The following is a 57,671-nucleotide window of genomic DNA, read 5'->3' on the forward strand; positions in this document are numbered from 1 at the left end:
GAGATGCCCCAGGCGATGTCCGACATGTGGACCATGCCGTCGACGTCGTTGTCCAGGCCGATGAACAGGCCGAACTCGGTGGCGTTCTTGACTTCGCCCTCGACTTCGGTGCCGACCGGGTGGGCAGCGGCGAAGGCTTCCCACGGATTGCCCTGGGCCTGCTTGAGGCCGAGCGAGATCCGGCGCTTCTCGGCGTCCACCTCGAGAACCACGACTTCGACTTCCTGCGAGGTCGAGACGATCTTGCCCGGATGCACGTTCTTCTTGGTCCAGCTCATCTCCGAGACGTGGACCAGGCCTTCGATGCCCGGCTCCAGCTCGACGAACGCGCCATACTCGGTGATGTTGGTCACGCGGCCCGACAGCTTCGCGCCGACCGGGTACTTGGCGGCGGCGCCATCCCACGGATCGCTCTCGAGCTGCTTCATGCCGAGCGAGATGCGCTGGGTGTCGCGGTTGATGCGGATGATCTGCACCTTCACCGTGTCGCCGATGTTCAGCATCTCCGACGGGTGGTTGACGCGCTTGTAGCTCAGGTCGGTGACGTGCAGCAGGCCGTCGATGCCGCCCAGGTCAACGAACGCACCGTAATCGGTGATGTTCTTGACGACGCCGTCGATGATCTGGCCCTCGGCCAGGCTCTGGATGAGGCCCGAACGCTGCTCGGCGCGGGTCTCTTCGAGCACGGCGCGGCGCGACACGACGATGTTGCCGCGCTTGCGGTCCATCTTGAGGATCTGGAAGGGCTGCGGGATGTCCATCAGCGGGGTGACGTCGCGCACCGGGCGGATGTCGACCTGCGAGCCGGGGAGGAAGGCCACCGCGCCCGAGAGGTCGACGGTGAAGCCGCCCTTGACGCGGCCGAAGATGACGCCTTCGACGCGGGCCGACTTGGCGAATTCGGTCTCGAGCTTGTCCCAGGCGGCTTCGCGGCGGGCGCGGTCGCGGCTGAGCATCGCTTCGCCGTTCGCGTTCTCGACGCGGTCGACATAGACTTCGACTTCGTCGCCGACCTTGAGGTCTGCCTTCTGGCCCGGCGCGGCGAATTCGCGCAGCGGCACGCGGCCTTCGGACTTGAGGCCGACGTCGATGACCGCGAGGTCGTTCTCGATGCCGGTAACGGTGCCGATCACGACGCGGCCTTCGAAGCCGTCTGCCTGACCGAGGGTCTGTTCGAGGAGGGCCGCGAAATCGTCGCGGCTCGGATTTGCCGTAGTGGCCATAAGAGTTTCAGTTCCTAACAATGTTTTTCCGGCCAGTCGGTTGGGTCCGACGGTCTTTGGGCCAGAGTCGCCGCGGCGGCCGATCGCCGGTCGCGGCATCCGTCGCGCAGGAGCAAGCGGAGGAAGGACTAGCCGCCGGTGAAAGCGAAAAGGGCGCGTGAGAGTCAAACTCTCCGCGCCTTCCTCCGCGGGCACTGCCCGTCGGACGGGCGCGCCTTAGCGGAAACCGCCTTTTCCCGCAAGCATTGCGAAGTGCGTGCGGGATGCGGCGTGCGGGCTTTGGGCCGGAGCGGACGCCGCTCGATCGTCTGAGGTCCGGTGCGCCGCTCAGGCCGGCGTATCGGCGGTTCTCGTCTTGCTCTCGACGATCGCGATCGCGCGCTGCACGGCGGCGTCGATCGAGAGGAAGCTGGTATCGAGCAGCGCCGCGTCGGGTGCCTGGAGCATCGGCGCCTCGGTCCGCTTGGAATCGCGCTCGTCCCGCGAGCGGATATCGGCGAGCACCTTGTCGAGGCTGGTGAGCACGCCGTTCTTGCGCAGCTCGAGATGGCGGCGCTGGGCGCGGATCATCGGGGTCGCCTTGACGAACAGCTTCACGTCGGCGTCGGGCGCGATCACCGTGCCGATGTCGCGCCCGTCGAGCACCGCGCCGCCGGGCTGGCGGGCGAACTTCTTCTGCCGGTTGAGCAGGGCGGCGCGAACCAGGGGGTGCGCGGAGACGACCGAGGCGACCTTGCCGACCTCGTCGGTGCGCAGCCAGGGATCGTCGAGCAGATAGTCCTCGAAGCCGCAGGCGGAGACGGCATCGGCTTCGCGCGACGGATCGAGATCCTCGCGCAGCACGGTGGAGGCGACGGCGCGGTAGAGCAGCCCGGTATCGAGATGCGGCAGCCCGTAATGCTGCGCGAGGGCGCGCGCGATGGTGCCCTTACCAGAGGCTGCCGGTCCGTCGACTGCGATGATCATATGCTTGAGCGTTCGCGGCAGGCGGGCGCGGCGTCAAGCGATTCGGCGGGGAATCGCCATCAAATATCGTGGCGGGCCATCCAGTTGCGCAGCAGGGCGAGATAGGCTTCCGGCTGGTCGGAGAGGATCGAATGCGCCGATCCCATGACCTCGCGGAAGGTCGATCCGGGGACCTGTCTCGAAAACCGGGATACGGTTTCCGGGCGGGCTTCGTCATATTCTCCGCATACGAACAGGGTTCTGGGCCCATCCAGCCTCTTCAGCAGCGGTTCGCCGTCATAATCGCGCAAGGTGCCGGTCGAAACGAACTCGGCCTTGCCCCACATCCGGTGATAGAGCGTGTCCCCGGCATCGCGCGGCGCCCGGGCGCGATATTCGGCGATGCCGTCGGCGCGCTGCGAGCGGATGACATGGCGGCGGTAGAAATCCCAGGTCGCCGATTCGCACACCGCTTCCGGCGGCGGGGCGGCGGTGTCGCACTTCTCCAGCGTGGTGCGCGCCTCGGCCGGCATCTGCGAGCGGAGCAGGTTTGCGTCGGCGAGCCAGCTCCTGGTGGAGACGAGCGGGGATTGCACGATCAGGCTGGCGGTATCAGGCCTCCGCCGCGCGCCATATTCGATCGCCAGCGTGCCACCCCAGCTGCCGCCGCCGACATGCCAGCGGGTGATGCCGAGCGCGTCGCGAATCCGATCGATCTCGTCGACGAAGCGGCTGACCTTCCAGTTCGTCGGATCGAGCGGGGCATCCGAGCGGCCGCTGTCGAGCTGGTCCCACAGGATCACCGCGCGCTCGCCGGCAAGGGCGGTGAGCGGGAGAAGCCCGGAATGATCGCCGCCCGGGCCGCCATGCGCATAGATCAGCGGTGGAAGCTTGCCCTTGAGGTCGCCGTTCACCCGGACATAGACGCTGCCGCCCTCGACCGGGACCATCAGCTCCTTGTCCGGCGCGAACCGGATGTCGCTGCCGGCGATCCGTGCCCAGGCGGGCAGGGCGATGGCGCCGGCGGCAAGGCCGCCGAGGAAAGCGCGGCGGCCGATGAGGGTCATGCGGTCAGGCTGTCCAGCACGTCGAAAAAGGCGGGGTAGCTGGTCTGCACCGGCGCGACGTCGTCGATCGCGATCGGCGCCGCGGCGGCGAGGCCGGCGACGGTCATGCTCATCGCGATGCGGTGGTCGAGCTTCGACACCGCAGCGCCGCCACCCGGGATCGGCGCGCCGCCGGTGCCGGTGATCGCCAGGCCATCGTCAAACTCCTCGAGCACCACGCCATTGGCCTCGAGCGCGGCGCGCATCGTCGCGATCCGGTCCGATTCCTTGACGCGCAGCTCATGCGCGCCGCGCGCCACGGTACGGCCCTCGGCGACCGAGGCGGCGACGAACAGGATCGGATATTCGTCGATCATGCTCGGCGCGAGCTCGGGCGGGACCTCGATCGCCTTGAGCGGTGCGTGGCGGACGCGCAGGTCCGCCACCGGCTCGCCGCCGACTTCGCGCGAATCGACCGCCTCGATCGACGCGCCCATCATACGGAGCGCCTGGATCAGCCCGGTGCGGGTCGGGTTCATGCAGACATTGGCGATGGTGATGTCCGATCCCGGCACGATCGACGCGGCGACCATCCAGAAGCCGGCCGAGGAGGGGTCGCCCGGCACGACGATATGCTGGGGCTTGAGCTCGGCCTCGCCGCGGATCGAGATGATCTTGCCCTCGGGGCTGTCCTCGACGGTCAGCTCGGCGCCGAAGCCCTTGAGCATGCGCTCGCTATGGTCGCGAGTCGGCACCGGCTCGATGACGCGGGTGATGCCCGGGGTGTTGAGGCCGGCGAGCAATACCGCCGACTTCACCTGGGCCGAGGCGACCGGGAGCGTGTAGGTGATCGGCACGGCGGGATTGATGCCCCGCAACATCAAGGGGAGCCGGCCGCCCGGGCTGGCGGTGATCTCGGCGCCCATCTGGCTGAGCGGCTCGATCGCGCGGCCCATCGGGCGGCTGGAAAGCGAGGCGTCGCCGGTGAAGGTCACGGTGATCGGATGGCTGGCGACAAGACCCATCAGCAGGCGCGTCGAGGTGCCCGAATTGCCCATGTCGAGCGCGGTCTCGGGCTGGAGCAGGCCGCCGACACCGACGCCGCTGACGGTCCAGACGCCGTCTTCGCCGCGGTTGATCGTCGCACCCATCGCGCGCATCGCGGCGGCGGTGGCCAGCACGTCCTCGCCCTCGAGCAGCCCTTCGATCCTGCTTTCGCCGACCGCGAGCGCCGAAAACATCAGCGAGCGATGGCTGATCGACTTGTCGCCGGGAACGGTGACTCGGCCCTTCAGCGGACCACGGGAGGAGACGGCGAGCGGGCGGGGCGTGGCAGTGGACATAACGCGCGGCTTTGACAGCGCCCTTGCGGCATGGCAAGGCGCCCACCACTTTCCGGGACAACATCCCGAAATCCGAGATTTTGAAAGGCGAAGAGGCAACACATGGTGAAGCCGGAATGGGGCACCAAGCGCGCGTGCCCGAAGTGCGGTACCCGTTTTTACGATCTGACCAAGGACGAGCCCGTCACCTGCATCAATTGCGGGTTCTCCTGGGATCCGGAGCCGATCCTGAAGTCGAAGCAGCCGCTTCCCTTCGAGATGATCAAGAAGGACGGCGAGAAGCCCGAGACCGAGGACGGTGATCTGGGCGACGAGGATCTGGACATCGGCGAGGACGAAGAGCCCTCGGCCGACGACGACGTTGATCTGGGCGGCGACGACGACCTGGGCGTCGAGACCGGCGGTGACGACGAAGAGCAGTAATTTGCGGGAAAATGGCAGGGGTCGAAAAAAGGCCCTTGCCAGACCCGAAGGGCCCATCTAGAGGGCCCGTCTCCCGAGGAAATGGGGCCGTAGCTCAGCTGGGAGAGCGTCGCAATGGCATTGCGAAGGTCAGGGGTTCGATCCCCCTCGGCTCCACCATTCCCCCAAAAAATCTGATCCAGAATCGACCCCTTGCGGGGCCCCCCGGCAATCCGCCGTTCAGTCTGGTCCCTCGGCGACTCGCGCTGCGGTGAGGTGAACCGCGACGGAGGCCGGCGCCGACGATGCTCGGGTAACCATCCTGAATCTGTCGCACCGGCGAGCTGCAATCCGGCACGCATTGGCGTCCAAGACCATTTGAAGCGATGTGCGCCGTATTCGACAGGCGCCGCGGCAGGGTTGGAGCAACGCTGGGCAGACTGCGTGGCGCATCTCGTATCTTTCTGGATTTGCCGCCACCGTTCCTGGTCTCGCTGGTGAAACTACCGGATAGCCGATGCCGGCAACGCTCGAACAACCGGGTCCAGGTCACTGAAATGGCTAACATTAACAAAATTTCATTTGAGTCTGCTCCGCGGATTGGAGTTGACTGAGGCCGCGGACGAGATTGCGGGCATCGGGCGAGGAACCACTCGCCAGGGCGATCTGCCGCAAAGGGGTGTGTGGCGTGGCTGGAAAGATATTGATCGCGACGGTGCTGCTTGTCGGAACACCCTCGCTCAGTAGCGCATCCGAAACGGTAACCTACACCTATGACGCGAGAGGCCGGCTGGTGAAGGTCGAGCACTCGGGCACCGTCAATAACGGCGTCAAGGCCGAGTACACGCTCGACAAGGCCGACAACCGCAAGAACCTCAAGGTCACCGGATCTCCCAATCCCGCGCCCTGATCGCGCGCGCTTGTTTCCTCTCTGATTGCCGCGGTTGCGTCCCCGACAAAAAGGGTACGCGACAGACCCTCACGCACATCCTTTCGGAGCGATGATGACCCGCAAAAACATGACGCTGCGCGCGAAGCGCCTTGGCCTGCTCTGCGCATCGACCATTCTCGGTGCGGGGCACCTGGTGCCGGCGATGGCCCAGACGACGCCGCCGATCCATGTCGATGTCGACGAGAATGGTGTCGATCTCGTCAGCGGCAACTATGTCACCAGCCTCACCGAGGGGGCGATCGGTAGCGGCGCAGGACAGCTTGCCTTCGTCCGCACGCGCAACAGCAACGGCGGTTGGTACGACGACTGGACGGGGGGACTTGCGCTGCGAACGGTTGGCGGCGTGACGACGGCCTATGTGATCCGTGGGCAAATCTCGGACGCTTTCTCGATAAGCGGCAGCACCTACACGTCCCTGACCGGGGATGGCGCGACATTGGTCGCGACGACCACGGGTTATACCTACACCGCGTCGGACGGCACCAAGACGGAGTTCACCTCGCGCGGCGTGGGGAAGTTGAGCGGCGGCTATCCGGTGCAGGGATATGCCTGCACCCAGCTCTCCGACTTCTCCTGCAGCATCCCGACCAGCGTCACCAGGCCTGACGGGATGAAGTTCAACATCAACTATGGCTGGGTGCAAAAGTGCACGAGCGGGTCGGGACCCAGCTGCACCGCGGGCATTTCCTTCTATCGTCTGCAGAGCGTGACGAATTCGGCCGGCTATGGGTTCACCGTAAGCTACCAGACCGACACTGCGGGCAATTTCTCCGCACCGCAGACCGCCTGGTACCAGAGGACGTCGGTGGCGTTCTCCAACAGCAACCAACCGCCTGTTGCCGCGCCCACCATCACCTATCTGAACCCTGTCCAGAACTTCGGCGATTTTACCGACCCGGCTGGCCGAACCTGGCGGTTCACAGGGAGCGGTCAGCTGACCGGAATCCAGCGCCCGGGCGCCGCGTCGAATTCCACGACCATCGGCTATAGCGGCACGCCGGCCTATGTTTCCTCGATCACGGTCAATGGCGTGACCACCAGCTATCTGCGGAACGTCAATGGCTCCATTGCGACAACGACCGTCACCGATGCGCTTTCGAACCAGAAGATCGTGGAGGCAGACCTGAGCAAGGGGCGGGTGATCAACATCACCCAGGTCATGGCATCGGGCAACCTCGTTACACATTTCGATTACGATACGAGCAGCCGCCTGACTGCGGTCACCTATCCCGAAGGCAACAAGGTCCAATATGGCTATGACGGCCGGGGCAATCTCACCTCGACCACGCTCAAGGCCAAGCCGACGGTGGGTGGTGCGGATATCGTCACGACCGCCAAATATGCGGACAGCTGCAGCAACCTGGTGACCTGCAACAGCCCCATCTGGACCAGGGACGCGAAGCTCAACCAGACCGATTATGCCTATGACCCGACGACGGGGCAGCCAACCTCGGTGACGTCTGCCGCGGCAACGGCGGGGGGCGTGCAGCCGCAAACCCGATATAGCTACTCGTCGGTCGCGGGCGTCTCGATGCTGACGGGCGTCTCGGCCTGCGGCACGACGGGCAGCTGCGTCGGCGGTTCCGACGAAGTGAAGGCGACGATCGCCTATAACAGCAACCTGTTGCCGACGACGATCAGCAAGGGGGCGGGCGACGGAAGCCTGACCGCGACGCAGACCGCGACCTATGACAGCTCCGGCAACCTCCTTTCCGTCGACGGACCGCTGGCGGGAAGCGATGACACCACCACGTTCCGCTACGATGCGGCGAACCGCCGCGTGGGTGTCATCTCCCCGGATCCGGACGGTGCAGGGCCACGACCCCGCAGGGCGCAGCGGACGACGTACAATAGCGACGATCAGCCGACGCTGGTCGAGGCTGGAACCGTGGCCGGGACCGGCGATGGCGACTGGGCTGCCTTCTCCAGCCAGCAGCAACAGGTTTCGACCTATGATTCCAATGGCTTCAAGACCAGGGATGACGTGACCGCGGGGGGCGGGACCTATAATGTCACGCAGTACAGCTACGATGCCGCGGGGCGCCTGGACTGTACTGCGGTTCGGATGAACAGCGCTACCTGGGGCTCCCTTCCCGCTGCCTGCAGTCCGGCGACGACCGGCGCGGCGGGACCGGACCGGATCACGCACAATGTCTATGACGCGGCGGCCCGGGTCACCAAGGTCCAGACGGCCTATGGCACGGCCGATCAGGCGGACGAAATTGTGACCGCCTATACCGGCAACGGCAAGGTCGCGAGCGTCACCGACGGCGAAGGTGGCAAGACGAGTTACGAGTATGACGGATTCGATCGGCTCTCGAAGGCCTCCTATCCGGTGACCACGCAGGGCGCGGCGACGAGTTCGGCGAGCGATTACGAGCAGCTGGGCTATGACGCTGCGAGCAACGTCACCTCGCGCCGCCTGCGGGACGGTCAGACGATCACCTATGGCTATGACAACCTCAATCGCGTCGCCAGCAAGGTGACGCCGAACGTCGCCTATCTCGATTGGGACGTGGCCTATAGCTACGATCTGCTGGGCCGCCTCACCAACGCCACCGGCAATGGCTATGCGGTCGACGCGTTCACCTATGACGCGCTTGGGCGTATCGTGAACGAGCAGAACTACAACGCCGGCACGCTCCATGCCTATGACCTTGCGGGGCGCGAGACGCGGATGACCTGGAGCGACGGCTTCCATGTCGATTACGACTACAACCTGACCGGAGAGGTCACCGCGATCCGCGAGAATGGCGCGACTTCGGGTGCCGGCGTGCTTGCGACCTATGGCTATGACGACCTTGGCCGGCGTACGAGCGTCGCCCGCGGCAACGGCACCAGCACGAGCTATGGCTATGATGCCGTGTCGCGGCTTTCGTCCCTGAGCCAGGACCTGGGCGGCAGCGCCTATGATTTCACCAACGGCTTCACCTATAATCCGGCAGGCCAGATCGACGCATCGACCCGCCCGAACGATGCCTATGCCTGGACGGGGCACTACAATGTCGATCGTCCCTATTCGATCAACGGCCTCAACCAGGTGACGGCCGCCGGCGGCACCTCGCTGGGCTATGATGGCCGCGGCAACCTGACCGCTTCGGGAAGCTCGAGCTACGACTATACCTCGGAGAACCGGATGTCGTCCGCGCCCGGCGTCACGATGGTCTACGAGCCGGCCGGCGGGCAGCTGCTGCAATATTATACCGGCCCCGCCGGGGACACGCGCTTCGCTTGGGCCGGCAGCCGGATGACGGCGGAGTACAACTCGACCAGCGGGACGATCCTGCGCCGCTATGTCTGGGGTCCCGGGACGGACGAGCCGGTGGTTTGGTACGAAGGGTCCGGTACGGGCGACCGTCGCTGGCTCCATGCGGACGAGCGCGGTTCGGTTGTGGCCGTGACCGACGGCTCGGGCAATGCGATCGGCATCAACCGCTATGACGAATATGGCATCCCGGCCGCGGGCAATATCGGGCGCTTCCAATATACCGGGCAGGCATGGATGCCCGAGCTCGGGCTCTATTACTACAAGGCGCGGATGTACTCGCCGACGCTTGGTCGCTTCATGCAGACCGATCCGATCGGGTACGGGGACGGGCTGAACTGGTACAATTATGTCAAATCGGACCCGGTGAACCGATTTGACCCGACCGGCACCTGCCTGAAGGGCACTGCCACCATCGACGAAGACGGAAACGTCAGGATCGTGGCCGTTCCGGTGTATCCGGGACCGTGCGAGAATGGATCCGCCGGCGCCTTCCCCCGGCCGCACGGTGGCGCCCCGTCCAATCCCGGCCCGTCCGGTGGAGGCAAGCCCAATCGGCCAGCGCCGCAGAATGCCGCCCCACTGATTTGCAGTGCCGGAGCGTTTCAGTTTCGAGGCCAGGAAGTCGATGCTGCCGTGGGGGGCGGACTCGTGGGGGTCATTACCGAAGAGGATACAAGGGATGGAACCTCGGTCGGTGTGCTGACGGAAGGATGGCTGGGAGGGGAGGCCCTGTCCGGTGGCGGAGGGTTGATCGTCGGAACCAACGGAAAGGCGCCCAGCGTGAGCGGCTTCGGCTTTGGGGGCCTGTCACTCAGCGCTGGTCCGCTCGCCGGACTGCAAGTGGGCCTGATCGGCAACCCGTTCACCGGCACGCTCGGCATTTACGTGGAAGGGCATCTCGGTACCACGGCCTATGGGGCAGGCGGGTATGTCCAGCACTCCTGCGGGGGGGAGTAAGTGTTCCACAGCCCCTATCCCGGTGACATCGCTGTGATCGGGATAGGCCTTGTCTGCGCAGCGCTCACGCTGCGAGCAGGCTTCAGGCTGGTGTTTGTCGAACTGCCGGTTTCAGAACGAAAGAAGGAGTTCACGGGAGTGCTCCTCTTCGCAGGATGGGTGGGGATCATGACGTGCCTGTTCCTGTATCACCATCATCAGATGGGCATATCAGGCGCCTGACGATCGGAACGCTTCGCCGGCGATCAGGGCCAGACATGCGCGAGCAGCGCCGTGACGCCCAGCAGGTTTATCGCCGCACCGGTTGCGAGCCTGAGGTTCGCCCGGATGGTCGGGGCGCGGTGTTCCGCGGCATCTCTATTCTCGATCATGCGGGAAATATGATCGACGCCGCCTCGCTCGTCTCGCGGGGAATATCGGTGAGACTGATCTGCCGAGGCGATCAAAGGGGCATGCCCCAAGCGATGCGCTAGATCAGCGGCACCACGTCGGCGATCGTCTCCAGTACGTGCGTCGGGCGATAGGGGAAGCGCGGGATATCACCCGGGCGCGTAGAGCCGGTCAGCACCAGCACGGTCTCGAGCCCGGCCTCGATGCCGGCGACCACATCGGTGTCCATCCGGTCGCCGATCATCACCGTGCTCTCCGCATGCGCCTGGATGCGAGTCATCGCGCTTCGGAACATCATCGGATTGGGCTTGCCGATGAAATAGGGCTGGGCGCCGGTGGCCGCGGTGAGCATCGCGGCAATGGCCCCGGTCGCCGGGAACGGGCCGTCCGGGGACGGCGAGGTCACATCGGGATTGGTGACGATGAAGCGCGCGCCGCCCTCGATCAGGCGGACGGCCCGGGTGATCGCATCGAACGACAGGGTCCGCGTCTCGCCGAGCACCACATAGTCCGGGTTGGTATCGGTGAGCGTGTAGCCGGCTTCGTAGAGCGCGGTGGTGAGCCCGGCCTCGCCGATCGCGAAGGCGGTGCCGCGCGGCTGCTGCCGCGACAGGAAGTCCGCCGTCGCCAGCGCGGAGGTCCATATCGCCTGTTCGGGAACGACGAGCCCGGCGCGTGCGAGCCGTGCGGCCAGGTCGCGCGGCGTGAACATCGAATTGTTGGTGAGGACGAGGAACCGCCGCTCGCGCTCGACCAGCCGGGCCAGGAAGGCAGCTGCGCCGGGCAGGGCATGCCCTTCATGGACGAGCACCCCGTCCATGTCCGTGAGCCAGCATTCGGCGGTTCGCCTGTCGTCAGCCATGCCGTTCCTCTTCGATGCGGTCACCCGCCGGATGATCGGCGCGGTGCCGCTTGTCGAGCAGAAACGCGAGCAAGGCCATCCTGCTTGCGGCGGGTCTGCGCCCTGCCTCACCCCGCCCAGCGCGAGGACCGGATCACCTGGCAGAAATTGCCGCGGTGGAAGTGCGGCTCCTTGTCGGCGATGACGTCCGCCTTGACGTTGCCGAAGGTCGTATCGGGCTTGTTGCGGATGCCCTCGTAAAAGGCCTGGATGATGTCCTCCTTGAAGGCCGGCGTGCGGGGGAAGGCAGTGACCACGGCGTCGCGCTCGGCCGCGCTATATTCGCCATAGGTCAGGCCGAGCACGTCCATCTCGACGCCGGCCGTCACCAGCGCGACCACGGGATGCATGTGCACCGGAATCCCGGGCGTGGTGTGCAGTGCGATCGCGGTCCAGACGGTATAGACATCCTCTTCCGGCACGCTGTGTTCGCGCAGGAAGGCGCGCGCACCATTGGCGCCATCGACCTCGAAGCGCTCCTGCGGGCTGGCATGATCCGGCATGAGCCCCAGGTCGTGGAACATCGCGCCGGCATAGAGAAGTTCGCGGTCGAACAGCAGGCCGCGATGCAGCCCGGCAAGCGCGCCGAAATGGTAGACTCGGCTGGAATGGTTGAAGAGCAGGTCCGTCTCATTGTCGCGGACGAACTCGGTGATGGCCCGGGCAAGTTTGCTGTCGGGGATCGCGGCGGCGGGATCGATCATCGGCATCTCGAACTCCTTTAGGAGGGGAGACGAGGAGATAGCGTGCACGCGCACTGGCATGTTCATACGGAAATAGGATAATCCTGCCAAAGCCGGGAACGAACGGACACAGGCAATGGCGGCACGCACGATAGGAATGGTCGCGATGAACGGCGTGCAGCTGCTCGACGTGTCGGGACCGGCGGACGTGTTCGCGGAAGCCAATGTGCAGGCGGGGGAGCCGGTCTATAGCATCCGCGTGCTCGGAAGCGCGCCGGGGACGATCGAGGCGTCGTCAGGCATGCGCATCGTCGCCGACGAGGTGCTGGGTTCCCCGGCCAGCCTCGGTCTCGACACGCTGCTCGTGGCGGGCGCCCCGCATCTGCATCGCCGCGCTCGCGATCCCGAACTCTATGCGCGGCTGCGCGCCATGGCGGAAGCGGCGCGGCGCTATGGCTCGGTCTGCACCGGCGCGTTCCTGCTTGCCGAGACGGGCCTGCTGGACGGGCGCCGGGCAACCACCCACTGGGCGCTTGCCGAACGCTTTGCCGAGCGCTTCCCCGCCGTCCAGCTCGAGATGGACGCCATCCATGTGCGGGACGGGCGGCTGCGTACCTCCGCGGGGGTGACGGCGGGCCTCGACCTTGCCCTGTCGCTGGTCGAGGAGGACCTGGGCAAGGAGATCGCGCGCAGCGTCGCGGCCCAGCTGGTGATGTATTTCCGTCGGCCCGGTGGCCAGCTCCACTATAGCCGGAACCGCCAGGGGAGCCCGGTGGGGCGAAGCATCCTGCAGGAGGTGCAGCGCTGGGTGATCGCCCATCCCGACGCGCCGCACGATGTCGCCAGCCTTGCGGCACGCGCCGGCATCAGCCCCCGGCATTTCGCCCGGCTGTTCCACGAGGAAGTCGGCGCGACGCCGTCCTTCTGGGTGGAGGGCGTGCGGATCGAGGCTGCCCGGCAGCTGCTCGAGGACGGGGTGCCGCCCAAGCTCGCCGCGGCGCGCTGCGGCTTTGCCGAGGGCGAGACGTTTCGCCGGGCCTTTCAGCGGCGGCTGGGCGTCACCCCGGCGGCCTATCGGGCCCAGCATCGGCGGGCCGGGCAGGGCTGACAGGCTTCAGGCCATCGCCTGGCTGGCGCCGCGCTGCATGCCTTCGACCGGCAGCAGCAGCGTGAAGCGCGTGCCGCGGGGGCTCGATTCCATCTCGACCCGCCCGCCGATCACTTCGGCGCGGCGGGCCTGGTTGCCCAGGCCCCGGCCCGGGCCGGTCGCCGCCACGTCGAAACCCTTGCCATTGTCCGCCACGCCCACGCAGACGCAGCCGTCGCGCACCCCGGTGGTGACGGTGATCTCGGTCGCGCCGGCGTGCTTGATGACGTTGGTGAAGGCCTCCTGCAGGATGCGCAGGATGTGGAGCGAGTGGCGCTGGTCGAGCCAGGCGAGCGGCGGCACGTCGCGCACGTCCCAGCGCAGGCGGATGCCGGTCGATTCGAGCCGGGGCTGCAGGCGGAAGCGCAGCGTGCCGAGGAGCAGCAGCAGGTCGGTCTCGACCGGCTCCATCGAATCGATGGTGAGCTTGAGGTCGTCGATGCAGCCCTTGAGCAGCTGGGCGATGTCGGCCTCGTCGATATGGCCGTGCTCGACCATGCGCAGCGTGCTGACCAGCGACGAGCCGAGCCCGTCATGCATGTCCTGCATCAGCCGCTGGCGTTCCTGGAGAAGGACCTCGCGCCGCTCGATCTCGCGCAACTTCTGGTGGCTGGCGGTGAGCTCGGCCTCGCGCTCGGCGAGGCTGCGGGCGAGCACCACGTTGGATTCGGCCACTGCCTTCATCGCCTTGAGGTAGCGGCTCAGCATGATCTGGCAGAAGACGATGATCAGCGAGATCTGGGCGTAGAAGGAGACGAACAGGCTCTCGATGTCGATGATGTTGTTCTGGAGCAGCATGTCGCGCCCGCCGAGGATGAAGGAGAGCAGGCCGCAGATCGCGAGGCCGGCGCCCTCCAGCGTGCCGGCGCGGCGGCTCCAGACGATGTGCAGCGCGAAGGTGACGGCGCCGACTGACACCATGGTGATGTACATCAGCGGCGAGATGATCGTCGCGTCGGTCGTGCCCTCGAACAGCGGCAGGGTGATCCCGCCGAAGCCGATGCACATCAGGGTGATGACCCAGGTCAGCGCGCGGACATGGTGGCGGTGCAGCGCGGTGAGGAAGAGGTGCGTGATCAGCACCGCCCAGCCGACCGAATTGACCGTGATCCAGCCGAACCAGGCGTCGGAGATCGGCAGCCGGTCCGCGCCCATATAGGCATGCATGACGCGCAGGAACGTCACCAGCGTCATCACCGAATAGAGCAGATAGAGCGTCTCGCTGCGGGTACGCAGCCAGATCAGGAAGGCGAACACGCCGGTCGCGAGGAACAGCGCCGAGCTGATATAGGGCAGCTCGGCCTGGAAGAAGGCGCGCATGTAGTAAGCCGCGCCAAGCTGGCGGTAATCGCCGATCCACAGGGTGGAGAGCGCGCCGCCGATGCCGCGGACATGGCGGATGCGGATCAATATGTCCCTGGGCGGGGTGCTCTCGGCGGCTTCCTCGAGCGGGATCCAGAGCGGGCGGTTCGAGCCGTTCCACTGGAGATTGGCATGGGTCTGATAGAAGAGCCGCCCGTCGATATAGATTGCCAGCTCGCCATCGGTCTTCCAGCGCGGGATGTAGATATAGGAATGGGGCGGCGCGGCGTGCTGGGGGCCGAGGCTGAAATGATACCAGCTCGTCCGGGTGGGCAGCTTCCCGCCGTCGCCGGCGCCCGGCACCATCTTGGGGCGCGGCGCATGAGGGAGGGCGACCTGCTGCCACTGGCCCTGCAGCGCGTGCCAGTCCTGGGTGCGTGGCGGCGGGGGATAGCCCTGGGTGTCCTGCACCAGCAGATCGGCGCCGGTCAGGTGGATGCCCTGGGGCCGCGATCCGTAATAGCAGGCGAGCAGGACCAGCAGCGCCAGCCCGGAATAGAGGAGAAAGGCCCGCAGCGTCCTAGAGGATGCCATGGTTGCGGGCCTCGAAGATCGCCTCGGCCTTCGAGGTGACCTCGAGCTTCTGGTAGATGCGGCGGACGAAGGTCATCACGGTGTTGCGCGAGACCTGCATCAGCTCGGCGATCTCGTCATAGCTGAAGCCCTTGGTGATCAGCTCCAGCGCCTCGCGCTCGCGCGGGGAGAGCGGGGTGGCGATCGGGGTCACCTCGGCCAGCGTCGCCGCGGCGGGAACCGGCTCGGCGGGACGGAAGCGCAGCAGGATCTGGCGGGCGATGCGCGGGCTGATCGGGCTGCCCCCGGCATGGAGCGCGCGGATCTCGTCGGCGATCTTCTCGGCCGAGCTGTCCTTGAGCAGATAGCCCGCCGCGCCAGCCTCGATCGAGGCGATGACGTGCTTCTCGTCGGCAAAGGTGGTGCTGACCATGATCCCGCAATCGGGCCAGGCGGCATGGGCGTCGCGGATCACGTCGATCCCCGATCCGTCGGGCAGGCCGAGATCGACGACCAGCACGTCGAGTGGGTCGCCGGCCAGCATCTTGCGCGCCTGGGCGACATTGTGCGCCATGCCGACCAGCCGCATGTCCTCCGAACTGCCCACCGCGGCGGCGAAGCTGTTCTGGAAGGCGATGTCGTCCTCGACCAGCGCGACCTTGAGCCGGGAGGGAGCGGAATCGGCCATTCGGGCATCCTGGAGCGGTCCGCGCCCCGGTGCGCGGCGATCGGAAGGGCGCGCAGCTGCGCCCGGCTTCTTCGCCTTTACCATCGGTTTCGCCTCAGGCCTGTCCCTAGAAATAGCGACATACGCAATATTTCGGGCTCGTTACAATTTGTTCCGGAAGCCCGCCTGGGTTAATCGCGCATTTCCCAGGTCAGGCAAAACAAGAGTCGCGCCATGCCAAGCCCGGAACCCTTGACCCCGATGCTCGTGGCGGAGCTGGTCGGCGGCATCTACGAGGCCGCGCTCGATCCGTGCCTGTGGCAGCGGCTCGTCGACCGGATCGAGTCGATCTATCCCGAGATGACCGTGGCGCTGTTCAGCCATGAGAGCCTCGTGCCCTCGGCGGCGCTCAACGTGGTCGCGAATTATCCCGAGGCTGCGCTGCGCGACTATGCGGCCTGGCACTTCTCGACCAGCCCCTATGTCGACTTCGTGCCGCGCAACCGGGTCGGCAATCCGGTGCGGAGCGAGGCGATCATCCGCGACGAGGAACTCTACCGCACCGAGCATTACAACGACTTCATGCGCCCGCACGGGATCGGCCGCCACGGCACGGGCATGGTGCTCGAGCGCGAGCCCGGCGGCTGGGCCTCGCTGTCCTTCGCCGATCGCTGGAACGATGCCGACCGGCGCGCGCACCAGATGCAGCTGCTCCACCTGCTCGCTCCGCATTTCAGCCGCGCGTTCAAGCTGCGGCGCACGCTGATGGACATGCGCTCGGCCGGCATGGCCTCGCAGACGGTGTTCGACGGCTGGATGCACGCCGCCTTCGTGCTCGACCGCGAAGGGCGGACGATGACGATGAACCGCAAGGCGGAGGCGCTGGTGGCGTGCGGGGAAGGGATCACGCTCAGCCGCTTCGGCCAGCCGCGCAGCTTCGACGACAGGAGCAGCCGCGCGCTCGACGAGGCGTTCGCCAGCTGCCGCGCCGGTGCGGATGCGCCGATGACGGGCGGGGACCTGCCCGGCGTGATGCTGCCGCGGCGCTCGGGCGGGGCGGCGCTTCATGCGATGTTCTGGCCGGTCGCCAGCGCCGCCGGTTTCGGGCTGCCGAGCCTGCCGGGGCAGGTGCTGCTCGTCGTCTCCGATCCCGACGACACCCCGCCGGGCGCGGTCGCCTGGATCGCGCGCCGCTTCGGCCTGTCGCCGGCCGAGGAGAAGCTGGCCGATGCGGTGATCGCCGGCGTGCCGCTGGGGGAGGCGGCGGAGAGACTGGGCATCCAGCTCTCGACGGCGCGCACCCGGCTGAAGACGATCCAAGCCAAGACCGGCTGCCATCGCCAGATGGATCTGGTGCGGCTGGCGATGTCGGTGCCGACGATCCGGCCCGTCTGACGAGCGCCTAAGGGCGCGCGGATTTTACCCCCATATGGGAGCTATTCGCTCCCGCCTTGCCTTTCTAGGCAGCCAGCTTCGCGATCGTGCGTGCGCGTCCGCGGAGGGGGATGGTGTCGATGGAAAAGCGATTTTCCTGCCGTGGCTTAGCCGTCGGCCAGGGTTTCGGGCCGGCCAGCGACGGCTTCCGTAACGTCGTTCCACGGCTGTCACTATTAGTAGCGACAGACGCCAAACCGCCCCTCCGGTACATTACGGATGCAGGATCGCCCAACCGGGTCGTGGGGCAGGGCGGCCTTCCAGTTTCTCCGTTTCAGACAAAAGGCCGATCGATGCCGAAGGTTGCCGTGCACACCCGCTCCAGCGGGCGGAAGACGCTTGCGCTGTTTTCATTCCTTGCGGGCACTGCGCTCGCCACGCCCGCGGCTGCGCAGGTGCTGCCCTCGCGCCAGCAGCTCAACCCGGCCCAGCAATCGCCGGTGCCGGCAGCCCCGCGCGGCGAGCTGTTCCGCGACATGGAGGCGGGGCCGTGCCCCTTTGCCGGCAGCGATCTGAAGGTCACGCTCAGCGGCGTCGAATTCCAGGGCACCAGCGGCAAGCTCGCGCTCTCCGACGAGCGGCTGCGCCTCGCCTATGCCGACCTGATCGGCCGCGAAGTGCCGGTCGCCACGATCTGCACGATCCGCGACCGGGTGGCGTCGCTCTACCTGCGCCGCGGCGTTCTTGCCGCCGTGGAGATCCCGCAGCAGCGCATCGCTGACGGGAAGCTGATCCTCTCGGTCACCGAGGCGCATGTCGCCTCGGTCAATTATCATGGCGATGTCGGCCCGGCGCAGCGCCAGGTCGAGCGCTATCTCGACAAGCTCAAGGGCATGGCGCCGTTCGATCTGAACGTCGCCCAGCGCTATTTGCTGCTCGCCTCGGACATCCCCGGAGTGATCGTCCAGGCCTCGCTCAAGCAGACGCCGGGCGGCAAGGGCGCGGTCGATCTCGACATCGCGGTCTCGCGCACCCCGGTGACGGCCAGCTTCGCGGCGAACAATTACGGCTCGGACTCGATCGGCCGCGACCTCGCCACCGCGCGGGTCGACTATAACAGCTTCACCCCGCTCGGCGAGCGGACGACGATCATTGGCTATGGCACGATCACCAGCCCCGAGCAGCGCGTCATCCAGCTGACCGAGAGCGTCAAGCTGGGCGGGGAGGGGCTGCAGTTCGACCTGTCCGGCTCGTTTGCGCGGACCCGGCCGGGTGCCGCGCTCAAGCCGCTCGACCTGCTCGGCAACAGCTTCGCCGGCAATGCCCGGCTCAGCTATCCGCTGCTGCGCCACCGCCGCTACAATCTGAACCTGTCGGGTGGTCTCGAATGGATCGACCAGAAGGTCGAGTTCGGCGGCGGCATCGCCACGCTGACCGACGACAAGCTGCGCGTGTTCTTCGCCAAGCTCGACGGCTTCATCGCGCCGCGCGAACTGGCTTCCCATTCGGTGGTGGCGACCGGCTCGATCGAGCTGCGCAAGGGCGTCAACGGCCTCGGTGCCACGCCCTATGGCAATCCGGTCGCCTCGCGCTTCGGCGGCCGGCCGGATGCGACCGTGTTCCGGGCCGATGTGTCGGTCGGCGGGCGGCTGTTCGGGCCGGTGACCGCCAGCATCGCGACCAGCTGGCAGTACACGAACACGCCTTTGCTCTCCTACGAGGAGTTCTCCGCCGGCACCCTGTCGATCGGCCGGGGCTACGACCCCTCGGCCGCGTCGGGCGACCGGGCGCTGGGCTCGACCCTCGAGATCAGCACCGCGCCCTTCCAGTTCGCCAAGCGCTCGGTCTTCCGCCCCTATGCATTCCTCGACGCGGTGCGCCTGACCAATATCGGCCCGGGCGCCGATCGGACGACGCTGCGCTCCGCCGGCTATGGCATCCGCGCGCAGATCGGCCCCTGGTTCTCGCTCGATGCCGCCTGGGCGCATCCGTTCGACCGGGTGGCGCCGAACGCGCCCAAGCCCGGCGACCGCTTCCTCGTCAGCCTCACCGCCTCGATCTTCTGAGGGTTCAGATCATGTCCGCTCTCCGCCGCCGCCCCAACCGCCGCCTGCTCACCACCTCGGCATTCGGCGCGCTCGCGCTCGCCGCGGTCTGGGCAGCGCCCGCACACGCCCAGCTCGTCCAGGGCGGCACGCCCGCGCAGAGCAACGGCGCAGCGCCGACGATCGACCAGTCGCTTCCCAACACCACCACGGTGACGCTGGGCGGATCGCGTACCGTGATCGACTGGGACAAGTTCGACATCAACTCGGGCGATACGGCGAACTTCGTCTTCGCCAACCGCAGCGACATCGTGCTCAACCGCGTGGGCGGCGCGGGCAGCACGATCAACGGCAACCTCAACGGCACGATCGGCTCCACCGGCGGCGCGGTGGGCGGCAATATCTGGATCTACAACGCCAATGGCGTGGTGATCGGCGCCAATGCCCGGATCAGCACTGGCGGCCTGCTCGTCACCACCGCGGCGGTGGACCGCGCGACCGACAGCAGCGCGGGCGGCTTCCTCGACGGCAGCGCGACCAGCTTCGGCTTCACCGGGGCGGGGACCGGCAACATCACCGTGCAGAACGGCGCGCAGATCGCCAGCCATGGCGGCGCGATCGCGCTGGTGGCGCCGGTGGTCACCACCGAGGCGGGATCGAGCATCTCGGCGAATGACGGCGGCAATGTGCTGGTCGGCTCGGCGGCCAAGTACAAGGTCAGCTTCCGGCCGACCTCGACCGACGACATGGACCTGCTTAGCTTCGAGGTGGCGGACGGCGCCGGTGCCTCCGGCTCCGATGCGATCAACCTGGCCGGCGACATCAGCGGCAACCGCGTTTTCGTCGCTGCGGTCTCGAAGTCGGGCCTGGTGGCCAGCATCATGAGCACCGGCACGATCAGCGCCAACACGGTCGGTACCGACGAGACTGGCGCGATCGTGCTCAGCGCGAACCACGATATCGTGAACGGCGCTGCGGCGGCGGCACCACTTTCCGGCATCGGGGAGGGACACGTCTCTACCTATGGCGGGTCGGTCGCGGGGCCGAAGGTGGACTTTGTCGCGTCCGAGAACGTGCTGCTGCGCGGCGATGTCGGCGAGGCTGGCGCCACCGTCAATCTCCACAGCGACAATACCGATGTGAAGCAATACGCCGGCGTGATCACGGCGGACACGCTCACTGCCAGCGCGCAGACGGGCATCAACTTCAACTCGTTCAGCGCCAACCGGGTCGACAAGCTCGGCGCGCTCAGCACTGTCACGGGCGATCTTGCCTATATCGGCGACGAGGATGGAGTCATCCTCACCGGCGCGATCAGTGCGCCCGGCAAGGTCACGCTCGGCGCGCGCGGCTTCATGGATACCACGACCGGCTCGATCACCGCCGGCAGCCTCGAGCTGTCTCTCGGCGGCGGTGGTTCGTTCAAGGTCAATGGCGACGCCAACCTAAGCTACGGGCAATCCCAGGGCGCGGTGATGATCCATGCGACCGGCGGCATCACGCTGTCGAACGAGTTCGGGATGATCCTCGGCGATACATTGACGCTGACTGCCGATACCGGGGCGATCCGCGAGACGGGTGGCTTCATCTCCGGCGGCGGCGCCGTCGTCGCCAATGCCGCTGGCGAGATCGACCTCAGCGGCGCCAACAGCTTCACCAGCCTCACCGCCAATTCCGCCGATGGCGAGCGCGTCACGGTCAACGCGACGGGCAATCTCGACTTCAAGGTGAACACCTTCTCGGTCGCGCGCTTCACCGTCGGGGGCGATGCGACGTCTTCGGGCACGAACGCACTGATCGCCGGAGGGCTGTTCGTGACCGCGGGCGGCGCGATCAATCTCAGCTCCGACGGCGGAGACGCTGCGTTCGGGGATATGAGCGCGGGCGGCAATATCGCGGTCACGATGGACGACGATGTCGTCCTCGGCGGTGTCATCCAGGCGGGCAATGGCGGCGCCGCGACCTTCACCTCGAACAACGGCGCGATCCGGCAGGTCACCGGCAGCATCACCGCCGGCTCGATCGTTTTCGATGCGGACAGCACGATCACCCAGAGCAACGGCGCCTTCATCCAGACCGGCGGCCTGTCGCTGACCAGCGGCGGCACCGTGACGATGGGCAGCGCGAACAGCTTCACCAGCATCCAGGACTTGCATGTCGGCGGCGACCTGACGCTGCGCAATGCCGGCACGATCAATCTCACCCCGGTGGTGAGCGGTGGCTACACCGCGGGTGGCCAACTCAACCTGACCTCCGATGCCGGCGATATCATCGGCCCCGATCCCATCACCGCATCGCGCATCACCGCTTCGGCCTGGGGTTCGATAGGCCTTTCGGGCGCGATCGACTCGCTGGGCGCCGTGACGGCCGGCGGCATGATCGGAATCTCGTCCAACCGCGCGCTCTCGGTGACGGGCAATGTCGTCGCCGGAACCAATGTCAGCCTGTCCGGGACCTCGATCGGCCAGGGCGCTGGCACGGCGATCTCGGGCAACGACGTCACGCTCAATGCCTCGGCGGGCGCGATCGACCAGGATGCCAGCGCCAGCATTCACACGAGCAATTATCTCGAGGCGCACGCGGCCACCAACCTGCTGCTGCGCGGTGCGAACGATCTCGGCTACCAGGATGCGTATCTGACCGGGGGCACCGGCAAGGACGTCACGATCCGCTCGATCGGCGACTTCCGCTACAACAGCTACGGCATCACCGTCGGCGCGCTGACGCTGATTTCCGACGCCGGCAGCATCCGCCAGGGCAGCGGCATCTATGCGGACACGCTGATCGCCCAGGCGGCGACGGGGCTGCGGCTCGATGGCGGCGGCGTCGGCAACACGGTCGCCACCGTGGGCGGGCTGACCACCGCCAGCGGCGACATTCTCTTCACCGAAGGCAATGGCTTCGACATCGCCGGCGACATCAGCGCGCCGGGGCTGGTCCAGTTCGGTACCAACGGCGACATCACCACCAGCGCCGGCCATCTCTCCGCCGGCACGCTGGAAGTGACCGCCGGCGGCGGCGCGTCGTTCGATGCGCTCGGCAACATCAAGCTGGGCGCGGTGAGCACGTCCGCTGGCGAATTCTCGCTCGCCACCACCGGCGACATCGAGCTGACCGGCGCCGTCAACACCAACGACCGCAACCTGTACCTCTATTCGTCGAACGGTGCGATCACGACGCACGGCGGGACGGTGTCCAACAGCTTCCCGGGCGCGGTCTATGCCACGGCCCAGGGCGGCATCGATCTCACCGGCGCCGGCAACGTGAACGTCTGGGCGACCTCGACCGGCGGCGGGAACATCAATCTCAGCGGCGACGCCGACGTCTACTTCATGGTGAACACCGCGGGCGACCTCACCGTCACCGCAGCGGGCTCTGCCGGCAACAGCAGCGACGTGACTGCACGCTCGGTCGGGATCACGGCCGGTACCGGGATCAGCCTGTACGACCAGACGGTCAACATCGATATCGGCAGCTACCGCTATCTCAGCGTCGCCGACGGCTATATCGACATCGAGAACCAGCGCGACATCAAGCTCGACGGCAACGTCACCGCCGGCGGCGGGACCAGCGGCAACTGGATCCGCTTGAAGTCGAGCCAGAACTCGATCCTGCAGAACAGCGGCACGATCACCGGCTACAGCGTCGAACTGAACGCTGCCCAGTCTGTCACCCAGGATATCAACGCCAAGGTCGTGACCGGCGATTACGGCCTGACCCTCACGGGTACCGACGTGTCGCTGATCGGCGCGAACGAGTTCCCCTGGATCAACACTTATACGGTCACCCACGACCTGACGCTGCGCGTGGTCGGCAATCTCGACATGAGCGGGAGCGCCAACCAGGCCGGCAGCAACCGCTACACCACGCTGATCTCCGACACCGGCAACATCGTCGGCGGCCCGATCGATGCCGACAGGCTGAGCGCCACCGCTACCAATGGCAGCCTCAGCTTCACCTATGGCAACAACCGGATCCGCAGCCTTGGTGACCTGACCGCGAAGAGCACCGGCGGCACCGACATCAACATCTTCACCGACAGCACGATGGGGCTGACGGGCAACATCACCGGCGGCGGTGTCATCCTCCACGCCACGCAGGGGATCAGCCAGACTGCCGGCGCGATCACCGCCGACCGGCTGGCGGCCGGCACCAGCGGCAATCTGCTGCTCGGCGGCGCGAACAATTTCGGCACGCTGACCGAAGTCGGCCATGGTAACGGCACGAACGTCACGATCCGCAACCTGGGCAGCATCGTGCTGCCGACCACATCGACCACCTTCGGCACGCTAACGCTGACCTCGGATACGGGCAGCATCGGCCAGACCGACGCCATTACCGTCGCTACGCTGATCGCGAACGCCGCCACCGGCATCAATCTGGCCTATGCCAACAACTTCACAGCGCTCGACGGGCTCATCACTGCAGCCGGCGACATCCGGATCGCGGACACCAACGGCTTCGCCATCGAGGGTGACATCACCGCGCCCGGCACCGTCGCGCTCGCCAGCGGTGGCAATATCACCACCGGCACCACCACCGTCGGCATCGTCACGACGCCGCACGGCAAGGTCGACGCCGACACGCTCACCGTTTCGGCAGTCAACGCCACGGTCTACACCGCCGGCGACATCAAGCTGGGCGCGTCCTCGGTCATCAGCGGCTTCACGCTGGTCGGCGATGGCAGCATCGACCTGACCGCGACGAGCAACTTCTTCGCCGCCAGCCTGATCGCCAATACCGGCTCGATCACCCAGAGCGCCGGCATCCTGACCGGCAATACCGTGCTCACCGGCGCGGCCGGCAGCATCACGCTCGCCAAGGCCAACAGCCTCTCCAGCTTCGGCGGCACATCGCAGGGCGGCGGCAACGTCACCTTCAACAATGCCGGTACATCCACGCTCGACCTGAGCATCAGCACCACGGGCAACGCGGTAGTGACCACCGCGGGCGGCGTGCTCGGAGCCTATATCCGGGCGGGCGACCTGTCGCTCACCGCTGGCGGAGCGATCGACCTCACGTTCAATACGGACGTGAACAGCGTCAGCCAGCTGGTCACGACGTCGGGGAATATCCTGCTCACCGACGCCAACAGCTTCCAGATCTCCGGCGATGTCACCGCGGGCACGAGCACGCTGGGCACGGTGGACCTGCGGGCGAATGCGGGCGGGATCTCGCAGCTCGACGGGACGATCACCGGCAACGACGTCCATCTCACCGGCACGGGCAACCTGAACCAGGTCGGCACCGCCCGGATCGTCGCCAACACCATCGCGCTGAGCGGCTATTCCCTGCAGTTCGGCGGCGCGAACAGCTTCAACAGCACCGGGAGCAGCATCTCCACGGCCGCAAACGGCGGTCTGATCCTGCGCAATGCCGGTTCGATCGATCTCGATGCGCTGGGCGGCTACACCTCGGGCAGCACCCTCTCGCTGATTTCGGACAATGGCTCGATCACCTCGACGGGCGCAATAAGTGCCTCCTTGCTGTCCGCGGTGGCCGAGCATGGTACCGTCAGCTTCGGCAATGCCGCCAACAGCTTCATTTCTCTCGGCGCCGTCAGCGCCTCGGGCGACGCCACGATCACGACGAGCAGCACGTCGCTCAGCCTGCTGGGCAGCATCGCTGTCGGCGGCAGGCTGACGCTCGGTGCCCAGGGTGCGATCACGCAGAGCAACGGCACGCTCACCGCCGCGTCGCTCTATGCCACCGCGGGCGGCGCCACCGGCGCGATCGCGCTGGGTGCTGCCAACGACGTCGGTACGCTGGGCGCGCTCACCGCCGACGGCGATGTGAGTTTCCACGACATCAACGGCTTCCAGATCGCCGGCAATGTGCGCGGCGACCATGTCACGCTCATCGCCGATGCCGGCGCGATCCGCGAGAACAGCGGCACCGTCATCGCCAACCATCTCACCGCCTCGGCGGTCGATGCGCTGGTGCTCAACCAGATCGGCAACCAGATCCACACTATCGATGGCCTGACCAATAGCAGCAACGCCACCAATGTCGGGATCTCCATCGCCTCCGATGTCGACATGCACCTCGCCGGCGACGTGAGCGCGCCGGGCCAATATGTCTCGTTCTATGTCGGCAGCGGTTCGCTGATCCAGGACAGCGGCACGATCACCGCGGGCGCATTGCGGCTCTACATCGTCAACGGCAATGCCGTGCTGGGCGCCAATGCCCTCGACAATCTCGATTCGATAAGAATCGACAACGGCGACTTCACCGCCAACTCGAATCTGTCCACCGGGGTGCTCGGCCTGAACGGCAACATCGTGGTCAGCGGCACCACCACGATCACCAATGCCGCCGGGATCACCCAGGGCTCGGGCGGGGTGATCAACACCTATAATCTGAACCTGAACACTGCCGGCACGCTCGACATGGGCAATGTCATCAACATCGTCGGCGGGCAGGCCAATATCGCGATGGGCAGCGGCAGCTTCCTGTCCTATGGCGACCTCAACCTCCGGCTGAACGCCACCGGCGCGGCCACGATCACCTCGGGCGGCAACATCAATTTCACCGGCGCGGGTTCGTCCTCGGCCGGCACGCTGACCCTTTCCGCCGCCAATGGCATCTATTCGGGGGCGGGCGCCGGCGGGCAGATCGCCGTCGACCATCTCGGCACGGTCACCAACAGCGGCGGTGGCGGCATCGCGCTGAACCTGCTCGGTAACGTGCTGCTGGAGGGCGACATCACCGCCGCCGGCCAGACCGTCTCGATCACCGCGGAGGACGGTCTCAGCCAGGCGACCGGCAATGTGATCACCGCGAACCGGCTCAACCTCACGACCACGGCGCCCAACGCCTCGGCCGTCCTCGACAACGCCAATGTCATCGGCACCTTCGGGCTGAACATCACCGGCGACGCGACGCTGCGCTCGACGCTCGCCACCACCATCGCCTCGGGCATGTCGGTCGGCGGCTCGTTGACCGTGAACAGCCCCGGCGACATCGTGATGGCCGGCGGCAGCGTGGGCGGCACGCTGGCGCTCTATGCGGGCGGTGCGGTCAACGGCACCGGCTATGTCAGCGCCGACCGGCTGACCGGCAGCGCCCAGGACTATTTCTATCTCAATTTCACCAATCTCAACACGCTCGACGCGGTTGAGAGCGGCAGCGACATCCAGATCAACGCGTCCAGTTCCAACCTAAACATCGTCGGCGACGTCACCGCGGCGGGCGGCATGGAGCTCAGCGGGCACACGCTCAGCCAGAGCGCCGGCACGATCACCGCCGCTAACGGTATCGGCCTGTCCACCGACGGCGCGATCACCCAGACCGGCACCGGCCGGATCATTGCAGGCAGCATTTCGGCGGTTGGTGGGGACATCAGCCTGCTCGGGGCCAACCAGATCGGCACGGTCGGCAACTACCTCAGTTCGGGCGGCACCAGCATCGCGTTCCGCAACCAGGGCAGCATCGAGGCAAACAGCGATTTCCGCTTCTATAACGGCCGCGGTGCGCTGACGCTGATCTCCGATACCGGCTCGATCACCCAGTCTGTCGCCGTGGATGCGACCAGTGTGACGCTCAGCGCGGCGACGGGCATCGACTTCAGCAATGCGGGCAACACGATCGACGCCATCGGCGGGCTGAGCAACGGCACCAGCGGCGGCATCGCCTTTCACAGCCAGAACAGCGTGGCGATCAATGGCGGCATCAGCGCCGCCGGCCAGACGGTGACGCTCGCAAGCGGCGGGGCACTCACCCAGAACAGCGGCGGGATCGTCGCCGGCTCGCTGAACGCCAGCGCCGACACCGGCATTTCGCTCACCAGCACGACCAACAATGTCGGGACCATCACCGGGCTGAGCAACGCCAGCAGCGGCGGCATCGCCTATACCGACACGGACGGCTACAGCCTCACCGGCAACATCGCCGCGGCGGGGCAGACGCTGTCGCTCGCAATGGCGGGCGCTATCGGCACGGTGAACCAGACTGGCACCAGCGTGGTCTCGGCCGGGCTGCTCAACCTGAGCGGAGGCCAGATCTTCAGCCTGCGCGGCATCGGCGGCACCGGCAACCACATCGATGCGATCGGCAATCTCGGCACCGGAGCCGAGATCTACACCAATGGCAATGTCGACCTGACCGGCACGATCGTCACCACCTATCTCGATCTCCGCGCCACCGGCGGCAACATCTTCCAGAGCGGCGGCTCTATCGACAGCAGCGCCACTGGCAGCGTGCTCGAACTCTACGGCAACAACATCGCGCTGACCCGCAGCGGCAACAGGCTGGGCGGGGCGAACCTCACTACCGCGAGCGGCTCCGGGGACGTCACCGCCGTCTCGACCGGCAACACCAGTTTCGGTTCGGTGGAAGGCGGCAACGTCTCGCTGACCGTCACCGGCGGCAATCTCAGCGGCGGCGTCAACGCCGATACGCTGACGGCGAGCGCTTCGGGCACCATCTCGCTCACCGGCCGGATCATCACGCTCGGCAATGTCGGCGCGGGCGGCGATGCTGCGTTCAACTCCAGCGCCAACCTCACCCTCAACGGCGCGATCAACATCGGCACCGGCCGCCTGACGCTCGCCACGGGCGGCGGTCTCACCCAGATGGGCGGTTCGATCACCGCGGGCGGGCTCGATACCACCGCAGGCACCAGCATCGTCATGACCGGCACCAACAATGTCGGGACGATCTTCCGCCTGGTGAGCCAGACCGGCGGCATCACCTATACCGGCACCAACGGCTTCGATCTCGCCGGCAACGTCACGGCCGGCCTCGGCGGCAACGTCTCACTGGCGACGATCAGCGGCTCGATCAGCCAGAGCGCGGGGATCATCACCGCCGGCCAGCTCAGTGTCGTGGCGGGCAACCAGATCATCCTTACCCAGGCGAACCAGGTCGCGCGGCTGGTCAATATGTCGGGCAGCGGCGGGATCAGCTTCACGGCGCGCGACACGCTGGAACTGACCGGCGGCATCAACAGCGGCGGCGCGGTAACGCTCGCCTCGCTCGACGGCGCGATCAATCAGACCGACGGCGCCATCGGAGCGACGAGCCTGTCCGCCTCGGCAAGCACCGGGCTGGACCTGTTCATGGTCAACAACACCATCGATGCGTTCGGCACGCTGAGCACCATCACAGGCGACCTGCGCCTCAGGAACATGTTCGATATCGGGCTGTCGAACCTCAGCGCGGGCGGCGACGTCACGCTGGAGACGCTCATCGGCGCGATCACCCAGGGCGCCGGCACCACGCTCAGCGCGTCGGGGCTCCTGACCCTCACGGCGCAGAACGGCATCCTGCTCGACAAGGCCAACAGCATCGGCACGCTGGGCACGGTCCGCAACACCAGCACCAACGGCATCACCATCACCAATGCCGGGGACCTGATCCTGGCCGGGGACCTTGTCACGGTCGGCCAGAACATCGTCCTGTCCTCGAACAACGGCGCGATCCGGCAACAGGGCGGCACGATCACCGGCTATAGCCTGTCCGCGCAGGCGCTCGGTGCGATCTCGCTCGATCAAGCAAACGATATCGACGCCAGGAGCGCCAACGCGTTCCTCTCGACGGGTGGCGACATCAGCTTCCGTTCGATTAACGCCATCCTGCTCGGCAGCGTCAGCACGCCGGGCCTGGCTTCGTTCGTCTCGGACACGGGAGGCATCACCCAGTCCGTCGGCATCAACGTCGGTGCCCTGTCCGCCACGGCGCTCGACGGCGACATCGTGTTCGACCAGAGCAACATGATCGGCGCGGTGAAGGACGTTGCCACGGACGGCAGCTTCACCCTGAACACCGCCGGCAATCTGGCGCTGACCGGCGCCATCACGGCGCCGACCCTGGTGAAGCTCACCGCCGGCGGCACGATCACCCAGAATGCCGCGACTTCGGCGATCACCACCGCCGCCCTGCAGGCAACCGGGTCTTCGGGCATCTCGCTGCTCGGCGCGAACGATGTCGGCACGATCAGCCTGGACGCCAATGGCAACGACCTGCGCTTCCGCAACCTCGGCGATATCGCGATCGGCACGGTCAGTGCCGCCGGGCACACGATCCAGCTGATCTCCGATACCGGTTCGGTCACGCAGGACTGGAACACCGGCTCGCTGATCGGCTCGGTGATCATCGACGCGGCCGGCGCCGTCACCCTGGGGGCCGCCAACGGCAACCAGCTCGAGCATGTCGATGTGAAGAGCGGCGGGGACGTCGACATCTATAGCAGCGGCAGCGGCTATGGCGGCGCGATCACGGTCGACCGTATCGAGGCCGCGGGCCACCGCGTGACCCTCAACAACGGCGGGTTCGCGATCAGCGGCGGCAACATCACCGCGGACTATCTCTATGTGTTCGGCGTCGGTGTCGATCTGACCGCCGCCGCCAACAATGTCGCCACGCTCAACATCCACACGCCTGGCGGAAACGCCGCCTTCACCAACACCGGCAATCTGCTGATCGACGGGATCGTGTCCCCCAATTCCCTCGTCTCGCTGCGCAGCGAGCAGGGGGCGATCACCCAGACAGGCGGCGCAATCGTCCAGCTGGTCGGTCTCACCGCCTATGGCCGTGACGGCGTGGCGCTTGCCGGCGATATCCAGCGGATCGACGGGGTTTCGGCGGGTAACGGCGCGGACGTCTCGCTGGTCTCAACCCGCGATCTCGAGATTGCGGGGGACATCACTGCGCGCAACCTCACGCTGCGTTCCAACAACAGCTTCGGGCCGAATTTCGGCGCGCTCACCCAGAGCGGCGGCAGCATCACCGCGAGCAGCCTGCTCGCCACCGCCTATGGCGCGATCGACCTGCGACAGGGCAACCATGTCGGCCGGGTCACCGAGCTGACCTCGTTCACCAGTGCCGCGATCCGCCTGACCAGCCTGGGCGGGCTGACGCTCGACGGCAACGTCACCGGCGGCTACCTCGACTTCAACACCGGCACCGGTGCGCTCGAGCAGGTCAGCGGCATCCTTGCCGGCGGGCATGTCGACGTCGCTGCGGGCGGCGACGTCACGCTCGACGGCGCCAATGCGGTCTCCGAATATTATGTCGCCTCGGGCGGCGACGCGACGCTGCGCGGCACTGGTGCGCTGCGGATCGGCGGCCAGGCCGCGTCGATGACCGTGCGCGCGGGCGGCATGATCAGCCAGCTCGACACGCTCCTTGTCGGATCGCTGGATGCGAGCACGACCAGCGGCGCCATCGTCCTCAACTTCGCCAACCAGATCGGCAGGATCACCGGGCTGAGCGGCGCCGGCGTCACCGTCAACAACAGCGGCGACCTGGAGATCGCCGGCGATGTGACGGGCGGCAGCCAGGCGCAGTTCTTCGTCGATGGCGGCCGCATCGCCCAGACATCGGGCACGGTCTCCGCCACCAGCGTCACCTTCGATGCGGGTACCGACATCGATCAGGCCCCGGCAGCCAGGATCATCACCAGCGACTTCACCGGCACCGCGGGCACCGGCTTGTCGCTCGCCGGCCCGAACCAGATCGCCAGCGTCTCGCTCTCCACGACGAGCGGCAACCTGCTGTTCCGCAACCAGGGCGACCTCGACGCCGCGGCCTTCACCACGCCGGGCGACCTCACGCTGATCTCCGACACCGGCTCGATCACCCAGTCGGCGGCGCTGTCGATCGGCGGTGCGGCGAGCTTCCGCGCTGCGGGCGACATCACGCTCGACAATAGCGGGAACAGCTTCCTGTCGCTGGGCGTGATCAGCGCGGGCGGCGATCTCGACCTGCGGGCCACCAACCTGAAGCTGACCGGGAACGTATCGGCCCAGGACATCTGGTTCCGGACCGGCGGGGACATCGATCAGAGCGCTGGCATCGTCACCACCACCAGCCTGGGCGGCATCGCCGATGGCGGGATCAACCTCGGCAACGCGAACCAGATCGCTACGATCGGCGAGCTGCGCGCGCTGGCCGGCGACCTGACGCTACGCGTGGTGGGCAATATGAGCCTGACCGACGCGATCGCGGCGGCGGGTCATGACGTGACGCTCACCTCCGATACCGGCTCAATCGTCCAGGCGAACGATCCGGATGCGGTGATCTATGGCAGCACGCTCAACGCGAGCGCAGGCGGCGACATCACGCTGGGCGGGGCCAACCAGTTCGGCGTGCTGAGCCTCGACCTGGCGGGCAACGCCACCGTCAAGACGGCCGGCAATGTGATGCTCACCGGCATCGTCGATGTCGGCGGCAATCTGTCGCTTATCTCGGGCGGGCGGATCACCAGCAACACGATGACCGGCGGGGTGACCGGCACGCTCACCGCGCGCGCCCAGACCGGCATCGCGATCGCGTTCGACAGCGGCGACGTCGGCGCGTTCGGCGACCAGATCACTGCCGCGGGCGATGTCGGCCTCCAGGCGCGGAATGTCCGGCTGACCGGCACCGTGACCGCGCCCGGGGCGTTCCGCGCAGATGCGCTCAGCGGCTCGGTCACCCAGTCGGCCGGTTCGATCATCATTGCAGCGAGCGCCGCGGGCTCGGCGACCGGCAACATGCTGCTGGGCGGCAACAACACGATCCGCACGATCCTGGGGCTGACCGCGGCCGGCGACCTGAGCTTCAAGACCAGCGGCGCCCTCGACATCGCCGGCACGCTCACCGCCGGCGCCAGCTCGGCGATGACGCTGACTACGGGCGGCGACATCCGCATCACCGGCGCCGATCCGGTCAGCGGCGGCACGCTGAACGTGCTCGCCACGGGGGCCTGGGCAAGCTTCTACAGCAACCCGATGAACCCGCGCACCGTCAGCTTCAGCGCGCTGGGCAATGTGAGCGCCGGCAACTTCGAGATCTACAACGCAGGCTCGCTCGATCTCACCGGCAACTTCGTCGCGACGATGGGTGTGGTCATCGACGCCGACGGCCAGATCACCCAGTCGGCCGGCACGCTGACGGCCGGCCTGTTGACGCTCAATGGCTATGGCATCGCGGTCGACCGGCAGAACCAGGTCAACAGACTGCAGGGCAGCGCCCATGGCGGCACCGCGTTCAGCTTCACCAATGCCAGGGACCTGGTCCTGATCGGCAATCTCGGCTCGGGCGATGTCACGCTGAACATCGACGGCAACTTCACCAACAATGCCGGCATCCTCACCTACGGGGACATCAGCATCACCGCCGCGGGCGGCTATATGCGCGAGCTCTCGGGCAACAAGGTCACTGTCCAGGGCGGGGCGAACGACCTGTCCATCGACGCCATCACCACCAGCGACGATGTCTCGGTGACCGGCACCGGCAATGTCGCGGTCGGCCTGCTCCACCGGTCCAGCAACAACGACGTGGCGGGCGACGGCTATAATGCGCTGATCTCGGGCCATAACGTCACGCTGGGCGCTCCGAGCGGCTCGATCACGAACTCGGACGTCGTCGACTACAGCGTCGGCGCTACGCCGGGCACGGTAACCATCCAGGCGACCGGCAACGCCACGCTGGGCGTCGACCAAGTCTACAACGCTGCGATCGACATCTCCGCGGCCGGCGACGTCCATGCGGAGTCGAACAACGCACTGATGCTGGGCAATGTCTCCGGCGCGAACATCACGCTGCTCGCCGGCACCGACCTGACGGCCAGCTCGATCGCCACATCGGGCGTCTATTCGGTCACCGCGGGTGACATCGGCGCGGGCGCGTTCAACTTCCAGGGTGGCAACCCGCTCGACATCCTCATCACCGATACCTCCGGCGACCTGACCCTGTCGGGCAACATCGCCGCCCGCCGCAACACCACCGTAACCGCTGCCAGCAATGTCCTGGGCGGCACGGCGACGCTCGCGGCCGGCCTGGCCATGGACGGCACGCTCACCGTCAACGGTACCGACATCACGCTGGGCGCGGCGAACAACGTCTATGACGTGGTGCTCAACGGCACCGGCACGGTCGATGTCGGGCAGGTCTCGGTCGGCCAAGACTATGTGCTGAAGGGCAGCACCTTCCTGCACGGCGCGCTCTCGCCGATCGGCGACAAGGCGGGCAGCTGGACCCTGACCAGCCTTGCCGGCCTCAATCTGGGCGGGCTCACGCTCAACTATAAGGGCAATATCGACTTCCATGTCGCCGGCCTGATCGAGAACGGCTCGGTCTGGTCGATGCAGGGCGCGGTGACCGGCGAGGCCAATGCCGCCGATCTCAGCCAGATCTGGGCCGCGACCAATATCGACGTTTCCGCCACGGCCGGGGCTCTCCGCCTTGTCGATGCCAGCGCCACCCTGGGCAGCGTGACGCTGCGCGGCAATACCGGGCTCACCGTGACCGGCGGCATCGAAGCCGGCACCGATGTGAACCTGACCTCCCAGTTCGGGTCCACCCTCGCCGGCTCCGCCAAGGCGGGCGGGAACATCAGCGTCTTCTCGCTGACGGGCAATGCGATCCTGCGCCAGGCCAAGCTCACCGGCGGCGCCGGCACGCTCAGCGTGCAGAGCATCAGCGGGGCGGCAAGGCTCGGCGCGGACGACGCCAGCTCGATTACCACCGACAATTATTTCGAGCGCGCGGCGGGGTCCGCCGGGAATATCACGGTCGCCGGGGCGACCAGCGCGACCGTGAACCTCCATCATTCGGCGGCGCTGGACCTGATCCAGGCCGGCAATGCCGAGGTGAACCTGGCGTCCGGAGACCTGGCGATCGGCCTGCTATGGGCCCAGAGCGGCAACGCCAAGGTGCTGCTCAGCGACGGTTCGCTCTCGATCGGTTCGGCCACCGGCACCACCGTCAATCTCCGGGCGATCGGCGGCGGCCTGACCCTCGGCGCCGGCGGAATCACCGCAAACGATCTCTACCTGACCAGCGATGGCGTAACGGACACGACCGCCGTCGCGAATCTCTCCGCCACCAACTATCTCTATGTCGAGGGCGGCACGGTCCGCGGGGCCTCGCTCAATTCGAACGGCAATGCGGCGGTCTACGGCACCGCGGGCGGGATCACGGTTGACGCGTTCTCCGCCGGCGGCAACGCGACCGTCAGCACCACCACGGGCGCTCTCTCCATCAACCAGGTCTCGATCATGGGTAGCGGTCAGTTCACGGGGGGTAGCTCCGCGACGATCCGCGATATCGCTGCGACCGGTGGCTTCGCCCTGCAGGCGCAGGGCAACGTCACGCTCGGTGCCGATGCGGGCGCTACGCCCGGCACCGGCAACGCGGTCTCGACCGGCGGTACGCCGGGCGGCGTCAGCGGTGGCGGGAGGGTCGTCTCGCTGGGCGGCAATGTCTCGATCAACCTGTTCGGCGTGACTGGCGTGTTCGACGCGGTCCGCGCCGACGCGGGCGACGCTGCCATCGCGGTCGCCAATGCCGATCTGGCGATCAATCAGCTCCGCGGCCACAATATCGGCGCCGCGGTGGCCGGCGTACTGACGATGTTCGACGTCGGGAGCAGCGGCGGCAGCTACACGCTGACCGCGGCGGACTTCGGTGGCGACGCGCTCAACCCAACGCTGTTCGGCGGCGCCGGCGCGCTGGGCAGTGTCACGATCATCGACACGGCAGGCGACCTCGGCGCCAGCGGGGCGCTCCTTTCCTCGGGCGACATCCATGTCGAGGCGCAGCACGGGGCGATCACCGGCCTCTTGTCGCTCGATGCCCAGGGCGACGTCACGGCGATCGGGCAGGGCGTCCGCCTGAGCGGCGTGTCCGGCCACAACGTCACCATCTATGCCGGCACCGGCACCGCGAACATCGTCAACTCGGTCGGCGTGGACAACAACTACACGCTCACCGCCGGTGACTTTGCCGGTGAGACCCTGGCACCCGGGGCCGCGCGCGCGGGCTCGCTGACGATCACCGACACGGCCGGCAACTTCGACTTCGGCGCGACCGACCTGTCGTTCGGCGGGGCGATCTCGATCAGCGCCGCGCAGGGCCTGCTCAACATCGACAACCTCCGCGCGGGCAACGCGATCAGCCTGAACGCCGCCACCGACCTGTCGCTCGCCAGCGCCGGCTATTACGGTACCGGCGCCAACAGCCTGTCGCTCATCGCCGGCGGGGACCTGCGCTTCGGTGCAGCCGATGCCGCCTCGATCACCACGGGCAACGTCTTCACCAACCATGGCGCGAGCCTGACCGGCACCACCATCCGGGCCGGCGGCGGCAATGTCGCGATCAACCTCTATGAAGCCAGCGCGCTGGGCGCGATCGAGGCGGGGACGCTGCAGCTCGCCGTCACCACCGGCGATTTCTCCGCCGGCGACGTGGACGCGGTCGGCGCGATCGTCGTGCAGGGCCCCTCGGGCAGGCTCACCCTGGGTGACGTGACCACTAGCGCCGGCCACATCAACATCTCCGGCCAGGGCAACACCAGCCTGGGCGACGTCTCCGGCCACTTCGTCGTCAATCTCGGCGCGAGCGCCGGCAGCCTGACCCTCGGTCATGTGACCGGCGGCGACGTGTCGCTCCAGGCGGCAGGCGCGATCAGCGGCGCCGGCGTCTCGGCCGCCACGCTCGGCGTGGTGACGGTGAACGGCAATGTCGATCTCGATGCCGGCGGCACCGGTTCGCAGATCGCCCGCCTGACCGGCCTTTCGGTCCATGGCGGCTTCAGGCTCCGCAACCTCGCCGATCTCGCCCTGGACGGTGCGATCGAAGTCGGTGGCACGCTCGACCTCGGGGTCACCGGCGCGCTCAGCCAGAGCAGCGGCTATGTAGCCGCCGATCGCCTGCAGGGCCAGGTGACCGGCGCGGCGACGCTGGGCGGCGACAACCGGATCGGCCAGCTCGGGGACTTCAGCAGCAACGGCCTGAAGTTCAGCACCACCACCGCACTGACGATCGACGGCGCGGTACAGGGCAATGGCGGCGCGGTGGTGATCGCCTCGCATGGCGGGATGACGATCGGCTCGGACGGCAGCGTCACCTCCGCCGCGGCGGGCGATGCGATCACGCTCGCCTCGGACGGCCGCTTCACCAATCTCGCTGGCGCCTCGGCGCTCAGCGCGGCCAATGGCCGCTGGCTGGTCTACACCCAGACCGGCGGTAATCCGGGCATCTCCGATCCGAACAATGATTTCGGCGGGCTGGCGGGTGTCAGCTATTACGGCGACGCCTATGATTTCGTCTCGGGAGGCTTCGCCACCGCGCCGAACGCGGGCAACCGCTTCGTCTATGGATATCGCCCGATCCTCACCGTCACCCCGTCCAGCCTCCATCTGGTCTATGACGGCACCACGCCGGTCGTCACCGCGACGATCACCGGCCTGATCAATGGCGACAGCGCGGCCAATGCCTGGTCGGGCGCCGCCCAGATCAGCGGCGTCGGCAGCAATGCCGGCACCTATTTCGCCTATAGCGCGCTCGGCACGCTGGCTTCGGAGATGGGCTATGGCTTCACCTTCGTCCCCGGCACGGTGATCATCGATCCGCGCACGATCAGTGCGGTGCTGAACGCCAATGACAAGACCTATGACGGCACGATGGGTGCCACTGGCTCGCTCGACCTGAGCGGCGTGATCGCGGGCGACACCGTGGGGATCAGCAGCACCGGCCTGGCCTTCGACAGCCGGAACGCCGGCACTCGCACGGTCACCGCCGGCGGCCTCTCTTTGTCGGGTGCGGATGCGGGCAATTATGTCCTCGCCGCGACCAGCGTGACCGATCTGGCGGACATCCTCGCCAAGGCGATCACCGCGACGCTGTCGGCCAATGGCAAGACCTATGACGGCACCACCGCTGCCACCGGCAGCCTGTCGCTGGCCGGGCTGGTCGGCACCGACCAGGTGAGCGCCACTGGCAACCTCGCTTTCGACAGCCGGAACGCCGGCACAGGCCGCACCGTAACCGCGGGCGGAATCACCCTCTCGGGCGCAGACGCAGGAAACTACACCGTCAACACGACGGCGACGGCACTGGCGGACATTCTCGCCAAGGCGATCACCGCGACGCTGTCGGCCAATGGCAAGACCTATGACGGCACCACCGCCGCCACCGGCAGCCTGTCGCTGGCCGGTCTGGTCGGCACCGACCAGGTAAGCGCCAATGGCAGTCTTACCTTCGACAGCCGGAACGCCGGCACCGGCCGCACCGTAACCGCGGGCGGAATCACTCTCTCGGGCGCAGACGCAGGAAACTACACCGTCAACACGACGGCGACGGCACTGGCGGACATCCTCGCCAGGACGATCACCGCGACGCTGTCGGCCAATGGCAAGACCTATGACGGCACCACCGCTGCCACCGGCACGCTGGGCCTGGACGGCGTCGTTGGCAGCGATGCGGTGTCCGCGACCAGCACCGGCCTGGCCTTCGACAACCGGAATGCCGGCGCCGCCCGTACCGTAACCGCGAGCGGCCTCGGCCTCTCGGGCGCGGATGCGGGCAATTATGTGCTTTCGTCGACCAGCGTCGCCGCCCTGGCCGACATCCTCGCCAAGGCGATCACCGCGACACTGTCGGCGAACGGCAAGACCTATGACGGCACCACCGCCGCCACCGGCATGCTGGGCCTCGACGGTGTCCTCTCGGGCGACCAGGTGACGGTCGGCACCAGTGGCATCGCCTTCGACAGCAGGAATGCCGGCACCCGCACCGCCACCGCCGGGGGCCTCACCCTCGGTGGCGCCGATGCCGGCAACTACACGATCGTTGGCACCGCCACCGGCACCGCGGTGATCGCGCAGAAGGCCATCACTGCCACCGCGACGGCGGACAGCCGGGTCTATGACGGCACCAATGTCGCCACCGGCCGGATCGCGCTGACCGGCCCGATCGCGGGCGACACGGTGACCGGCACTGCAAGCTATCGCTTCGCCGATGCCAATGCCGGTACCGGCCGCGCGGTGCAGGTGAGCGGGCTGGCGCTGACCGGCGCCGACGCCGCCAATTACAGCGTCACCCTGTCCGCCACCCCGGTGACCGCCGACATCGCCCGCCGCGCGGTGACCGTCACGGTCAACGGCACGACCAAGATCTTCGGCCAGCCCGATCCGGTGTTCGGCTACACCGTCTCCAGCGGCTCGGTGGTGGGCGGCGACGGCTTCAGCGGCGCGCTGGCCCGCGAGGCGGGCGAGCAAGTCGGCCGCTATGCGATCGGGCAGGGGACGCTGGCGCTCTCCGCCAACTACCTGCTCACCGTGGTGCCGGGCACGCTGGTGATCAGCTTCACCCAATCGGGCGCCGATGCCGGCGACGCCCTCAAGATGCTGCAGTCCGGTGTCGGCACCGGCTTCTCGCTCAACCAGGACCCTTCCCGGAATCTCGAGGGCGATGGCGAAGGCGAGGAGCCGGCCGGCAGCGGCAAGTAGCAAGAGGGTCCGCGCGGCTGGGCTGCGCGGGCTCTCGGCCCTCGGGGGAGGGGTGGGCGTCGCGGCGGGGGAGCCGCGGCGCCCCAAGCACCGCGAACCGGTTGCTGCAGGCCGGTGTATTGGCACGTAGCAAAGAGGGCCCGCGCAGTCCCCCACTGCACGGGCCCTCACGGCCCCCCCAAAGGGCCGGCGCCTGCAGCACGGGCGGAGCGGGATTCCAGTCCCCCCGCGCCGTGCAGCGGCTGTGGCTAGAAGCCGTCCCTCGCGCGCGCCCCCGCGAATCGCGGAAACGCGCCGGAATATGCGGACCTGCTTAAGTCAGGACCGGCGATTCCGTCTTGAACATCCTTGTCAGTAGCTTGAACCCATGTCGCAGCCGGGTGCGGTTGGTCGCATCCTCAGCGGTGCAGGACGGCGCGGGCGCGGCAATCGCTTGGGGTTTCGCCGAAGCGTGTCTTGAACAGCCGGCTCAGATGCGCCGCGTCGCTGAAGCCCAGCCGCTCGGCAAGGTCGCCGATCCGCTCGGGACTGCCGGGGTTGAGCAGCGCGTGCCGCGCCGCATCCAGCCGCATGTCGCGGATATAGGCCTGCACGCCGCCGCTCGCCTCGAACACCCGGTGCAGCGTGCTGCGCGAGACGCTCAACCGGCGACACAGATTGGCGACGGTCAGCGCCGGCGATCCCAGATTCTCGCGGATCTCGCGCTCGGCGCGCAGCAGCAGCGTGCTCGGATCCTCCTTGTAGCCATGCGCATCGCTGCGCTGGGCGGCCTTGAGCGACAGGACCAGCACGTCGAGCATCGTGCGGCCCAGCCGCGCCGCATCCGCCTCGGAGAAGCGGGCCAGCACGTCGCGCACGTGCAGGGCGTGCGAGGTAAACATCGCATGCTCGGAGGGGTTCAGCGTCACGCCGTGCAGGCTGGCCACGTCGAGCCCCGCCTCGGTCGCCAGGGCGCGGGGCACCGAGATGCTGATGCTGCGCCCGCCGGCCGAGATGTGCGACGAGGTCTGCTGGCGGTCGACCACGACGGCCGATCCCGGCATCTGGACCCATTCCCGCTCCTCGGCCCCGGCAATGCCCCAGGCCTTGCCGTCGAGATTGACGGTCAGGTTGAGCGTGTCGTTGCCCCGGTCGATGAGCTTGCTGTCGCGTTTCCATCGCTGGGCGGAGATGTCGGTGAAGACGAGCGAGATGTCGCCGAGCAGCGCGATATTGCTCGAGACGCGGAACTCCTCCAGCGGCTCGGTATGGTAAAGCGGTGCCGTGCTCGGCCAGTGGCTCAGCCACACTTCGTGGCGATCCTTGGCTGCGACATTCTCGGTAGTGTAGCGATGGACGCGAAGGGGCTGCGATACCAAACTAAACTCCCCGGCCTTTTTGTTTCTGGGGTTTGGTTTTAATTTCTGACGCTTACAGGAGCTCGCTGTAGCCCGGGAAACATTCGCCTGCACGCAGATTTTATAGGATGGAGTCTCGAACCGGGCGCGGATTGATCCAAATCAAGCGATCGGGGTCCGGTTAACGTCGAGCCGCAGCGTCAGGTCCGCCCAGCCGCTTGCATGGCCAAGCATGTGGCGGGTGATCCGCTCATAATAGTGGACGAAGCGGCGGACCTCGTTATCGGTCATCGGACCGCCCGAATTGCGCTCCTGCTCGATCCGCCAGTCCGCCACCACTTCGAAACCAGGCGCCTCGAGGAAGACGAGCTGGTCGATCCGCGCCCACAGCGCCGCATAGGGCCCGGCGAGCTGGTCGTTGACCCAGCGCCGCCAGCGCCCGTCGGGATCCCGGTCGCGTTCCAGCGCATTGACCGGCACGGAGAGTTCCGCCTCCGCTTGCGGCCGCGCGCCCAGGCACCAGCCTTCGAGGATCAGCATGTCGGCCGGGCCGGGGACCCGCTCGGGCGCGCCGGGCTCGTCGCGCGCCTTGTCGAAGCGGGGGAGCAGGGCAGGGCCGTGCGCCAGCGCCTCGATCGCGGCGAGCCCGGCCGTCACGTCGTGCGTGCCCGGCACGCCGCGAGTGCGCAGTAGCGGGTGGACGGTCTCGGCGAGCCGCTGCCGCGCCGCGCCGTCGAGATAGAGGTCGTCGAGCGACAGCACCGGGCAGCCGAAGCGCGCGGCAAGGGCATGGGCGACCGTGCTCTTGCCGCTGCCCTGCGCGCCGGCGATGCCGAGCACGAAAGGCCGGCGGGTGCCGGGGCGCAGCCGTGCGGCGATCCATTCCGCGGCGGAGAGGGGAGGAACCGGGGTCATCGTCCAGCATCTGTGCTTGCGCACTGCCAGCGCTGTCAAATATGGCTGTTGCAGGCCGGGGCTGCCTCCTGGCGGGGAATGCATGTGTCCAGTCGTCCGACGATCAAGGAAGTCTCGAAGATCGCAGGCGTGTCGTTCAAGACCGTCAGCCGCGTGCTCAACAATGAAAAGCATGTCAGCGAAGAGACGCGCCGCCGTGTCGAGGAAGTCGTCGCCCGGCTCAACTTCCGCCCGAGCCACGCCGCTCGCACGCTAGCCGGGCGCAAGTCCTTCCAGGTCGGCCTGCTCTACGACAATCCCAGTCCCTATTACATCTATCACGTCCAGACCGGCGCGCAGCAGCGCTGCACCGAGCTCGGCTACCGCCTGTTGCTCCAGCCGATCGACAGCCAGTCGCCCGATCTCGTCTCGAACGTGCTGGCGCTGATCGACGAGACGCATCTCGACGGCCTGATCCTCTCGCCGCCGGTGACCGAGGCGACGGCCCTGCTCGACGAGCTCGACCGGCGCGGGCTGCCCTATGTCCGGATCGCGCCGGGCACCCGCAAGGATGCCGGCCTGTCCGCCTCGATGGACGACGTCGTTGCCGCGCGCGAGCTGACTGCGCACCTGATCGGGCTCGGCCATCGCCGTATCGCTATGATCCGCGGCCTGGAGAGCCACGCCTCCTCGGCCGATCGTCTCGCCGGCTACCGGGCAGAGCTGGAGGCGCACGGCATTGCCTTCGATCCCGCACTGGTCGTCGCGGCGGAGAACGACTTCGCCTCGGGCGCGGCCGCCGCGCGCGAGCTGCTGGCGCTGAAGGACCGCCCCACCGCGATCTTCGCCGGCAATGACGACATGGCCGCCGGCGCGCTCGCCACTGCGCATGAGAGCGACATCGACGTGCCCGGCCAGCTCTCGATCGCCGGCTTCGACGATTCGGACCTGGCCCGCGCCGTCTGGCCGCCCCTCACCACGATCCGCCAGCCGGTGCACGAACTCGCCTCGGCCGCGGCCGAGCTGATCCTCGGTGGCGCCGCGCCCCAGCCGCGCGTCACGCTCGAGCACAAGCTGATGGTACGGGCGAGCACGGGGCCCGCGCCCCGGTAACCAAAGGGCGTCCCGCTGCTGGACTCGGTTAACCAAAGCTAGCGCTGGCAGCAAAAGTTAAGAAGTCGTTAACTGCTGGCCATGCAACGCCAGCTCGTCCTCGAGGGCTACGCCCCCCGCCGCCACCCGTTCCGCCGCTATGTCCGCCGCGCCGTGGCGCAGCAGCGCAAGTTGCGTGACGACAGCGACGTGAAGCTCTTCGCACTGAGCTTCACCGCCTTCTTCGTCTGCTTCTTCACGTTCATTGCCTGAAGGCTGCGGCGCGGTCCTAAATCAAGGCAGCACATCCGGTGCGTGCGGTGCGTCCTCGGCCTTGTAGAGCCGGTGGGCGCACCAGGCCGAGGCCAGGCAGAGCAGCACCACCACCAGAATGCACTCGGCGACGCCGACCTTCGGGATGTTGCTGATCCCGAAGATGCCGACCGATCCGAACACCATGAAGCCCGAGTTGACGATGTTGTTCGCCGCCACGGTGCGCGCGGTCTGCGACTTGTCGACGGTGGTGGTCAGGAAGGCATAGAGCGGCACCACGAACATGCCGCCGCTGGTCGCGATCGCCAGCAACAGGCCCAGCACCGCCCAGCCGATCGGCATGGTGATGAAATGCGCGGTCTTGAGCAGCGGGCCGTCATGCACCGGCCAGAAGCGGGCGGTGAAGTAGAACAGGATGACGAAGATCATCATCGTCAGCACCGAGCGCACGGCGTACTTGGCCGACACATGCCCCTTGAGCAGCCGGTTGATGATCACCGATCCGATCGCGATGCCGACCGAGAAGATGCCCAGGAACACGCTCGCCACGTCCTTCTGGGCGTGGAACACGTTCTTCACCAGCGGCGGGAACAGCACGCCCAGCACCGCCGCGATCGTCCAGAACACGCTGATCGCGATGATCGCCAGGTAGAGCCGGCGGATGTGCATGGTGGCCGAGATCAGCCGCCACGAGGCGCGGAAGATGTTGTAGTCGATCTTGAGCTTGGTCAGCGGCGGGGCGGAGGGGATGCGCTGCGAGGCCAGCCAGCCGACCAGCGCCACGCCGATCACCGCGAACGCCGCGGCCTTGGCACTGATCACGCCGCCGGCGATCGTGCCGCACAGGATCGCGATATAGGTGCCGGCCTCGACCATGCCGGTGCCGCCCAGCACTTCGTCTTCCTCCAGATGCTGGGGCAGGATCGCGTATTTGATCGGGCCGAAGAATGCCGAGTGGATGCCCATGCCGACGAGCGCGGCGAGCATCAGCTCGAGATTCTTGAGGAAGATGCCCGAGGCGCCGACCAGCATGATGCCGATCTCGGCGGCCTTGATGATCCGCATGATCTTCGCCTTGTCGTAGCTGTCGGCGAGCTGGCCGGCGAGCGCGGAGAAGAGGAAGAAGGGCAGGATGAAGATGCCCGTCGCGATCGCGCTGAACCGGGTTTCGTCCTCGACCGAGTTGAAGATCTGGTAGGTCGCGAAGAAGATCATCGCGTTCTTGAACAGATTGTCGTTGAACGCGCCGAGGAACTGGGTGACGAAGAGCGGCAGGAACCGGCGCTCCCGCATCAAACCGAGCGCCGCACCATGCATAAGCTAACCTTCACCTCTGATTGCGGTTTTTCCGCCGAATGTCGCGCGGGCATAGCCGAGCGGCATGCGCGGCGGCAATCGGTTAATCGGTTTCCCCGGTCGAGCCACCAATGAGCGCTACATCGTCACCCCGGCCTTGTGCCGGGGTCCACGGCGCCGCGCGTCTTGCGGCAAGAGCCTCTTGCCTGATGCTCGCCTCCCGGTGGACCCCGGCACAAGGCCGGGGTGACGGAGGAAGCGGCTAACTAGGCCCCGCACGATTCCCGTACGATCAGATCCGTCGGCAGGCGCTCCGCGCTGGGATCGGGGGAGGGGTCGAGGATGCGCGAGACCAGCTGACGCCCCGCCTCGAACGTGTCCTGCCGGATCGTGCTGAGCGCCGGCGTGGAGAGACGGGCGAGCAGCATGTCGTCATAGCCCATCACCGACACCTCGTTCGGCACCGACACGCCGGCGCGGCGTAGTGCGCGGATCGCGCCCAGCGCGATCAGGTCGGAGGAGGCGACGATGCCGTCAAAATGGACGTGCCGCCGCAGCAGCCGGCTCACCGCCGCGTCGGCCGATTCGAGCTCGAAATCGACCGGCACCACCAGCTTGGGGTCGGCCGGGATGCCGGCTTCCTTCAGCGCCTCGTCATAGCCGCGCTTGCGCTGCATCGATTCGGGATCGGTGCCGCCCAGGAACAGGATCGCCTTGCGGCCGAGCCGGGCGAGATGCGCCGTCGCGCGCCGGCCGCCCAGCTGGTTGTCCGATCCGATCGAGCAATAGAGCTGCCCCGCCATCTGCGCGCCCCACACCACGAAATTGGCGTTGGTCTGGGTCAGCTGGTTGAACGCGTCGTGGAGCATCGACTGGCCGAGGAAGATCACCCCGCTCGCCCGGCTGGTCGTGGTGGTGGCGACCAGGTCCTCGTAATTGGCCGGGGTGGTGTGGCTCACCGTGAAGTCGCAGTCGCGCGCGCGCGCCGCCTCGCCGATGCTGGCGAGCAGCTCGAGGAAGAAGGGGTGGGAGAGCGGCAGCGGCCGCCCGCGCATGAACGGCGTGACGATCACGATCGTCCCCTCGGCCCCCACCGGCGCGGCCGGCATGTATGGGCGGAAGGGATAGTCATGGTCGCGTGCCAGCGCCCAGATCTTCTGCTTGGTCCGCGCGCTGATCAGCGGATGATCGTTGAGCGCCCGCGAGACGGTCGAGATCGACACGCCCGCCAGCTTCGCCAGATCCTCCAGCGTCGTATTGTTGTTGCTACTGCTGCCCATTGTGCCCAAGCTTGAGGAAGGCCGAATACGGCATGTTTAGAACGGTGAGGGGGGAGCATTGCAAGCAGGCCGGCAGAGCGAGGCGATCGACATCGCCTGCACGCCAGCGCCCGGCACGGGCCGGCTCCGCCTGCTGCAGATCTGGAACATGTGCTTCGGCCTGCTCGGCATCCAGATCGTCTGGGGCCTGCAGAACGTCAACACCAGCCGGATCTTCCAGACCCTGGGCGCCGAGCTCGACGACCTTGCGATATTGTGGATCGCCGGCCCCGCCACCGGGCTGCTCGTCCAGCCGATCATCGGCCATCTGAGCGACCGCACCCGCGGCCCGCTCGGCCGGCGACGCCCCTATATCCTGGCCGGCGCGGTCTGCACCGCGCTTGCCCTGTTCCTGATGCCCAACGCCACCAGCCTGTGGGCGGCGAGTCTGATGCTCTGGGTGCTCACCGCCTCGATCAACATCGCGATGGAGCCGTTCCGCGCGCTGGTCGCGGACCGGGTGCCGGAAAGCCAGCGCACCGCCGGCTTCGCGATGCAGGTGTTCTTCATCGGCATCGGCGCGGTGTTCGCCTCGGCGCTGCCCTGGATGCTGGTTCATTGGGCGGGGCTCAGCGGCCAGCCCGAGCCGCACCTGCTGCCCCAGTCGGTGCGCACCGCTTTCTATATCGGCGGCTTCTGCCTGCTCTTCGCCGTGGCCTGGACGATCGTCACCACCCGCGAATGCCCGGCGCCGCCGCGCCTGCCGGAAGCGGCGATGCCGCCGCATGTCCTCTCGCCCGAGCGCGCCGCCTCGCTGGTCCGCCATGGCATCGTCTGGATGGTGGCCGGAGCAGGGATCGCCGGCGCCGCCGCGCTCGCCGGCTGGAAGCGCGAAATCTATGTCATCGCCGGCATCTGCTTCCTGTTCGGACTGCTCCAGGCGGTGGTGGTCCGCCTGCGCCGGCTCGGCCGCAGCTCGATCGGCATGCTCGAGATCGTCGAGGACATCCGCTCGATGCCCGTGCTGCTCAAGCGCCTCGCCGTGGTCCAGTTCTTCACCTGGTACGGTCTGTTCGCGATGTGGATCTACACCGTGCCCGCGCTGGCGCTCCGCCATTACGGCACCGCCGACCCGGCCTCGCCGGGATACAATGCCGCAGCGGACTGGGTGGGGGTGCTGTTCGCCGGCTATAACGGCGTCGCGGCGCTGGGCGCGCTGCTGCTCCCCGGCATCGGCGAGCGGCTCGGCCGCCGCGCGACGCATGCGCTGTGCCTGGCCTTCGGCGCGGCCGGGCTGGTCGGCTTCCTGCTCGTCAGCGATCCCATGGCCTTGTGGCTGCCGACGGTCGGGGTGGGGCTCGCCTGGGCGGCGATCCTGTCGATGCCCTATGCCATGCTCGCCGGCAGCGTGCCGCCGGGCAAGGCCGGCGTGTACATGGGCATCCACAACATGTTCCTGGTGATCCCCCAGCTCGTCGCCTCGACGATGCTCGGGCCGCTGGTCGGCCGCGTCTTCCACGGCCAGGCCGAATATGCCCTGGTCCTCGCCGCCGCGACGCTGCTGATCGCGGCCGGCTTCGCGCTCACGCTTCCACGCAGCGCCGACACCGGCTCCCGGCAATAGCCCTTTGCGGGCGCAAGGCTGTGCGCTGCTTTGCATTGCTGTGCCAGGTTGTGCAAAACTTGCATTGATTGCAAGGCAAAATTGCACTGTGCGACTCGCATTCCATGCCCGCCGACAGGCTGTTCTGAATGCTTTGTCTCAGTAAAATCGTTATTTTATAATAAGATAATCGCAGAAATATTTTCGAAAATTTCCCTCTTGCGACTTTGCTCAATTTACGCAAAGTTACGCAAAGAGCTTCCCGGGCTGGGCAGCTCGCAGTGGATGGCCGCGCCGGAGAGCGCGGCTGGCACGATGGAGGGTGTCTTGGGGGAAGCGCGGCACGGCCGGCTTGCGATCATGCGCAGCAACAGCGTGGGGCCATGCCCTGCGCGGCCTTCGCGCATCCGCACCTTTGCACACCGACACGAAATCTGACGCGACGTCGCGGGGCGGGGGCTCCGCGGCGTCTTGCATGCAACAGCGCCGCAAAGGCGCGACGGAGGGAGGAAAGATGAAGCAGACCACGATCCTGCGGGGCAGCGCCTCGCTAGCCGCCTTGGCCCTGATGGGCCTGGCCGGCATTGCCCAGGCGCAGACCGCGCCGGCCAGCGCATCCGAAACGGTGCAGGAGGACGATAGCGGCGGCGCGATCGTCGTCGTCGGCGTCCGCAAGGCGCTCGAGAGCGCGCAGACGATCAAGCGCGATTCCGACACCGTTGTCGATTCGATCACCGCGACCGATATCGGCGCCTTCCCGGACACCTCGGTGTCGGGCGCGCTCCAGCGCGTGCCGGGCATCACCACCTCGCGCCTCCAGTCGACCGACGACTCCACGCACCCCTCGGGCGAGCCGACCAGCGTGCTCATCCGCGGCCTCACCTTCGTCCGCACCGAGTTCAACGGGCGCGACAGCTTCTCGGCCGATAGCTATCGCGGCCTCAACTTCAACGACGTCTCGCCCGAGCTGATGGCCGGCGTCGATGCGTACAAGAACCAGACGGCGGAGATGATCGAGGGCGGCCTGGCCGGCACGGTCAATTTGCGCACCCGCCTGCCGTTCGACCAGAAGGGCCTGCTCATCGCCGGCAATGCCAAGGCGACCTATGGTACCCGCTCGAAGGAGTGGACCGGCGAGTTCTCGGGCCTGATCTCGAACACCTGGGATACCGCGATCGGCCGCTTCGGCCTGATGGCCAATTTCGCCCGCAGCCATGTCGTCACGCGCACCGAGAGCGTGATCATGGACAAGATCGACACCTTCTGCACCACCGGCTCGACCAACGCTTCGGGCGGCGGAATCGTCAATGCGGACGGCTCGGTCGCCTGCGCCTCCAACCCGTTCGGCGGCTCGGGCTGGGCCTATATCCCGGACGGCATCCGCTATTCGCAGGTCGATTACGACCGCACCCGCCGCGGCATCTCGGCGGCGGCGCAGTATGAGAACAATGCGGGCAATTTCCGCATGACCGCCCAGTATAACGACAGCGAATATCACAATGCCTGGCTCGAGCGTGCAAGCCACGTGATCTTCCAGGGCGATGCGTACGGCAAGTCGGCCTTCTTCCCGCGCACCAGCTCGATCCTCGGCGCGGCGCCGGGCACCTCGGCCTTCGTCTTCGGGCCGGACGGCATGCTTCAGTCGGGCACGCTGACCCAGGCGCATGGCAGCTGGGCGGGCAGCTGGAGCAGCACGCAGGACGCGATCAACACCGGTTCGGCTGTGCCGGGCCTGCCCTTCGTCAACAATTGCGCCGCGCCCTCGGTCTGCACCACGCTGCAGGACGGCAACTATTTCCAGAACGAGGCGCGCAACTTCGATCACCGCGAGCGCACTCAGGACCTGTCGGGCAACATCAGCTGGGATCCGACCGAGAGGCTCCATGTCAACCTCGACGTCCAGCACATCTGGGCCAACACGACCAATGACGACATTCTCGTCGCGGTCGGCTCGATGGCCAACATGCAGTACAGCGTGAACAGCGACGGCACGCCCAATGTGAAGCTGCTGCCGGGCTCGAACGTGAACTATGCCACCGGCGGCCTCTCCAACCCGCACAATTACTGGATGCCGTTCATCCAGGCGCACATGGAGAATAACGACGCCAAGGAAACCGCCTTCCGCGGCGACGTCGCCTATGACTTCAACGAAGGCAGCTGGCTGGACTCGCTGAAGATCGGCGTGCGCTATGCCGATCGCAGCCAGACGGTCCGCTACTCGACCTTCAACTGGTCGCCGGTTGCGGCCTCGTGGAACTGCAACGGTCCGGGCTTCAACATCGACAACACCACCGGCGGCAACTATCCGGCCTGCAACGCTGCTCATGCGCCGTTCAAGGGCTATGGCGCCGGCATGTGGGAGTCGGTCACGCTCGGCGACAACTTCTACAATGGCGGCGTCTACGCCAATGATCCGCTGGTCTACATGAACCGCGACACGCTGATGGACCGGGCGCGCCTGGTGCAGGGCGTCAGCGGCACCACCACCGGCTCGCCGATGGGCTGGGAGCCGATCTGCTCGCGCACCGGCACGGTCGACGGCTGCTACCTCCCGTCCGAGATCATGCACGTCAAGGAGAAGACCAAGGCGGCCTATGCGATGCTCCGCTTCGGCGGTGAGGGGAAGGACATTGGTGGCGTTAACATCCGCGGCAATATCGGCCTGCGCTATGTCCGCACCGACATCGATTCGGACGGCAGCGTCGGCTATCCGCTGACCACCACCTTCAACAACTATGTCCCCTGCGGCGGTCCGCTGCCGGCGGGCTGGGTGGTCAACCCGATGTGCTTCGTCACCCCGGCGGTCTCGGCCTTCGCCAATGGCGGCGGCTCGCCGAACGTCTACAAGTCGAGCTACGAGAACTGGCTGCCGAGCTTCAACCTGCGCCTCGGCCTCGATGACAAGAGCTTCATCCGCTTCGGCTATTCGCGCGGCATGTCGCGGCCGGACTTCGGCCTGCTGCGCAACTTCGTCTCGATCCAGGGCCCGATCCTCGACGGCACGCCCAACTCGCAGTACCTGATCAAGAACGGCGCAGGCACCGTCACCGGCTACAACTTCGTGTTCCGCGCGGAATCGGGCTTCCCGGCGCTCAAGCCGATCACCGCCGACCAGTTCGACCTGACCTTCGAGCATTATTTCGGCCGCAGCAGCTCGTTCACGATCGACGGCTTCTACAAGAAGCTCAACGGCACGATCTCGTACGGCGAGTTCCTGCGCAGCTTCACCAACAACGGCTCGACCCAGACGGTGCTGATGCGCGGTCCGCGCAACTCGGCCGATGGCGGCACGCTCAAGGGCGTCGAGGTCGCGTTCCAGACCTTCTTCGACTTCCTGCCGGGCGTGCTCAGTGGCCTCGGCACCCAGCTGAACTACACCTTTGTCGACCAGTCGGGCATCAACAATTCGAACCTGGTGACCCAGGGCGCGCTCGATGCCGGAGGCACCGGCGGCTTCGGCGCGGGCCTCGACGTTTCGGGCGGCCGCGGCGTGGTGATCGACTCGCACCAGCTGGCCGGCATCTCGAAGCACACCTTCAACGCCGTGGCGCTCTACGAGAAGGGCCCGATCGGCATGCGTCTCGCCTATAACTGGCGCTCGCGCTTCCTGACCAACAACCTCGACTGCTGCATCGGCCTGCCGGTGTTCCAGAAGGCGGCGGGCTTCCTCGACGGGTCGCTGCGCTTCTCGCTGGCCAAGTGGGTCGAGCTGTCGATCGAAGGCTCGAACCTGCTCGGCACCACCACGGTGTTCCAGCAGCAGATCTTCGGCGACTCCTCGGCGACGCCGGGCGCCAAGCCTGTTTACCGTGACGCAAACTGGAGCCGCGTCGACCGGCGCTTCCAGTTCGGCGCCCGGTTCAAGTTCTAACTCCCCTCGGCGCCGCCGGCTTCATTCCCCGGCGGCGCCAGTTTTTTCCTCTTCACGAGCGGGTGCCATGCAGCCCAGGTCGAACCCTAGCGCGACGCCTCTCCGCGTCGTCATCGTCGGCGGCGGGACCGCCGGCTGGATGTGCGCGGCCGGCCTGACCCGCCTGCTTCCCAACACCGATTACGCGCTGACCCTGATCGAATCCGACGAGATCGGCACGGTCGGGGTGGGCGAGGCGACGCTGCCGCACATCCGCGACTTCAACGCGATGCTCGGGCTCGACGAGGTCGAGTTCCTGCGCGCCACCCAGGGCAGCTTCAAGCTCGGCATCGAGTTCGTAGGCTGGGACAAGCCGGGCGGCCGCTATTTCCATCCCTTCGGCGTGTTCGGCGAGCGCTGGGGCGGCACCGACTTCCAGCACCACTGGCTGCGCGCCCGCGCCGCCGGTCACGATGTCGGCGAACTGGCCGAATACAGCTTCGCCGCCGCGATGTGCCGCGAAGGCGTGTTCGACCTGCCCAACGAAGACACGCGCTCGATCCGCTCGACCTTCTCCTACGCCTATCATTTCGACGCCGGCCTCTATGCCGAGTTCCTCCGCGGCTGGGCGACTCAGCGCGGCGTCCGGCGCATCGAAGGCAGGATCACCGAGGTCGCCCGCAACGCCGAAAGCGGCCTGGTCGAGAGCGTCACCCTCCAGTCCGGCGCGAGCATCGAAGGCGACCTGTTCATCGACTGCTCGGGCTTCCGCTCGCTGCTTCTCGGCAACACGATGGGCGTCGCCTGGCACGACTGGAGCCGGTGGCTCCCCTGCGACCGCGCCATGGCCGTGCCCTGTGCCAGTATCGACGGCATCACCCCCTATACCCGCGCCACGGCCCAGACCGGCGGCTGGACCTGGCGCATCCCGCTCCAGCACCGCACCGGCAATGGCTATGTCTTCTCCAGCGCCTTCTGCAGCGAGGAGCAGGCGCGCGAGACGATCCTCGGCGCGATCGACGGCGCCCCGCTCGCCGATCCGCGCACCTTGCGCTTCCAGGCCGGCCGCCGGGCCAAGGGCTGGGAAGCCAATGTCGTCGCGATCGGCCTCTCCTCGGGCTTCCTCGAGCCGCTCGAATCGACCAGCATCTTCCTGATCCAGGCGGCGATCACCGATCTCGCCAAGCTGATGCCCGTGCCCGGCAGCGGCCCCGATCCGCGCCTCGCCGCCGAGTTCAACCGGCTCTACGAGATCCATTACGATCGCACCCGCGACTTCCTGGTGCTCCACTACACCGCGAACGCCCGCCACGGTGAACCGCTCTGGGACCATGTCCGCGGCATGGCGCTGCCCGACAGCCTCGCCCACAAGATCGAGCTGTTCCGAGCCGCCGGCCGCGCACCCGACTACAAGCTCGGCCTGTTCTCGCGCGATAGCTGGCTGGCGGTGCTGGCCGGGCAGGGGATCGAGCCGCGCACGCACGACCGCGCTGCCGATCGCCTGCCGCTCGACGAAGTCGTCGATCGCCTCACTGATCTCAGGGAGCGCATCGTCACCAACGCCGCTTCGCTGCCCCGGCATGCCGAGTTCATCGCCAGCTATTGCCCGGCCGGCAGCGGCAAGGCCGATACCCAGGCGGTGTCGGCATGACCGCCCCCTTCACCGTGATCGTCGCTGGCCGCGACGCCCCGCTCTGGCTCGCCGCCGCCGCGCTGGCCCGGGGGCTCGGCCCCTCCGGCGTGAGGGTCGAAGCCGTCGAGCTGCCCGGCGCGCTCACGCCTGCGGATGTCTATCCGACCTTCCCGGCGCTGGAGGCGTTGCACAACCAGCTCCGCCTCGACGAGACCGGCCTGCTCCACGCCACCGGGGGGAGCCTGACGCTCGGCCGGAACTTCGTGGAGTTGGAAACGGATATTCTCCCCGGCGAAGGCCGGGGCCCAGACTCAGCGTCCCAGACTGCAAGTCTGGGCCCCGGCCTTCGCCGGGGTAAAGTAGTGGCTCAGCCCTTCCTCCACGCCTATGGCTCGGCCGGCGCCCGGATAGGCGACGGCGACTTCTTCGCCCATTGGATCAAGGCGCGCCGCTACGGCCTCGGCGTCCCGCTCGACGATTTCTCGCTCACCGCCGCTGCCGCGCGGCAGGGCCGGCTCATGTTCCCCGACGAGGAGAACGCGATCTATGGCCGCTGCGACTATGGCTATCACCTGCCGGCCATCCCCTATGCCCGGCTGCTGCGCGAAGCGGCGATCCGCCACGGCGCGACGCTCCACACCGCCGAGCAGGTCAATGTCGAACGCCAGGGCGAGACCATCACTGCGCTCGATCTGGGCGAAGGCCGCCGCCTGACCGCCGATCTGGTGGTCGATGCCGGCGCAGGTATCGGCGGCGGCACCTTCCACAGCTGGCGCGACCATTTTCCGGTCGAGCGCGTCCTGACCGCCGCCGCACCGGCCTTCGCCAACATCCCGGTCTATGCCGAGAACCGCGCCGGCCCCATCGGCTGGACCGCGCTCCACCCGAGCCGCCCGGCGACCTATGTCACCCATGCCTGGTCGAGCGCACTCGCCAGCGACGAGCAGGCACTCCAGGCCGCCACCGCCGCCGTCGGCCTGTCGCTAAGCGGCGCGGTGATCCGCACCGTCGAGCCCGGTCGTCCGGCCCAGCCCTGGACCGGCAACAGCGTCACGCTCGGCGCCAGCTTCGATCCGGTCCACGGCATCGACCTGCTCGGCTTCCAAGTCAGCCTGGTCCAGCTCCTCGCCGATTTCCCGGCCGGCACCGGCTTCGAGGCCGAGCGCGCCGAGTACAACCGCGTCACCCCGGAAGCGCTGGACCGTCTCCGCGACTTCCAGTCCGCCCATTATGCGCTAGCGCGCTACACCGGACCCTTCTGGCGGGCTGCCCGCGAGACCAAGGTCTCTCCCGATCTCGCCCACGCCATCGCGCTGTTCCGCGCCCGCGCCGAGCTCCCCCCGTTCGAGGAGGAGAATCTCCCGCCGGACAGCTGGCGCGCGCTGTTCCTCGGCCACGGCGTCGAGCCCGAAAGCTGGCCGCCCGCGATCGACCGCGTCCCGCCCGAGGAAGTGAAGGCCCAGTTCCGCCGCATGCTCGGCTTCGTCCGCGAGCAGGTGCTGCGCCAGCCCACCCAGGCCGAATGGCTCGCCCGTGCCTGAGCCGCTCCGCCGCGCATCCGACCCCGAGTCCAGCCCGCTCGACGGCCTGCCGCGCGTCGCCGCGCGCGCCGCGCCGCCGCCCGCCGATCTCGCCGAGCTGATCGAGGCCGGCGTGCCCATGGTCCTCAAGGGGCTGTTCGAGCACTGGCTCGCGCTCGCCGCCGGCCGGGCCGGGGCAGGGGAGCTTGCCGCCTATCTCAAGGGGCATGATCGCGGCGCCCCCGTCCCGGTGATGGAGGCGCCGGCGCGTACCCAGGGCAAGTTCGGCTATGGCGCGGACCTGCGCGAGTTCAACTTCAGCCGCCGCAGCGCCAGCCTCAGCGACGCGCTCGACCGCATCCTGCGCCTCGCCGGGGAAGAGAATGCGCCCCATGTCGCGGTCCAGATGCTGCCGCTGGCGGCGCAGATGCCCGGCTTCGTCGCGCAGAACCCGATGCCGCTGCTGCCGGCGGACGTCGCCCCGCGCCTCTGGGTCGGCGGCCCGGTCCATACCCGCACGCACAATGACCGCGACCACAACCTCGCCTGTGTCCTCGCCGGTCGCCGCCGCTTCCTGCTCTTCCCGCCCGAACAGGTCGCCAACCTCTATGTCGGCCCGCTGGATAATCCCCCGCCGCTATCGCTGGTCGATCCCGAGGCACCGGACTTCGTCCGCTTCCCGCTGTTTGCCGATGCGCTGGCCACCGCCCGCGTCGCATTCCTCGATCCCGGCGATGCGCTCTTCATCCCGCGCAACTGGTGGCATCACGTCAGCTCGCTGAGCCCGTTCAACGCGATGGTGAACTATTGGTGGGGCGACGACGCCGTCGGACTCGACCAGCCCAACGATGTCTTCCTCGCCAGCCTGCTCACCTACAAGCACCTGCCGCCGCACGAGCGCGCCTATTGGCGGGCGATGTTCGAGGCGCATGTCTTCGGCGAGCACGGCGCCGACCATATCCCGCCTACCCAGCGCGGCACCCTCGGCACGATGCGCCCCGGCGAGCGCAGCGCGCTCCGCCAGCGCCTGCGCGCCGCGTTCCTCAAATCATGACCTCCCCACAAGAAAGAAACCGGATGATCTCTCGTACCCTCGTCTCGCTTCTCGCGCTTGCCGCGCCGGCCACCGCCATGGCGGCCGACCGGGAGTGCGCCCAGTCGCCCGGCAAGGTGCTGGAGCTGTGCGTCTCGGTCGAGGGGGGCGCGGCGCGCTATGAAGTGAAGCGCGGCGACGTGACCGTGATCGCCCCTTCGGAACTGGGCCTCAGCTTCGCCGGCGAGCCGGCCGCGCGCTACACCGCGATCACCGATGCCCGCCGTTCGGCCTCGGACAGCAGCTGGGAGCAGCCCTGGGGCGAGCAGCGCCTGGTCCGCGACAATCATGCCGAGCTGGCCGTCACCATCGCCGGCGATACCGCGCTCAACAAGGCGATGCAGGTCACCTTCCGCATCTTCGACGACGGCGTCGGCTTCCGCTACACCTATGCCGGCATTCCGGCGGGGCAGGCGGTCGGCGTCACCGCCGATCGCACCCAGTTCCGCACCAGGGGGACATATCAGGCTTGGTGGTATGAAGGGCTGGGGCAGGAGCGCGACGAATATCTCTACACCCAGACCGACGCGCGCCGCATCACATTGGCCGAGACGCCGCTGACGCTGAAGGGCGACAATGGCCTGTACCTCTCGATCCATGAGGCGGCCTTGGTCGATTTCCCGAGCATGCTCCTTCAGGGCGACGGCGCGGGCAAGCTCACCGCCTGGCTGATGCCCTGGCCCGATGGCGTCGGCGCGAAGAAGACCGGCCCGTTCAGCACCCCCTGGCGCACCCTGCTGGTCGGCACCACGCCCGGTGCGCTGGCCGACAGCCGGATCGAATTGAACCTCAACGAGCCCAACAAGCTTCCGGATATCAACAAGTGGTTCAAGCCCGGCAAATATGTCGGCGTCTGGTGGGAGATGCATCTCAACCGGACGACCTGGGGCAGCGGCCCGACGCACGGCGCCAACAACGACAATGTGAAGCGCTACGTGGATTTCGCCGCGAAATACGGCTTCGACGGCGTGCTGGTCGAGGGCTGGAACCAGGGCTGGGACGGCGAGTGGATCAATAACGGCGACAAGTTCAGCTTCACCAAGTCGTACCCCGATTTCGACCTGCCGATGCTGTCGGCGTACGCGAAGTCGAAGGGCGTCCATCTGATCGGCCATCACGAGACCGCCGGCGCGGTGGTGAACTACGAGAACCAACTCGAGGACGCGCTCGATCTGTACGCCAAGGTCGGCGTGCCGTCGGTGAAGACCGGCTATGTCCGCCACTCGGGCGACATCCTCGATCGCGAGGGTGGCAAGGAGTGGTTCGCCGGCCAGTTCATGGTCCGGCATCACCTCAAGGTGATCGAGGCGGCGGCGAAGCGCCACATCACGATGGACACGCATGAGCCGGTGAAGGACACCGGGCTGCGCCGCACCTGGCCCAACTGGGTGAGCCGCGAAGGCGCGCGCGGGCAGGAGTTCAACGCCTGGGGCCGCCCGACCAATCCGCCCGAGCACCTGACGATCTTGCCCTTCACCCGCATGCTCGCCGGGCCGATGGACTTCACCCCGGGCATCTTCGACCTCGAGCATGGCAAGACGCTGCTCACCGAGCGCAACCAGTCAACCCTGGCCGCGCAGCTCGCCGAATATGTCGTGCTCTATTCGCCGATCCACATGGCGGCCGACCTGCCCGAGAATTACGAGAAGCATCTCGACGCCTTCCAGTTCATCCGCGACGTGCCGACCGACTGGGAAGTGACGAAGACCCTGGCATCCGAGATCGGCGACTATGTCGTGGTCGCCCGCCAGCCGCGCGGGGGCGGGGACTGGTATCTCGGCGCGATCACCGACGAGATGGCGCGCACCCTGCCGGTGAAGCTCGACTTCCTCGCACCGGGCAAGCGCTACGAGGCGCAGATCTACCGCGACGCGGCGGACGCGGACTATGTGAAGAAGCCGGTCGCCTATGCGATCGAGAAGCGCGTGGTGACCAGCGCCGATACGCTCGACCTCGCGCTGGCCCCGGGGGGCGGCCAGGCGATCCGGTTCAAGCTGGTGAAGTAGCGGCTCCTCATAAAGCGGACCTGTTCCCCGGCGAAAGCCGGGGCCCAGGGTTTCTCTGCTGGCTCGCTCGTGACCCTGGGCCCCGGCTTTCGCCGGGGAACGGGTGCTACGCGGGGATGACGACGGTGCAATTCCGGTGGTAGAGCAAGCGGCATGCTGACGCTGCCCAACATCCTCACGCTCTCGCGTATCATCACGGTGCCGCTGCTCGCGGCGTTCCTCTGGTGGCCCGAATGGCGGCTGGGATACGGCATCGCCTTCGCGATCTACTGCCTGATGGGCGTCACCGATTATTTCGACGGCTATCTCGCCCGCGCGCAGGGCACGGTGTCGAAGCTCGGCGTGTTCCTCGATCCGATCGCCGACAAGATCATGGTCGCCGCGGTGCTGCTGATCCTCTCCGGGCGCGGCGTGATCACCGATCTCCATCTGATCCCCGCGCTGGTCATCCTGATCCGCGAGATCGCCGTGTCGGGCCTGCGCGAGTTCCTCGGCGGCATCCAGGTCTCGCTCCCCGTCTCGCGCCTCGCCAAGTGGAAGACCATGCTCCAGCTGGTGGCGCTGGGCGGGCTGATCCTCGCCGGCGCGCTGCCCCTTGTCTGGCTCTGGCAGATCGCGCTCGCCGCCTTCTGGGTCTCCGCCGCGCTCACCCTGATCACCGGCTGGGACTATCTCCGCGTCGGCCTGCGGCACATGGACAGCTGATGGAGCTGCTCTACTTCGCCTGGGTCCGCGAAGCGGTGGGCGTGGGGCAGGAGCGTGTCGACCCGCCCGAGGCAGTCTACAATGTCGCCGACCTGATCTGCTGGCTGGCCGAGCAGAGCCCTGGCCATGCCGCCGCCTTTGCCGACCCCGCGAAGCTCCGCGCCGCGATCGACCAGCGCTTCGTCCCGCTCGACACGCCGCTCGGCGATGCCAGGGAAGTCGCGCTCTTCCCCCCGGTGACCGGCGGATGATCCGCGTCTCGATCGATCCCGCTCCGATCGAGCTGGCGATGGAGCTGGCGGCGCTCGAGGAGCGCGGTGCGGGCGGGGTGGCGAGCTTCACCGGCGTGGTCCGTGGCGATGGCGGGGTGACCGCGCTCGAGCTCGAACATTATCCCGGCATGACCGATGACGCGCTATGCACCCTCGCGGAAGCCGCAATGGACCGCTGGAGCCTGCTCGGCGTGACGATCCTCCACCGCGTCGGCCGGATGGAAGTCGGCGAACGCATCGTCTTCATAGGTACAGCCGCCGCCCACCGCCGCGAAGCGCTGGAGGCCTGCGCCTATCTGATCGACCGCCTCAAGACCGACGCTCCTTTCTGGAAGCGCGAATGGCGAGGCGATGCGGCGAGTTGGGTCGAGGCGCGCGCGAGCGACGAGGCGGCCGCGGAGCG

The 57,671-nt window shown here is 67.4% G+C and carries 32 protein-coding genes and 1 tRNA gene (2 of these 33 cut by a window edge); 20 read left to right on the forward strand and 13 right to left on the reverse strand.

Annotated elements, in window-relative coordinates; translation table 11 throughout:
* The 4 genes from rpsA to aroA all read right to left on the reverse strand — a co-directional run.
* On the reverse strand, positions 1–1,223 hold the 5' portion of the coding sequence (gene rpsA, locus J2W22_RS10600; RefSeq protein ID WP_307118226.1) for a 30S ribosomal protein S1. The gene continues 490 nt to the left of window position 1, outside the view; the window shows 1,223 of its 1,713 coding nt (coding positions 1–1,223); its start codon is at positions 1,221–1,223; its stop codon lies off the left edge, out of view.
* A 327-nt stretch (positions 1,224–1,550) separates the two neighbouring features.
* Positions 1,551–2,189 carry a (d)CMP kinase gene (locus tag J2W22_RS10605; protein ID WP_307118227.1) on the reverse strand — a complete coding sequence of 213 codons (639 nt, stop codon included), beginning with the start codon at positions 2,187–2,189 and terminating at the stop codon, positions 1,551–1,553.
* A gap of 59 nt (positions 2,190–2,248) precedes the next feature.
* Positions 2,249–3,235 (reverse strand): proline iminopeptidase-family hydrolase, encoded by a 987-nt coding sequence (locus J2W22_RS10610; RefSeq protein WP_307118228.1) that lies wholly within the window; start codon positions 3,233–3,235, stop codon positions 2,249–2,251.
* Complete coding sequence (aroA, locus tag J2W22_RS10615; protein WP_307118229.1) at positions 3,232–4,557, reverse strand: 3-phosphoshikimate 1-carboxyvinyltransferase; 1,326 nt, start codon at positions 4,555–4,557, stop codon at positions 3,232–3,234. Before aroA ends, J2W22_RS10610 begins: the two co-directional genes overlap by 4 nt.
* Positions 4,558–4,659: 102 nt before the next feature.
* On the opposite strand from aroA, the gene J2W22_RS10620 reads away from it, so the two are divergent.
* The 5 genes from J2W22_RS10620 (at position 4,660) to J2W22_RS10640 (ending at position 10,358) form a co-directional block, all read left to right on the forward strand.
* Positions 4,660–4,980, forward strand: coding sequence for a TIGR02300 family protein (locus tag J2W22_RS10620; RefSeq protein WP_307118230.1), 321 nt, complete (start codon positions 4,660–4,662; stop codon positions 4,978–4,980).
* 83 nt (positions 4,981–5,063) lie between these two features.
* Positions 5,064–5,139 (forward strand) — tRNA-Ala (locus J2W22_RS10625).
* Positions 5,140–5,647: 508 nt separating this feature from the next.
* Positions 5,648–5,869, forward strand: coding sequence for a hypothetical protein (locus J2W22_RS10630; protein ID WP_307118231.1), 222 nt, complete (start codon positions 5,648–5,650; stop codon positions 5,867–5,869).
* Positions 5,870–5,963: 94 nt separating this feature from the next.
* Entirely contained in the window at positions 5,964–10,136 is a 4,173-nt protein-coding gene (locus J2W22_RS10635) for an RHS repeat domain-containing protein (protein WP_307118232.1), read from the forward strand.
* Positions 10,137–10,358, forward strand: a complete 222-nt coding sequence (locus tag J2W22_RS10640; protein ID WP_307118233.1) for a hypothetical protein — start codon at positions 10,137–10,139, stop codon at positions 10,356–10,358. It abuts the gene before it with no gap.
* Positions 10,359–10,381: 23 nt separating this feature from the next.
* Here J2W22_RS10640 and J2W22_RS10645 read toward each other — a convergent pair whose 3' ends face one another.
* The 3 genes from J2W22_RS10645 to J2W22_RS10655 all read right to left on the reverse strand — a co-directional run bounded on the left by J2W22_RS10645 (position 10,382) and on the right by J2W22_RS10655 (position 12,137).
* On the reverse strand, positions 10,382–10,507 hold the full coding sequence (locus J2W22_RS10645; RefSeq protein ID WP_307118234.1) for a hypothetical protein: 126 nt from the start codon (positions 10,505–10,507) through the stop codon (positions 10,382–10,384).
* A 98-nt stretch (positions 10,508–10,605) separates the two neighbouring features.
* Positions 10,606–11,388 carry an HAD-IIA family hydrolase gene (locus tag J2W22_RS10650; protein ID WP_307118235.1) on the reverse strand — a complete coding sequence of 261 codons (783 nt, stop codon included), beginning with the start codon at positions 11,386–11,388 and terminating at the stop codon, positions 10,606–10,608.
* A 107-nt stretch (positions 11,389–11,495) separates the two neighbouring features.
* The gene (locus J2W22_RS10655; protein ID WP_307118236.1) at positions 11,496–12,137 is read right to left on the reverse strand and encodes an HD domain-containing protein; all 642 of its coding nucleotides are present in this window, start codon (positions 12,135–12,137) and stop codon (positions 11,496–11,498) included.
* 109 nt (positions 12,138–12,246) lie between these two features.
* Here J2W22_RS10655 and J2W22_RS10660 point away from each other — a divergent pair, with 109 nt between their 5' ends.
* Positions 12,247–13,218 carry a GlxA family transcriptional regulator gene (locus J2W22_RS10660; RefSeq protein ID WP_307118237.1) on the forward strand — a complete coding sequence of 324 codons (972 nt, stop codon included), beginning with the start codon at positions 12,247–12,249 and terminating at the stop codon, positions 13,216–13,218.
* 6 nt (positions 13,219–13,224) lie between these two features.
* Here the strand turns inward: J2W22_RS10660 and J2W22_RS10665 are convergent, their stop codons facing one another.
* Both J2W22_RS10665 and J2W22_RS10670 read right to left on the reverse strand, forming a co-directional pair.
* Positions 13,225–15,153 (reverse strand): sensor histidine kinase, encoded by a 1,929-nt coding sequence (locus J2W22_RS10665; protein WP_307118238.1) that lies wholly within the window; start codon positions 15,151–15,153, stop codon positions 13,225–13,227.
* Complete coding sequence (locus J2W22_RS10670) at positions 15,140–15,820, reverse strand: response regulator (protein WP_307118239.1); 681 nt, start codon at positions 15,818–15,820, stop codon at positions 15,140–15,142. The genes J2W22_RS10665 and J2W22_RS10670 overlap by 14 nt, the downstream gene beginning before the upstream one ends.
* Before the next feature lie 213 nt (positions 15,821–16,033).
* Between J2W22_RS10670 and J2W22_RS10675 the strand changes: the two genes are divergently transcribed.
* The 3 genes from J2W22_RS10675 (at position 16,034) to J2W22_RS10685 (ending at position 38,435) form a co-directional block, all read left to right on the forward strand.
* On the forward strand, positions 16,034–17,194 hold the full coding sequence (locus J2W22_RS10675; protein WP_307118240.1) for a helix-turn-helix transcriptional regulator: 1,161 nt from the start codon (positions 16,034–16,036) through the stop codon (positions 17,192–17,194).
* A gap of 332 nt (positions 17,195–17,526) precedes the next feature.
* Complete coding sequence (locus tag J2W22_RS10680) at positions 17,527–19,239, forward strand: ShlB/FhaC/HecB family hemolysin secretion/activation protein (RefSeq protein WP_307118241.1); 1,713 nt, start codon at positions 17,527–17,529, stop codon at positions 19,237–19,239.
* An 11-nt stretch (positions 19,240–19,250) separates the two neighbouring features.
* Positions 19,251–38,435 carry a YDG domain-containing protein gene (locus J2W22_RS10685; protein WP_307118242.1) on the forward strand — a complete coding sequence of 6,395 codons (19,185 nt, stop codon included), beginning with the start codon at positions 19,251–19,253 and terminating at the stop codon, positions 38,433–38,435.
* Positions 38,436–38,833: 398 nt separating this feature from the next.
* Here the strand turns inward: J2W22_RS10685 and J2W22_RS10690 are convergent, their stop codons facing one another.
* Positions 38,834–39,793 (reverse strand): helix-turn-helix transcriptional regulator, encoded by a 960-nt coding sequence (locus tag J2W22_RS10690; RefSeq protein ID WP_307118243.1) that lies wholly within the window; start codon positions 39,791–39,793, stop codon positions 38,834–38,836.
* A 141-nt stretch (positions 39,794–39,934) separates the two neighbouring features.
* Positions 39,935–40,687 carry a kinase gene (locus J2W22_RS10695; protein ID WP_307118244.1) on the reverse strand — a complete coding sequence of 251 codons (753 nt, stop codon included), beginning with the start codon at positions 40,685–40,687 and terminating at the stop codon, positions 39,935–39,937.
* An 84-nt stretch (positions 40,688–40,771) separates the two neighbouring features.
* On the opposite strand from J2W22_RS10695, the gene J2W22_RS10700 reads away from it, so the two are divergent.
* Together J2W22_RS10700 and J2W22_RS10705 are read left to right on the forward strand one after the other, a co-directional pair.
* Positions 40,772–41,779 (forward strand): LacI family DNA-binding transcriptional regulator, encoded by a 1,008-nt coding sequence (locus J2W22_RS10700; RefSeq protein WP_307118245.1) that lies wholly within the window; start codon positions 40,772–40,774, stop codon positions 41,777–41,779.
* A gap of 81 nt (positions 41,780–41,860) precedes the next feature.
* A complete protein-coding gene (locus J2W22_RS10705) occupies positions 41,861–42,031 on the forward strand; it encodes a hypothetical protein (protein WP_183994034.1) in 171 nt (56 codons plus the stop codon).
* Positions 42,032–42,052: 21 nt separating this feature from the next.
* Here J2W22_RS10705 and J2W22_RS10710 read toward each other — a convergent pair whose 3' ends face one another.
* Positions 42,053–43,324 carry an MFS transporter gene (locus tag J2W22_RS10710; RefSeq protein ID WP_373422968.1) on the reverse strand — a complete coding sequence of 424 codons (1,272 nt, stop codon included), beginning with the start codon at positions 43,322–43,324 and terminating at the stop codon, positions 42,053–42,055.
* A gap of 269 nt (positions 43,325–43,593) precedes the next feature.
* Positions 43,594–44,607: a LacI family DNA-binding transcriptional regulator gene (locus J2W22_RS10715; protein WP_307118247.1), complete on the reverse strand. Its 1,014-nt coding sequence runs from the start codon at positions 44,605–44,607 to the stop codon at positions 43,594–43,596.
* A 58-nt stretch (positions 44,608–44,665) separates the two neighbouring features.
* On the opposite strand from J2W22_RS10715, the gene J2W22_RS10720 reads away from it, so the two are divergent.
* From J2W22_RS10720 to J2W22_RS10760, 9 genes are all read left to right on the forward strand, one after another.
* Complete coding sequence (locus tag J2W22_RS10720) at positions 44,666–46,210, forward strand: MFS transporter (RefSeq protein ID WP_307118248.1); 1,545 nt, start codon at positions 44,666–44,668, stop codon at positions 46,208–46,210.
* A gap of 493 nt (positions 46,211–46,703) precedes the next feature.
* On the forward strand, positions 46,704–50,060 hold the full coding sequence (locus tag J2W22_RS10725; RefSeq protein WP_307118249.1) for a TonB-dependent receptor: 3,357 nt from the start codon (positions 46,704–46,706) through the stop codon (positions 50,058–50,060).
* A 67-nt stretch (positions 50,061–50,127) separates the two neighbouring features.
* Complete coding sequence (locus J2W22_RS10730) at positions 50,128–51,690, forward strand: tryptophan halogenase family protein (protein ID WP_307118250.1); 1,563 nt, start codon at positions 50,128–50,130, stop codon at positions 51,688–51,690.
* A complete protein-coding gene (locus J2W22_RS10735) occupies positions 51,687–53,213 on the forward strand; it encodes a tryptophan 7-halogenase (RefSeq protein WP_307118251.1) in 1,527 nt (508 codons plus the stop codon). The genes J2W22_RS10730 and J2W22_RS10735 overlap by 4 nt, the downstream gene beginning before the upstream one ends.
* Positions 53,206–54,246, forward strand: coding sequence for a cupin-like domain-containing protein (locus J2W22_RS10740; protein WP_307118252.1), 1,041 nt, complete (start codon positions 53,206–53,208; stop codon positions 54,244–54,246). The genes J2W22_RS10735 and J2W22_RS10740 overlap by 8 nt, the downstream gene beginning before the upstream one ends.
* Before the next feature lie 23 nt (positions 54,247–54,269).
* Complete coding sequence (locus J2W22_RS10745) at positions 54,270–56,291, forward strand: glycoside hydrolase family 97 protein (protein WP_307118253.1); 2,022 nt, start codon at positions 54,270–54,272, stop codon at positions 56,289–56,291.
* A 153-nt stretch (positions 56,292–56,444) separates the two neighbouring features.
* On the forward strand, positions 56,445–56,996 hold the full coding sequence (gene pgsA / locus J2W22_RS10750) for a CDP-diacylglycerol--glycerol-3-phosphate 3-phosphatidyltransferase (RefSeq protein ID WP_307118254.1): 552 nt from the start codon (positions 56,445–56,447) through the stop codon (positions 56,994–56,996).
* Positions 56,996–57,247: a molybdopterin converting factor subunit 1 gene (moaD, locus tag J2W22_RS10755; protein WP_307118255.1), complete on the forward strand. Its 252-nt coding sequence runs from the start codon at positions 56,996–56,998 to the stop codon at positions 57,245–57,247. The genes pgsA and moaD overlap by 1 nt, the downstream gene beginning before the upstream one ends.
* Positions 57,244–57,671 carry the 5' portion of a molybdenum cofactor biosynthesis protein MoaE gene (locus tag J2W22_RS10760; RefSeq protein ID WP_307118256.1) on the forward strand. 13 nt of this gene lie beyond the right edge of the window, so the window shows 428 of its 441 coding nt (coding positions 1–428); it begins with the start codon at positions 57,244–57,246; its stop codon lies beyond the right edge, outside the window. The genes moaD and J2W22_RS10760 overlap by 4 nt, the downstream gene beginning before the upstream one ends.

Origin of the sequence: Sphingomonas kyeonggiensis (assembly GCF_030812785.1) — a bacterium.
GTDB lineage: Bacteria > Pseudomonadota > Alphaproteobacteria > Sphingomonadales > Sphingomonadaceae > Sphingomonas > Sphingomonas kyeonggiensis_B.

Bases quoted from the DNA above. Each gene is read 5' to 3' on its own strand.
- J2W22_RS10605 (WP_307118227.1), bottom strand. From the start codon at position 2,189: ATGATCATCGCAGTCGACGGACCGGCAGCCTCTGGTAAGGGCACCATC.
- J2W22_RS10610 (WP_307118228.1), bottom strand. From the start codon at position 3,235: ATGACCCTCATCGGCCGCCGCGCTTTCCTCGGCGGCCTTGCCGCCGGC.
- aroA (WP_307118229.1), bottom strand. From the start codon at position 4,557: ATGTCCACTGCCACGCCCCGCCCGCTCGCCGTCTCCTCCCGTGGTCCG.
- J2W22_RS10620 (WP_307118230.1), top strand. From the start codon at position 4,660: ATGGTGAAGCCGGAATGGGGCACCAAGCGCGCGTGCCCGAAGTGCGGT.
- J2W22_RS10635 (WP_307118232.1), top strand. From the start codon at position 5,964: ATGACCCGCAAAAACATGACGCTGCGCGCGAAGCGCCTTGGCCTGCTC.
- J2W22_RS10645 (WP_307118234.1), bottom strand. From the start codon at position 10,507: ATGATCGAGAATAGAGATGCCGCGGAACACCGCGCCCCGACCATCCGG.
- J2W22_RS10650 (WP_307118235.1), bottom strand. From the start codon at position 11,388: ATGGCTGACGACAGGCGAACCGCCGAATGCTGGCTCACGGACATGGAC.
- J2W22_RS10655 (WP_307118236.1), bottom strand. From the start codon at position 12,137: ATGCCGATGATCGATCCCGCCGCCGCGATCCCCGACAGCAAACTTGCC.
- J2W22_RS10660 (WP_307118237.1), top strand. From the start codon at position 12,247: ATGGCGGCACGCACGATAGGAATGGTCGCGATGAACGGCGTGCAGCTG.
- J2W22_RS10665 (WP_307118238.1), bottom strand. From the start codon at position 15,153: ATGGCATCCTCTAGGACGCTGCGGGCCTTTCTCCTCTATTCCGGGCTG.
- J2W22_RS10670 (WP_307118239.1), bottom strand. From the start codon at position 15,820: ATGGCCGATTCCGCTCCCTCCCGGCTCAAGGTCGCGCTGGTCGAGGAC.
- J2W22_RS10675 (WP_307118240.1), top strand. From the start codon at position 16,034: ATGCCAAGCCCGGAACCCTTGACCCCGATGCTCGTGGCGGAGCTGGTC.
- J2W22_RS10680 (WP_307118241.1), top strand. From the start codon at position 17,527: ATGCCGAAGGTTGCCGTGCACACCCGCTCCAGCGGGCGGAAGACGCTT.
- J2W22_RS10685 (WP_307118242.1), top strand. From the start codon at position 19,251: ATGTCCGCTCTCCGCCGCCGCCCCAACCGCCGCCTGCTCACCACCTCG.
- J2W22_RS10695 (WP_307118244.1), bottom strand. From the start codon at position 40,687: ATGACCCCGGTTCCTCCCCTCTCCGCCGCGGAATGGATCGCCGCACGG.
- J2W22_RS10705 (WP_183994034.1), top strand. From the start codon at position 41,861: ATGCAACGCCAGCTCGTCCTCGAGGGCTACGCCCCCCGCCGCCACCCG.
- J2W22_RS10710 (WP_373422968.1), bottom strand. From the start codon at position 43,324: ATGCGGGAGCGCCGGTTCCTGCCGCTCTTCGTCACCCAGTTCCTCGGC.
- J2W22_RS10715 (WP_307118247.1), bottom strand. From the start codon at position 44,607: ATGGGCAGCAGTAGCAACAACAATACGACGCTGGAGGATCTGGCGAAG.
- J2W22_RS10725 (WP_307118249.1), top strand. From the start codon at position 46,704: ATGAAGCAGACCACGATCCTGCGGGGCAGCGCCTCGCTAGCCGCCTTG.
- J2W22_RS10730 (WP_307118250.1), top strand. From the start codon at position 50,128: ATGCAGCCCAGGTCGAACCCTAGCGCGACGCCTCTCCGCGTCGTCATC.
- J2W22_RS10735 (WP_307118251.1), top strand. From the start codon at position 51,687: ATGACCGCCCCCTTCACCGTGATCGTCGCTGGCCGCGACGCCCCGCTC.
- J2W22_RS10745 (WP_307118253.1), top strand. From the start codon at position 54,270: ATGATCTCTCGTACCCTCGTCTCGCTTCTCGCGCTTGCCGCGCCGGCC.
- pgsA (WP_307118254.1), top strand. From the start codon at position 56,445: ATGCTGACGCTGCCCAACATCCTCACGCTCTCGCGTATCATCACGGTG.
- moaD (WP_307118255.1), top strand. From the start codon at position 56,996: ATGGAGCTGCTCTACTTCGCCTGGGTCCGCGAAGCGGTGGGCGTGGGG.